Origin of the sequence: Blautia sp. HCP3S3_C4 (assembly GCF_052064095.1) — a bacterium.
In the GTDB taxonomy this organism is placed as follows: Bacteria; Bacillota; Clostridia; order Lachnospirales; family Lachnospiraceae; genus Blautia_A.
The window spans coordinates 115,343-158,933 of sequence record NZ_JBQHWF010000007.1 but is presented as its reverse complement, the minus strand read 5'-3'; the positions used below and the strand labels follow the sequence as shown (position 1 = coordinate 158,933).

Here is a 43,591-nt window from a genome sequence, read left to right as displayed (position 1 = left end):
GGCGAACTCGCTGTTACCGATGACAAGAACTTAAGCAAACCGGTGACAATTCGTGTGAGCAGTCTGGTGACAGCTCATGAGATCAGTAACAGTAACTGTTGTCTTGCAAGATAAGAGGGGAACGTGTATAATATTCTTAACAAAAATGTAATAAACATATAATACAACAAAGGAACACAATAGTGATTATAAATTTGACCGAATCAAGTAGCGAAGCGGATTGGGAATATCCGCTTGACGAATAAAAAACAGAATATGAATGAACAGGAGAAAAAGTATGAGAAAAGCGGATTATGTGAAAAAGGGACTGCTGGCAGGATTGCTGGCGATATCTGTATGTATGGCATTTCCATTGCATTCTGCGAAGGCCAATCCTCATTATGACAGGCGAAGCACAGTGGCAGAGGAAGAACTGGAAGGTGTACCCTCAGCAGGGGCTTCAGAGAAAACTGAAAAAAAGGTATCCCCCAAAGCATGGAAAAAAATAAACGGGGTCTGCTATAACGGCAGCGGCGTGGCTATACCGAGAGCTATTACATGGGGAATGGATGTTTCTGAATGGCAGGGGAAAATAAACTGGACAAAGGTTAAGAACGCAGGGATTGATTTCGCACTTGTGAGAGTTTCTTATGGTTTGAACTATATAGATAAAACCTATGATTATAATATGACCCAGGCAGAGCTGGCAGGTGTTCCTGTGGGAACCTATGTGTTCAGCACTGCGACAAGTACAGAAACAGCCTTGAAAGAGGCTCAGCTTGCTATTTCGAAAATGGACGGTTATAAGGTTTCTTATCCGGTAGTTTATGACCTGGAATATAGTGGGATGCAGAAGCTTTCTTCTACAGAGATTTCCAGACTGGTGCTGACTTTTTGCAATGAGGTACGGAAGGCAGGATACTATCCTATGGTTTATTGTAATACATACTGGCATGATACTTATGTGGACTGGAGTCTTTTATCCGGTCTGGATGTGTGGATTGCCAGCTACGGAGATAAAATTCAGGCTCCGGATGCAGACCGCTATTCCTATACAATATGGCAGTCTACAGACGGAAATACTGCAAATAGACTGAACTCTACCAGAGGGCTGATTCCTGGAATTCCCGCAGAGAATGATGTAGATGTGGATTTTGGATATGTAGATTACACCAGAAAGATTACGCCCAGATGGAAGGCGGATTCCAATTATACACCTTCTGTAAAGCCGGATCAGGACGGAGGCAGTGTACAGGAGCCTGTCAAAAATGGCTGGATAGAGGAGGATGGCACCCTCTGCTATTATACTGAAGGAGTGAAAGCTACAGGCTGGCAGACAATAGAGGGAAAAACCTATTATTTTTCGGAAAACGGTGCTGCAGCTAAGGGGATGAAAAAGATTGACGGTAAATATTACTGGTTTCATGCCAAAAAGGGATGGATGTATAAAAACCGCCGGGTAACCAGGACAAACGGGGATATCTATTTCTTTGGCAAGGATGGTGTCAGATACCAAAATGGTATGTTCAGAGTAAAAGAAAGTGGAGTATATCATACCTATTATTTCCAGAAAAATGGAAAAGCATATAAAGGCTGGTTGACATATCAGGGTAAAAAGTATTATTTTTATAAAGGCAGTTCTAAGCTTTCAGGGACCCGGGCAGAAAATATTACCCTGACCAGTGCCAGAAAGATAGTATCTGTATTTAACAAAGATGGTATATGTATCAGACAGTATAAGAAAAAATAAATGAAAAGAAGGATGAAAATGAAAAAGACGAAGAAAATTATAGGCATCGTTTTAGCAGCAGCAGTGGAAATTTCAAGCTTGTCTGCCGGAACATCAGTATATGCAGATAGTGAAACAACATCAGTACAGAAGCATGTAGTAGTATTGGATCCGGGACATGGGGGCGGAGAGTCAGGTGCCAGTGCTGTATATAAAGGTAAGGTATACCGAGAAGAGGAGATCAACTGGAAGATTGCCAATTACACGATGCAGGCATTAAGTAAAGAGAACAATATTGAGGTTTATCTTACCAAATCCAAAAATGAGACAAAGGGACTCAGTGAGAGAGTGATGATCGCAAAGCAGTATCATGCTGATCTGCTGGTAAGTCAGCATATTAATGATTCTGAGAGTTCTTCGCCCAATGGTGCATCTGTAATGATCTCCAAGGGAACTTACAGACCAAAGCTGGCTGTACAGGAAAAGCTGTTTGGCAGTTATGTGGTGGAAGAACTGAAAAAACTGGGGCTTCGTATCCGCTTTCCGGAAACAAAGGGAATGGAATACCGGATGAGTGAAAGCGGAAGCAAATATCCTAATGGAAAACCACGAGATTATTATGGGATTGTTGCACAGAGTGTGGAGGCAAATATTCCGGGAGTGATCATTGAGCATGCATTTATCAGTAATCGGTCAGATGTTACCAGATTCCTGAGCTCCAATGCCAAATTGAAGAAGATCGGTCAGGCAGATGCCAATGCGATCATCCGATATTGCAAACAGCTGCCGGATAAGGTTATTACGGAAACACCAACTCCTACACCGACTCCTGTACCTTCTGAACCGGAGAAGCTCTGGAAAGAGAAGAACGGAGATTACTATTATTATATAAAGGAAAAAGTGCAGAAGAATAAGATCCTTAATCTGGAGGATGGCATTTATTATGTAGATAAAACCGGAAAACGACAGTATGGCTGGCAGACTGTGAAGGAAAAAACTTATTATTTCCAGAAAGACGGAAAAGCTCAGCTTGGATGGCTGGAGTTAGATGGAAGCTGGTATTATTTTAATACGAAATCCGGTTTTATGTATAAAAATATCATGTTAATTTCCCCGGACTCTTCCAAGAGATATATTTTTGATAAAAATGGAAAGAGATGCAGTGGATGGTGTACCTATAAAAAGAACCGTTATTATATAGATAAACAGGGATATGCGTATACAGGATGGCTGCGTCTGAATGGAAAATGGTATTATTTTAACAGAAAGACGGCCTGCATGTACAGGAATATGACTGTGAAATCTGCTTCGGGAAAGAAGTACATCTTCGATTCCAAGGGAGTCTGCACAAACAGAAAATAACAGATTGGATATTACAAATATAAAAAGTGCCATGGGAACAAGAGTCCCAGGCACTTTTTTTGTAAAGTGGAAAATTGCCATAGACTGGCAGCTTTTCCGGATATACAGGCTTCTGGCTATAGGGTATAGATCAGAATGCCCGTAATGATGATCAGATTTCCCAGAATTTTGCCTTTGGTGATTTTTTCCTTTAGAATCAGTCTGGAAAGGATAAGGACAAATACATAGGCTGCAGTATCGATCACAGGTCCATAACGCATTTCAACCTTTGTATAGCACCAGGTATTTAAAAGAAGGATGAGGAAAAACATTCCATAGGAAAGGATTACCCGGAAATTCAGATATTCTCTGATTTTGTTTTCGTATTTTATATTTGAACTTTGCTTTAAAAGTATCTGGGAAACGGCAGTGAAAAAGGTACCGCCCAGCATGATCAGGATAAAGGTTTTATTCATATCTTTGCACCATCCAGACTCCAAATAAAACGACCAGAAGACCTATGATATTTCTCACAGACAGACTTTCGTGAAAAATAAAAACAGCCCAGATCTGGGACCACAAAAGGTATACACTTTTGTTGGCATAGGCAGTGGACAGGGAAAATTTCTTAATTACCTGCTGCCAGGCAATGGCATATATTCCACAGTTTGCGATCATTAAAAATAAAAAGACATAAAGCATAGGCGAGTGCAGCCCATGACGGTTATATTGAATGGAAGCAAATTTGGAAAATACACTGGTCAGTGAAAAAAGCAGAATATTCAGATGCAGCTGTATATAATCTTTGATCTTTGACATAATTCCTCCGAAATTGAAAATTCGCAGATATTCCTTGGTCTCGGAGTGAACACTAACATAAAAATACAGGGAAGTCAAGTTTATAGAGCCGAAAACTTGAACGCAGATCGCGAAGCGACTGCGTTCATGAGCAAGTAGCGAAGCGGATTGCGAATGTCCGCTTTACAAGAAATGCCGAAAATGGTATGATAAAAAAGATTGTAATATTTTAAGAAAGAAAGGGAAGACATATGAGTTTATATTCAGTGGTTGTTCCTGTATATAATTCTGAACATACGCTGGAGGAACTTTATCATCGTCTGGAAAAGGTATTTCGGGAGACTTTGAAGGAGGATTTTGAGCTGATTCTGGTAGATGATGGATCAAAGGATCGCTCCTATGAGGTAATGGAGAAACTGCGAAGCAGGGATCACAGAGTGAAAATCATACAGATGGCGAGAAATTTTGGTCAGCATCCGGCGCTTTTATGCGGTTTTGCCCATGTAAAGGGAGATTTTGTAGTGACTATGGATGATGATCTCCAGCATCAGCCGGAAGAGCTGCCGAAGATGGTGCGGGTTATGGAAGAACGCCCGGATGTGGATGTAATTATAGCCAGCTATGAGGGAAGAAAACACGGACCGATCCGAAAGCTGGGTACAAAGGTGTCTGTGTGGGCTACCTCCAAAATGCTGGGGAAGGATCCCAATCTGCAGATTACCAGCTATCGACTGATCCGTCGTTTCCTGGTGGATGCCATGCTTCAGACAAATACTTATCTGCCCCAGATTGGTAATCTTCTGGTACTCAGCTCTAACCGGATCATTAATGTTCCGGTGCAGCATGCAGACAGAGCTTATGGAAAGAGCGGATACTCCTTCAAACGACTGGCAAAGGATTTGATCTATGATATTACAGCTCATTCAGCTTTTCCGCTTTTAATGGTAAGAAATATAGGAATTATCAGTTTTCTGGTGAGCATGGTCATGGCTGTGTATTATCTGGTGAGATATTTTACCATGGGTATTTCTGTAGAGGGCTGGACTTCTCAGATGCTTGTGATGCTGGCGTTTTTCGGACTGGTGCTTTTATCCATCGGAATTATGGGGATTTATCTGATGAATATTTTAAATGAAGCAAAAAAAATGCCTCATTATGTGATACGCCGGGAGGATACAGAGGAAAAATGAAAAAGGAGATCGGTGGATATTTTCAGCTGGAAGAGCTGCAGGGGACAGAATATTATCCTGATCTGTATAGAGTAAATTTAGGCAGGACAGCTCTTTTGTGGCTTTTGCAGACAAAGGGATACAAAAAGATTATTTTACCTGTTTTTCTGTGTGCATCTGTGACAGAGACCTGTGAGGAAAATCATATTCAGATAGAGTTTTATCACTTGGATGAGAATCTGAATGTGAAATATCCCAGGAGAAAACTGGATGAGGATGAGGTCCTTTATCTGGTGAATTATTATGGACAGCTTACAGATGAGCAGATTCTGGAGTATAGAAGGATATATGGGAATATCATTGTAGACCATACCCATGCCTTTTTTCAGAAGCCTCTTCCGGGAATTGATACCCTGTATTCCTGCAGAAAATTCTGGGGTGTCAGTGATGGTGCATATTTGTCTACAGATGCCGGATTCACAGAAGAAATCCCGCAGGATTATTCAGCGGACAGAATGAAACATATTTTGGGACGTTATGAGCGGGATGCAGGTACTTATTACAAGGACATGCTGAAAAATGCTGCCGGTTATGAGCATATGGAAATCCGCAGAATGTCGGCTCTTACCAGAAATCTGCTAAAGGGTATCGATTATGAGAAGGCAGCCCAAAAGCGGGAAGAGAATTATGAGATACTGGCGGGGCTTCTGGGATCAGACAGTGTGTTTAATCGGGTTATCCCAAAGGCTCCATTTGTTTACCCCTATTTTCATGTGAATGGACCTGAACTCAGAAAACGTCTTGCAGAACATAAAATATTTGTGCCTGTTTATTGGAAAAATGTGATGGAAACCTGCGGCAGGGACAGTCTGGAATATCACTGGGCAGCAGATATCCTGCCCTTACCCTGTGATCAGCGTTATGGGCCTGAAGAGATGGAATATATGGCAACGGTTGTAAAGGAATGTGAGGAAATAAAATGAGACACAAAGTATTGATTCTGGGGTCTCTGGGAGAATTCACAGAGCTGGTACAGATGGCAGGGAAAAAGGGATATGAGACGGTGGTGTGTGATGGTTATCCGGATGGATCTGCAAGAAAATATGCGGACAGATCTTATGTGATCCCGGTAACGGAGATCGACAGGATTGCTGCACTCTGCAAGGAAGAACAGGTAGATGGAATTATCACTTCGTTTTCAGATCTGCTTCTGGAGTGTATGGTGAAAATTGCGGACAAGGCAGGACTGCCCTGTTACCTGAAACCGGAGCAGCTGCCTTGGTACAGGGATAAATCTGCATGTCGACTTCTTCTGGAAAAACTGGGACTTCCTTCTCCGGGATATAAAAAAATATCTGTGGATCTTTTAAGAGAGAAAACAGAGACAGAACTGGCTGCGACAGTGGGAGAGCTTACTTATCCATTGATCTGTAAACCGCTGGATAAATACGGATCCAGAGGTATCTTTATTATCCATAATCCGAAAGAAATCCGCCAGAAAGCTTTGCAGACTGCAGAATACACCAGTTGCGAGGAAATTCTTATAGAAGAATATAATGATGGCTATGAATTTAATATGATGACCTGGGTGACTGAGCAGAAAGTACAGGTGATCAGCATTGCAGACAGAGAAAAAACAGAAATGGAAGAGGGGATGCTGCCTCTCAGCACCCGAAATGTATATCCCTCCTGTCTGCTGCCCCAGGTGGAAGAGGAGGCACTTGGCATTCTGCAGGAATATATCCGTCATACCGGTCAGAAGGATGGTGCATTATCCATGCAGTTTTTCTGGAAACCGGGAAAAGGTATCCAGGTATGCGAGATTGCCGGACGTTTCTTTGGATATGAGCATGAGCTGACAGAAATTGTCTATGGTTTTTCCATAGAAGAACTCCTTCTTAACTGGTTATATGAAAAGGAAAAAATCCCGCAGATGTTTCAGAACCATGATATCCACAAACCTCTGAGACAAGGTGCTGTCATTTATTTCCAGGGAAGAAATCTGGAGATTGCTGACCAGAGTGCTGCCAGAGAACTGGCAAAAAGGGAGGGAGTAATCAAGGCCTGGATTTTTTATCAGGATGGTGAGCATGTGGTGGAATATGGCCCTAATCCTTATCTGGCTTTGTACTATACTGCCGGGAACAGCAGGAAGGAACTGGATGCTTTGACAGAAAGCTTTTACCGTGAAATGAGTATCCGGGATCCCCAGGGCAGAGAAATTGTGTATCAGAATAAAATTCCGGAATACAGGAGCGCACAGGAATCTGAAAGTAAAGATTGAATTTCTTATGTGAGTATGAGAAAATGTGTGAAGACTGAAAAAACTGAAATAGAAAAAGGAATACAGATGATAGATTTTAACAGACCTGCTTTGACAGGAAAGGAATTTGATTACATACGGGACGCAGCGCAGCGTGGAAAGCTATGCGGTGATGGAGAATATACAAAGAGATGCAGCCGATGGATGGAAGAGAATTTTCATGTAAAACATGTGATGCTTACCACATCCTGTACACATGCACTGGAAATGGCAGCATATCTTTCAGATATCCAGCCTGGAGATGAGGTGATCATGCCCTCTTATACCTTTGTTTCCACTGCAGATGCTTTTGTTTTACGGGGAGCCAGGATTGTATTTGTGGATATCCGTCCGGATACCATGAATATAGATGAAAATCTGATCGAAGCTGCGATTACGGAGAAAACCAGAGCGATTGTGCCGGTTCATTATGCAGGAGTTGCCTGTGAGATGGATAAAATTATGGAGATCGCAAAAAAATATAATCTGAAAGTGGTTGAAGATGCTGCCCAGGGAGTAGATGCATGCTACAAAGGAAAGGCTTTGGGTACCATTGGAGATTTTGGATGTTACAGTTTTCATGAGACCAAGAATTATACTATGGGAGAGGGCGGTGCGCTCCTGTTTCAGGATGACAGATATCAGGAGCGGGCTGAAATTCTCAGAGAAAAGGGAACAGACAGAAGTAAGTTTTTCCGAGGACAGGTAGATAAATACAGATGGATGGATTTTGGATCCTCATATCTGCCCAGTGAATTGAATGCTGCATATCTTTACGCGCAGTTGGAGGCGAGAGACAGGATTTTTCATAAAAGAATGGAAATATATAATTATTATAATGAAAATCTGGCACCGTTGGCTGCGGAAGGTAAGGTCGAACAGCCATATGTTCCGGCTGAGTGCAGCCACAATGCGCACATGTATTATCTTAAGGTGCGCAATATGGACGTAAGGACACAGCTGCTGGAGTATCTCAGGGAAAAGGGAATCTACAGTGTATTTCATTATATTCCCCTTCATTCTTCCCCGGCAGGCATGAAATTCGGTCGATTTTCAGGGGAAGATGTGTACACGACCAGAGAGAGCGAGAGACTTCTGAGACTTCCCATGTTTTATAATCTGGATATGGAGTCTGTGAAATATGTCACAGATACCGTTCTGGCTTTTAAAGGATTTTGAGAGGCTGTATGATGAAAAAATGGAAACATTTATTTAAGGCAGCAGTAATTTCTGCTGTTATTGCAATGACTGCCGTGCAGGTATGCTCTGCTGCAGAAGCTGGTGTGCAGAATGCGGCAGCTGCAGAAATGCCGGTTCTGACAAATGAGATCCCGGGATGGCCCCCAGGACCTGGTATTACATCGGAAACAGGTGTACTGATGGATGCAGACAGTGGAGTCCTTCTGTATAACAAGGGTGGGGATGAGATCAGATATCCTGCCAGCATTACAAAGATTATGACTTTGCTGCTTGCAGTGGAAAACTGTTCTCTGACAGAAGATGTAGTCTTTACAGAGACCGGAACAAGGGATATCAGCCAGGATTCCGGAAATATCGGAATGCAGGTTGGAGAAGTGCTTAGTATGGAATCCTGCCTTTATGCACTGGTGATCCGCTCCGCTAATGAGGTAGCAGCACAGATAGCAGAGCATGTAGGGGGCACAGAACAGAACTTCATAGATATGATGAACCAACGTGCTGCAGAAATCGGATGTACAAATACTCATTTTGTGAATGCCAGTGGCCTTCCGGATGAAAATCATTATTCTACGGCACATGATATGGCACTGATCATGAGGGAAGGACTTAAAAATAAGAAATTCCGTAAAATCATCGGTGCTACCGATTATGTGATCGAACCTACAAATAAAAACAGTGAATCAAGAGTACTGCATACTCATCATCCTATGCTTGCTCCTGAGAGTGGATATTATTATAAGGGATGTATTGGCGGAAAGACCGGATATACCAGTGCAGCCGGAAATACTCTTGTGACAGCAGCCCGGAGAAATGGAACAACTTATATTACAGTTACCATGAAAGCAGCAGATCTTGCCATTGCAAGCAGTGATTCTACTGCAATGTTCAACTACGGATATCAAAATTTTCAAAAGATGGAGGAAGATGGTGGAGAGATACTGATTCCCAACGGTGTGACTGTGGATAATCTGACAGTCAGGGAAGGAACATTGGACGGAAATCCAGTGAACCAGTATTTTTTCGGTGATTATATGGTTGGAAGTGTTCCGGTTCCGGAAGCAACTTCTACACAGAAACCTTCGGTGGAGGAAGTAGCTGAGAAGGATCTGGAAAATACTGAAGATGAGAAACAGACAGATACTTCAGAATCAGCAGATAAAGAAATACAGGAATCCGGAGAGAAGACAGAAGCCTCTGGGGAAATTCTTCAATTGCGAAAAGTATTATTGATCACAGGGGCGGCAATGCTTCTGCTTTTGATCATTCTTTTGGCTGCCCTGATAAGAAAAAAGAAAAAAGAAGAGCAGCACCGCAGAAACAAAAAGACAGATAAATAGAAAAGAGGAAAAGAAAATGGGAAAAATTAAAGTGACAGAATGTGGCGGAATTAAAGGCTTGAAGGTAGTAGAGCCCACAGTTTTCGGAGATGCCAGAGGCTATTTCATGGAAACCTACAATTACAATGATTTCAAGGAAGCCGGCATTGATGTTGAATTTGTACAGGATAATCAGTCCAGCTCACATAAAGGGGTACTTCGTGGACTGCATTTCCAGATTAATTATCCTCAGGATAAGCTTGTCCGTGTTGTGAGCGGAGAAGTCTTTGATGTGGCGGTAGACCTTCGTGAAGATTCTGAAGCCTATGGAAAGTGGTTTGGTGTTGTACTGTCTGCAGAAAACAAAAAACAGTTTTTTATTCCCAAGGGATTTGCACATGGATTCCTGGTGCTTTCCGAACATGCGGAGTTTGTTTATAAATGTTCTGATTTTTATCATCCAAATGATGAGGGCGGACTGATCTGGAATGACCCGGATATTGGAGTGCAGTGGCCGATCCCGGAAGGAATGGAGTTAAGCTTTTCTGATAAGGATACCAAATGGGGAAGCTTTCAGGAATACAATAATCGATAAGGAAAAATAGAATGAATAAAATTTTAGCTTTGCCGATGGAGCTGTATCACAATAGAAAACTGATTCTCAGTCTGGCAAAAAATGATTTTAAAACAAAATATGCAGGCTCTTATCTGGGTATTGTATGGGCATTTATCCAGCCTGTTGTTACGATCCTTGTGTACTGGTTTGTTTTTTCAGTAGGCTTAAAGGCCGGAACTGTGTCGAATTATCCCTTTGTACTTTATCTGGTTTCCGGTATTGTACCCTGGTTTTTCTTTCAGGATGCGCTGAACGGTGGAACCAATGCCTTGCTGGAATATAATTATCTGGTCAAGAAGGTTGTGTTTAAGATCAGTATTCTTCCTATTGTGAAGATTATTTCTGCATTGTTTGTCCATGCATTTTTTGTGATCTTTGCACTGATTCTGTGCACCTGCTATGGTTACAGGCCAAGCTTATATACTTTGCAGATCATTTATTATTCCATCTGCACATTCCTTCTTGTACTGGGGATGGTGTATGCTACAAGTGCAATTGTGATTTTTTTCCGTGATCTGACTCAGATCATTAATATTTTTCTTCAGGTAGGAGTGTGGATGACCCCTATTATGTGGGATGTGAATATTCTGAACTCTCATCCCTGGGTGATCAGACTGTTTAAGCTGAATCCAATGTATTATGTTGTAACTGGTTATCGTGATTCTATGTTAGGCCATGTGGGGATCTGGAACCATCTTTCCTGGACTGTTTATTTCTGGGTGGTTACCATAATGCTTTTTGGACTGGGTTCTGTCATATTCAAACGCCTGAAGCCCCATTTTGCAGATGTTCTCTGATATACAGGGATACTGTGCAGGTACGAGTTTGGAGTGAAATAAAGAGAGGTTTAAAATGGCAGAGGATATTGCAATTTCAGTAAATGATGTGAGTAAGATGTATAAGCTTTATGATAATCCCATGGATCGGCTCAAGGAGTCCCTGGGATTGTCAAAAAAGAAAAAATATAAAGAACATTTTGCCCTGGATCATGTTTCTTTTCAGGTAAATAAAGGGGAAACAGTTGGGATCATCGGAACCAATGGTTCCGGTAAGTCCACGATCCTTAAGATTATTACAGGGGTGCTTTCTCCTACTGGTGGAAATGTGACGGTAAATGGCAGGATATCGGCTCTTCTGGAGCTGGGAGCTGGTTTTAATATGGAGTATTCCGGGATTGAGAATGTGTATCTGAATGGAAGTATGATTGGCTTTTCCAGGGAGGAAATTGATGCCAAGCTGCAGTCTATTCTGGATTTTGCCGATATCGGTGATTTTGTATATCAGCCGGTGAAAACATATTCAAGCGGTATGTTTGTACGCCTGGCTTTTGCTGTTGCCATTAATATTGATCCGGAGATTCTGATCGTCGATGAAGCTCTTTCTGTGGGTGATGTTTTCTTCCAGGCAAAATGTTATCGTAAATTCGAAGAGTTCAAAAAAATGGGAAAAACAATTCTTTTCGTTAGCCATGATCTGAGCAGTATCGGAAAATACTGTGACCGTGTTGTGCTTTTAAATAAAGGCAGAAAGCTGGCTGAGGGTGACGCCAAGGAGATGGTAAATCTGTACAGGCGGGTACTGGTGAATCAGTACGATGAGCCGGAAGATACCCAGGAAAATCAGAAAGCAGGGGAAACAGCAGATTCTGCAGTGGAAGCGAAAAGCGTTTCTGATTCCGGAAGTACGGCAGAAACTTGTATGAAGGACAGCCTGAACCTGAATCCTCAGCTTCTGGAATATGGAAGCAAGCTTGGTGAAATCCAGGATTTCGCAATCCGTGATGATTCCGGGATGATAACCAATGTGATTGAGAAGGGAAAGACTTTTTCTGTTGAAATGGAGGTGAGCTTCCAGGCAGATGTCAATGATCCGATTTTTGCTTTTACTCTAAAAGATTTGAAAGGTACGGAGATCACGGGAACAAATACCATGTATGAGCACACACCTGTGAAGCCACAGAAAGCAGGAGATGTGAGACACATTACATTTACCCAGGTAATGCCTCTGGAAGCAGGCGAATATATGCTGTGTCTGGGATGTACCGGTTATAAAGATGGTGATTTTACGGTATTTCACAGATTATATGATGTGTGTAACCTGACTGTGATCACAGATAAGAAAGCAGTGGGATATTTTGATATGTTTTCCAGGGTAAGTGTGGAATAAGTGGAGGATTACTATGGCAAAGCTGAATTTAGATTACTATACAGCGAAAGATCATTATTCAGATGGTGATATTGAGAATACGCTTCTGGAAATGGCCAGGGAAGGAAAATCTTTTCAGGATCTTCCGGAGGAGGAAGTAAGTTTTCCCATGGTCTATCATTTTTCAGACCTGAGAGAGAATATCCTGAACTGGTATCCGTTGAAAAAAACAGACTCGGTTCTGGAGATTGGTGCCGGTTGTGGGGCAATTACAGGAATGCTCTGTCAGAAGGCCGGAAAGGTAACCTCTGCGGAGCTGTCCAGACGAAGAGCAGAGATTAATTTTGCCAGAAACAGCGAAAAAGAGAATCTGACGATTATGGTGGGAAATCTCAATGATATGACTTTCCCTGAAAACTTTGATTATGTTGTGGTAAACGGAGTGCTGGAGTATGCCATGAGCTTTACGGAAGGGGAGACTCCCTACGAGACTTTTCTGAAGGAAATGGGCGGGTATCTGAAACCGGAAGGAAAGCTCCTGATTGCCATTGAGAACAGGCTGGGACTAAAATATTTTGCAGGTGCGCCGGAAGATCATACAGATATTCATTTTTTTGGAATTGATGGTTATCCGGAAAATCATTCTGTGCGTACTTTTTCTAAAGAAGAATTGGGAGAACTGCTGAAAAACAGTGGTTTTCCTTTTCTGCATTTTTATTATCCATATCCGGATTATAAATTTCCTACAGAAATTTTTACGGACGAGAGTCTTTATACTAATTCCTATGGAAGAAATTATCCGGTTTATACGGACAAAACAGCGGCTCTCTTTTCGGAAAGTGAGGGTGTAAAAGCCTTTGAAAAAGAAAAAATCCTGGATCGTTTTGTGAATTCTTTTCTGGTTGAGGCCGGAAAATCAGAAGTTAAGGAAAAGGAAGAGATTCTTTATGTGAAGCTGAACCAGGGACGGAAAAAGAGATTTCGCCTGCTGACAAGGATTATCCGCCGGAATGGTGAGACCTGGGCAGAAAAAGAGGCTATGGTCCCGGAGGCAGAAGGGTTTGTGGAAAAACTGGAGGAGCTTGGAACAAAAAGCATGGGCTCTGACAGATATCAGAATCTTCCCTGTAAAGCAGAACAGGGAAAAATTGTTTATCCACTTCTTAACGGGAAAACTCTTCATCAGGAGATAGGAGAGCTTGCGGATAAAGGGGATGTGGATGAGATCAAAGAGGTTCTGAAGGGGCTCTATCAGGAGCTTTTTGCAGTCCGGAAAGTTACGGATTACCGGACAGAGGAATTCCGTCAGGTGTTTGGAAGCTACGAAGGAAGAGGGGATTATGAGTGTATCTGCCCGGCAAATGTGGATCTGATCTGCAGCAATATTTTTATGGGGGAGAAGGAAAATCAGATCATTGATTATGAGTGGATGTTTTCTTTCCCGGTTCCTGTGAACTTTATTATGTGGCGTCTGATCCATGAATTGTATACACATATTTCAAAGCTTCCGCAGCTGATCCATGAGGATGATATGATGGCAGAGTTCGGGATTGGATATACAGATTATGAGATTTTCATGAACTGGACACTGCATTTTGTCTATGAATATGTGGGTTGTGATTCCCTGATGCCCTTTGAACAGAAGCGCATGCCGGTTTCCCTTACTGAGATTGTAAACAGTGAGAGGGAAAAGCATCAGATGCACAGTAAGGTCTACTATGACCTTGGGGGAGGCTTCTGCGAAGAGCATACACTTCATGTAGAGGGCAGACTTACAGGCAACCGTTTCCGTGTGGAATTTGATCTTTCTCAAATAAAAGGAGTACAGAATATCCGGTGGAACCCGGCAAATGGACATTTCCTGAAAGTAAAGGTGGAACGCCTGGACTGCGGCTGCAGTGCAAGGCTTGTGCCACAGGGCGTTCATATGGTTATGGACAACAATACCACCGCATTTTTTACAACAGATGGATTTTATCTGATACAGGTAATGCATCCGGAAAATGTGGATAAGATTGTAATCCAGGGAAAACTGGAATATCTGGAGCTTATGGATGTGGAAAATCTTCTGGCCAGACAGAAAGCAGAAGAGGAGCGCAAGGCTCTGGAGAAGGCCAAAAAGGAAGAACGGAAGGCGGTTGAAGAGGCAGAGAAGGAGGCCCTTCGTCATCCTGGCAAAAAAGCCCAGGTAAAACGTCTATTGAAGAAAGTTCTTCATTATAACAATGCACCGGCAGCTGCGCAGAATGTGGAAGCAACACCAACCTGCATGGGAAGTGTGGATTTCTTCCATTATGAAGATTGTGTGCTGAACACAGTGGGCTGGGCTTTTGACCCTACATTTCAGGAGATGGGACAGCCAAGGATCGCATTTTATGCAGGGACAGAGAAACTGCAGGAGAGTCCGTTGACTACGATCTACCGGATGGATGTGGCACAGGCAATTGGCAATCCGGATGCGGAGAGTGCCGGTTTTTCCTTCCAGGCAACGGTTCTGGCTCCAGGAGAGGTTACGGTATTTCTGGAGTATGGAAATCCTGGAGACACCGGGAGATTTCTTCTTGGCAAAGTGCCGGCATCATCTGGACAGGAGGAGTTTCTGGTTTCAGCTATTGAGGATCCCAAGAGTATGGGAAATCTCAGACACTTCAAACAGCGTCATGTGCGCAGTATGAGAAAAGATTATCCCCAGGCTGTGTATCAGCAGATGGTAGACGTGATCGTACCGGTATATAATGGGCTGGAATATTTTGATGCCCTTTTCTCCGGGATTGAGAAGACCAGGGTGCCATACAGGCTGATCATTGTAAATGACAAGAGCCCGGATCCGGAAACCGGAAAATATCTTGAAAAATATGCGGCCGAGCATGACAATGTAGTGCTTTTGAATAATGAAACCAATATGGGATTTTTACCATCTGTGAACCGTGCGCTTAAGATGGCAGAAAATCATATTGCGCTTGTGAATACAGATGTGGAGGTTCCGGAAGAATGGCTGGAACGTCTGATGCTTCCTATTTTTGCCAGAGACAATATTGCTACTACCACACCTTTTACTACCTGTGGAACGATCTGCAGCTTTCCGGATTTTTGCAGAGATAATAAGCTGTTCGAGAAAATGCCTTTGTGGGAGATCGATGATGAATTCCGTATGATCCGTCCACAGTATCCGATTATGCCTACTGGTGTGGGCTTCTGCATGGGTATGAATATCAAAGCAGTCAGAGAGGTTGGACTTCTGGATGAAGAGAATTTCGGAAAAGGGTACGGAGAAGAGAATGACTGGTGTCAGCGGGCAATCGCAGCAGGCTATGAAAATGTACAGGTAGATAATCTCTTTGTGTATCATAAACATGGGGGAAGCTTCCCTTCAGAGGAAAAACAGCGTCTTCTGAAGGAACACAGCGAGGCATTGCTTCGCAAGCATCCGGATTATAATAGGGATACTGCTGATTATTGCAGAAGAGATCCACTTCGTCCGGTAAGGCTGTATGTGGAGATGAAGCTTCTCAACAGGAAGCTGGAGGTTCCGACAATCCTGGCGTTTGACCATGATCTTGGCGGTGGTGCCACAGCATATCTTGTGGAAAAAAGAAGGCTGGCCTTGCAGCAGGGATACCGGTTTATTACGATCCGTTATAATATTGTGAGCAATCGTTTTTATTTCACATATCAGTATAAACAGTATGAGATGGAGTTTTTTGCCAATGATCTGGAGACAGTGCTTGATGAAGTGATGCGTGTGGATGAGATCTGGATCAATGAGCTTGTGACATACCAGAATCTTTATGGAACTTTGGAGAGAATCCTCCGTCTCAAGAAGGAGCAGGGGGCAAGAATTTTGATGCTTCTTCATGATTTCTTTGCACTTTGTCCTGCAGTGAATCTGATTGATGCACAGGGTAAATACTGTGGTGTTGGATCCTGCCAGGTATGTGATAAATGCATTCCAGACAATGGCAGCAATGCGTGTACGGAATATGGAAGTGGGACTCTCTGGCGTAGGAAATTCCGGGAATTTCTGCTGAATTGTGATGAAATCCGTGCCTTTTCCGATGATACGGCGAAACTGTTCAAGAAAGCTTATCCGGATGTATATCATTTACATGTAATTCCTCATACCCCACATTATCTTCCGGCAGTGAAAAAAGTCAGAAAAACCACAGAAACTTTTAACATTGGCCTGATCGGTGTTCTCTGTTATAAAAAAGGTCTGGAGGTTGTGAAAGCACTTGCAGGATATATTGAAGAAAAAAATCTGAATGTCCGTCTGAGACTGATCGGTACATCGGATGAAGAAATTGACAGTCCGGTATTTTCGCAGACAGGAAGATATACCAGAGAGGAGATCCCAAGGCTTTCTCTGGAACAGGATATTGATATGTTCCTGATTCCGTCAGTGTGGCCGGAGACCTTTTCCTATACAACTTCTGAGGTCATTTCCATGGGATATCCACTGGCAGTTCTTCCGGTGGGAGCACCGGTGGAACGTGTAAAACGGTATTCCAGAGGGCTTGTGCTGAAAAATGAGCAGCCGGAGAATATTGTGGAAGAGATGCTTTCTCTGTGGAAAAAGCTGGACGGTCATAAGCTTCCTGTGGAAAAACGCAAAATCCTTTTTGTAGGTGAGGAAATTTCTTTTGCATCCAGATACCGGGTGGAACATTTCCGTGAGCAATTGATCCTCAGAGGATATGCTTCCCGATTTATACAGATGGATCAGGCAGAGAAGGAAAGCTTAGAAGAGTATGAGGCAATTGTCCTTTATCGATGCAGCAAACTGATGGAAGTAGAAATGCTGGCAGACCGGGCGAAAGCTGCGGGAATCCGTGTATATTATGACATTGATGACCTTGTTTTTGATTATGAAAAGATTGCAGGCCTTCATTTCCTGAAGGGAAAGGAATATAGCGATTTTCGTACAACTGCGGAGCGGATTCATGGATGTATGGAATTTTGTGATGGTTATATAACATCCACAGAAACACTGGCAGGGGTGCTCCGGGAGGAGTTTTCCGGAAAACCGGTAGTGATCAACCGGAACTGCATGAGTATGGAAATGGAAATCCTTTCCCACGAGGCATTTGAGCAGACAGATAAAAATGAGGAGAAAATTTATATCGGATATCTGAGCGGTTCCCGAACTCATGATCAGGATTTTGCCCAGGTAGAAGCTGCGCTTCTGGAGGTGATGGAACGTCATCCGGAGGTTTATCTGAAATTAGTCGGTATTCTGGATGAATCCGGAATGGAGAGAGTACAGAACCGTATCGAAAAACTTCCATTTATGGATTGGAGACAGCTTCCGGCAGTGATCGCTGGTCTGGATATTAATCTGATGCCTCTGGAAGATAGTCTGTTCCACTGTTGTAAATCAGAAAATAAGTGGACAGAGGCTGCACTTGTAAAAGTGCCAAGTATTATGAGCCGTAACCGGGAAATGGAATATGTGATCGAGAATGGAAAAAACGGCTGGATGTGCAGAACGAAAGAAGAATGGGTCAGTGCCCTGGAGTCTCTGATCACAGATGAGAAAACCAGAAGAGCTATGGGTGAGGCTGCGCATCAGAAGGTGATGGAGCAGTATCTGACCAGGAATACCGGAAAGGATGCAATGGAGGAATTGTTATGCAGCGAGAGCTATACGAAGTAGAGAAAGACAGGTTTGATCTGAAGGACAGCTCTGTTTACCATCTTCAGGGAACCTGGCCCAAAGACTATAAGGCGGAAGCCGTTCTCGATGGTGAGCCGCTTCCGGTAGTTATCAGTGCCCAGGAGCGTGTCAGTGCTCTGGAGCGCTTTAAGGATCTGGACCTGGTAAATGGTGAGCGGGTGCAGATGGAAGTTCATCTGCCGGCAGAATTGGAAGGAAAAAAGAAACTTGGTATCTATGCAGTAAAAGGCGGAAAGCGCATTCAGTGGTTTTCTGCCTCTGCTGCACAGCTTCAGAAAAAACAGGGAAAACCCCAGTATTTTATTGAGAGCATCGAAGTAGAATCCGGAGAAAAGATTTGCCGTGTCCGCGGGTGGGCTGCTTTTGACAGGCCACTGACGATCCGGCTGGAGGACAGAAGCAGGAAGAAGATTCCCTGTGAGATCACCAGATTGAAGCGTGTGGATGTACAGAATCAGTACCAGGAAACAGAAATCGATGAAAAGAGTGGATTTTTCTTTGAGTTTCATTATGACAGTGTAAAGGAATTTTATATTGTATTTGAGGCCGGTAATGTGCGGACGCTTCGTCTGGTGCATTTGCAGCCACAGAAACGTCTTGCTGAAAAAGCAGCGGTGTATTTCCGAAAGGGAAGCCGTTATATGAAGCTTCACGGGGCTGCAGCCCTCACTGGAAAGGTCTTTGGAAAAGTAATGAACCGTAAGAACCGTCCGGTGGATTATTCCAAATGGATCGTGAAGCATTTACCGGATAAGGCTGAGCTTGCAGAACAACGGAAAACAAAATTTTCTTGGAATCCGAAGATCAGTCTGGTGATTCCACTTTACAAAACTCCGGAAAAATATCTTCAACAGTTAATAGATTCTATTCAGGCACAGACCTATGAAAACTGGGAGCTTTGTCTTTCTGACGGAAGTGGGGCAGATTCTCCTCTTTCAGAGTTTCTGACTACGATGGAAAAAAGTGATGCCAGGATCCGTGTGATCCGTAATGCAAAGGCTCTTCAGATCGCAGAGAATACCAATGGGGCGATCAGGGCAGCAACAGGAGATTTTATTGCCTTTGCAGATCATGATGATGAGCTGACACCGGATGCTCTGTTTCAATGTGTAAAGGCACTGAATCAGGAGAAAGAGATCAAAGTACTGTATTCCGATGAGGACAAGATGTCCATGGATGGCCATAAGTTTTTCCAGCCTCATTTTAAACCGGATTTCAATATTGATCTTCTGTGTACAGTAAACTATATCTGTCATCTTTTTGTGGTAAAAAAAGAACTGATCGATCAGGTTGGTATGTTGAGAAAGGAATTTGATGGTGCACAGGATTATGATTTTGTGCTCCGTTGTGTGGAAGCAGCAGGAAGAGAGTATATCCGTCATATTCCAAGGATTCTTTACCACTGGAGATGTCATGAGGATTCCACAGCAGAAAATCCGGAAAGTAAGATGTATGCATTTGATGCAGGACAGCGTGCCATCCAGGCTCATTATGACAGAATGGGAATTCCGGTTGAGATCCAGAAGGGAGAATACCTGGGACTGTATCGTACGAAATTTCTCTGGGAAGAGAAACCGCTGATCTCCATTATCATTCCAAACAAAGATCATATGGATGATTTGAAGAGATGTATTGATTCTATAGAAGCAAAAGCAACCTACCGGAATTTTGAGTATGTGATCGTGGAGAACAACAGTGAGGAAGAGGCTACTTTTGACTATTACAGGGAACTGGAGGCTTCCAATCCGAAGGCACATGTAGTGTACTGGGATGGTATTTTTAATTATTCTGCTATCAATAATTTTGGTGTATCACATGCAAAAGGTGAATATTTGCTTCTCCTGAACAATGATACGGAGATCATCAGCCCGGACTGCCTGGAACAGCTGCTGGGATATTGTATGAGACCGGATGTAGGTGCAGTAGGAGCCCGTCTGTATTATGAAGATGATACTGTACAGCATGCAGGAGTTGTGATTGGATTCGGCGGGATTGCCGGACATTGCTTTGTACAGCAGAAGAGGGACGCTACCGGATACTGTCACAGAATTATCTGCGCACAGGATTACAGTGCAGTAACTGCAGCCTGTATGATGGTGAAGAGAGAGGCATTTGAAAAGGTAGGAGGACTCAGTGAGGAGTTTCAGGTTGCCTTTAATGATATTGATTTCTGCCTGCGTTTAGGGGAAGCAGGATATCTGGTCGTTTATAACCCGTATGCAGAGCTTTATCATTATGAATCCAAATCCAGAGGGCTGGAGGATACACCGGAAAAGGTTGCCAGATTTAATCGTGAGATTGCCAGCTTTGAAAAGCATTGGGGAAAGGTTCTGGACAAGGGAGATCCTTATTATAATCCGAACCTCACACTGGACAGTCAGGATTTTTCACTGAAAAGAATCTGAGAATGAGAAAGAAGATATGTTAAAGAAAAAAGAATCAGAAATGAATGAAAAAAAGATAACTATGATTTGGGTTTTGCTTGCCTTTATACTGCTTACAGCATGGGCAATGTCTCAGCCCTTTAACGCAGGACCGGATGAAGAGATGAGATATCTTGTGGCAGATTATATTTATTCCAATCATGGAGCACTTCCCAGAGGAGATGATCCAGCGATCCGAAATGCAACCTGGGGGATTTCCTATGCCTATTATCCCATTCTGTCTTATATGATTTCAGCTGCTTTTATGGGTGTTGCATCCATTTTTGGAGCTTCGGGAATTGCATTGTTCCGTGCAGCGCGTATGGCAGATGTTCTGTTCGTGACTTGTGCGGTATATTTTCTGATAAAAGCATCCGGAAAATTATTTCCCAGAGAAAAATTTTCCAGAGAAGTAAGATGGATGTTTACGGCACTGGCAGGCTTTATGCCCCAGGCAATCTTTCTTGGAACCTATGTAAATACAGATTCACTGGCTTTAATGTCCGCTGCGTTGATTTTGTATGTATGGGCTTCCTATTTGAGAGAGGACTGGACATGGAAAAACTGTATGATTCTTGCAGTTGGAATGGCATTATGTGCATTGTCTTATTACAATGCATACGGTTGGATATTATGCAGCTTTTTCCTTTTTTGCTTAACGGTTCTGCTGTGCAGGGAAGAACCGCTTACGCAGAGAGTTCGCTTTCTCTTTGGCAGAGGTGTGGCAATTGCAGGTGTGACAGTTGCACTTTGTGGCTGGTGGTTTGTGCGCAATGGGATTTTATATGACGGGGATTTTCTGGGAAGAAAGGCCTGTACGGCCTGTGCTGAGAAATATGCCCATAAGGATTACAGACCGTCCTGTTACCCTACACCTGAGAAATTAAACTGGAACTGGCTGGACATTATTTTTTATCAGGATCCCGGCTGGTATCACAACTGGGCTCTCACAGTATGTGTGAGCTTTATCGGTACATTCGGACTTATGGGGATTTATATGCCTTATATGGTCAGTAAAATGTATATAGCACTGTTTGCAGTTGGTGTTGTAGGCATTTTTCTGGTGAGAGGCACGTTCGGTCTGAAAAAGAGTAGATTTATTGTTCAGAAAAAAAATGTGGCAGACGATATCTGGAAGATTAAGACAAAAGTAATATCTAAAAAGTGGAATGCAGAAGGCATATTCCATATTCTGATGGTACTTTTGATCATCATTCCTGTGATTTTGTTTATGTATTATGTTTATTATAATGATAATCAGGCACAGGGAAGATATCTTATGCCTGCCTTATATCCGCTGATGTATTTTGTTACCCTGGGCTGGAATCGTATTCTGACAAAAGTTGTGAAAAATGAAAAAGTAAGAAGCTGGATATACAGAGTAGTTACAGTGTTACTTGTAATTTCTCCATATGCATGCTGGGCATTTCTTATAGTGCCATACTATGCCGGATAATGGACGAAACAGTTGATTTACAGATTCAGAAGAGAATATTGTTTGTATAAAATAAAAAACGGAAATGACTGCCTGATGCAGTGATTTCCGTTTTTTTAACCGAATTAATCAAGTCCCCTGCTTCAATTGCAAAAAGCAATAAACTGCGGAGCAGTTATTCGGTTATGAGCAAGTAGCGAAGCGGATTGCGAATATCCGCTTGACCCGAATTAAGTAAATCCTTTGCCTTAATTGTGAAGGTCCGTCTGATTGAGATCAGGATTTGATCACATGAATCATAAGGAAAAGGAAGAAGAGCAGGAATGCGGCTCCGATAGCTCCGATAATATAATAGGGAGCATAGGTTCTGGAAGAAGAAAATTCCTGGGCTGCTTTCATGTTTTTGGTGCCGGTTTCTCCGGCAGTATCCTTTTCCTGCTGGACATCCTCCAGAATAGCAGTTCCCACAGGGGTACCTCCGAAATAATACTGGCGCTGGATCTGTCCGTCTGAGGCAGTATCCTCTGTAGTAAGAGAATCTGCTGCAGCTCCGTTTGGAACGATTACAGTACCTCCGGAGAGACGGTTGAAATCATCATCCGGGAGAGTGAGGGGAGCAAAATTGTCGAAACCGTAATTTAAAAGTGCAATGGCCTCATCATCGGTAGCGCCGGAAGCTCCGTTTAATACCACACATACAAGTTTCATATTATTTTTGGCAGCTTCACATACGAGAGTACTTCCGGAAGCCTGAGTATATCCTTCTTTTCCTCCGATGCAGGCTTCATAATAGCCGTCACTGGTATTATTGATCATTGTAAAATTGTTGGTCAGGACTCTGTCACCGCCGGAAACGTTTGTGGCCGGGATGGTGTAGGAGGTGGTGGCGGCAATGGTGCGGAAAGTATCATTGGCCATGGCAGCCTCCATGATCAATGCCATATCATGGGCGGTTATATGCTGATTCTCATCGGGAAGGCCGGTAGGATTGGTAAATACGGTATTGGTACAGCCGAGCTCCTGAGCCCGGGCATTCATTGCTGCTACAAAGGCATCTACAGATCCGCTTATATGTTCAGCCACCTGAAGGGCAATATCGTTGGCAGATGCTACCATAATGGCATAGAGACATTGCTCCATGGTAAAAACCTCATCCAATTGTGCTGAGATATTTACACCTCCGTCTGTAACTCCGGATACACCGGTGGCTGTCATGGTAACCTGGTCATCCAGACTGCTGTTTTCCAGGGCAAGCAGGCAGGTCATGATCTTGACTGCACTGGCCGGATAAAGTGCCTGGTCTGAATTTTTTGAATAAAGAACTGTATTAGTGGAGGTTTCCATTACAACAGCCGCTGTAGAAGAAATATCAGTGGCCTGAGGCCATCCTGCAATACCGTTGGTAGTGACAATGGAAGGATCAGCTGTCTGTACCTGGGCTGATGTATCTGCAGTGGTTTCCTCAGTGGCAGATACAGGAATCTGGGAGACTGCAGTGGAAACGCAAAGTCCCAGCGCCAGAAGTGCAGCAGTAAAGCGTATATGTTTTTTCATGATAAGAATACTCCTGTTTATATATTTGTTTTTATTACTGTTCATTCCGTTTTCAATAACTAATTGTGAATAATAGTATAGCATACTTTACAGGTTTCTTGCAAAAAATATCATACAATGTTAAAATAAAATATCTTATTGACAAAAAATCGAGGTTGAAACATGAATAAACAACAATCTACAGGGGGAAAAATCCAGTGGCTGAGGGTTTTGAAAAAACTTTCTCCCTACACAGTGCAAAAGGGTTTTCGGTATCTGAAGCATTATGGGCCAAAGGAATTCTGGATTCGTCTTCATGAAAGATTTGAACCGGAGGAAGTGCCATATGCCCCATGGTATCAGGCCTATGCTCCGGATGAGGAAACACTGGACAGACAGAGAACTCACAGATTTAAATATGAGCCGCTGATCAGTATTATAGTACCTGCCTATCAGACTCCCACAGAATTCCTGAAACAGATGATCGATTCTGTAACAGGACAGACCTATGGAGTATGGGAACTTTGCATTGCCAATGCAAGTCCTGATAATGAAGAGATGCAGAGAATTCTGGCAGAGTATGCAGCCCGGGATGAGAGGGTGCGTTTTTGTAATCTGAAAGAAAATCTGGGTATTGCAGAGAATACAAACAAAGCATTTGCCATGGCAAAGGGAGAATTTCTCGGGCTTCTGGATCATGATGATCTGCTGGCACCCAATGCACTTTATGAAATCGTGCAGACGCTACAGACACATCCGGAGGCAGATGCTGTTTATACAGATGAGGATAAGGTTACCACAAAGCTGGATGAGCATTTTCAGCCTCACCTGAAACCTGATTTTAACCTGGATCTTTTAAGGTCTAATAATTATATCTGCCATTTTTTTATGGTTCGCAGAAGTGTGGTGGAGCAGGCGGGAGGTTTTCGCAGGGAATTTGACGGAGCGCAGGATTATGATTTTATTTTCCGTTGCACAGAGGCTGCCAGGGAGGTAGTTCATGTACCGGAGATCCTCTATCACTGGAGAACCCATAAAGCATCTACTGCAGACAATCCAGCAAGTAAGATGTATGCCTTTGAAGCCGGAAAGCGTGCCATTGAAGAACACCTGAAAAGAACCGGTGTCAGGGGAGTGGTAAGCCATACCCCGGATTTGGGATTTTACCGTGTCCAATATCCGGTTCAGGGGCAGCCGTTGGTATCGGTGATCATCCCCAATAAAGATGAAAAAGAAACTTTGCAGACTTGTATGGAATCTCTGAAAAGTAATACAGATTATCAGAATTTTGAAATCATTATTGTGGAAAATAACAGCACTACAGAAGAGATTTTTCAATATTACAAAGAACTTTCCAGGGATCCCCGGATCCGGCTTCTGCGGTGGACAAAGGCGTTTAATTATTCTGCCATCAATAATTTCGGGGCATCTCATGCAAGGGGCGAGTATCTGCTGTTTTTGAATAATGATATAAAAACAATCCTACCTTCATGGATGGAGGAGATGCTGGGAGTATGCCAGCGACCGGAGGTAGGAGCAGTGGGAGCAAAACTGATTTATCCGGATCATACCATTCAGCATGCAGGCTGTGTGGTAGGGATGGGAGGAATTGCCGGACATATGTTTGTGGATATGCCGGCAGACCGTACCGGTTATCTGCATAAGGCCTCTCTTTTGCAGGATATGAGTGCAGTGACTGCTGCCTGCATGATGATGAAGAAGAAAGTATTTGAGAAAGCAGGCGGTTTTACAGAGGAGCTGGCTGTGGCATTTAATGATGTGGATCTGTGTCTGAAGGTGCGAAAGGAAGATTTTCTCATCGTATATGATCCCTATGCGGAGCTTTATCATATGGAATCAAAAACAAGGGGAGCAGAGGACAGTGAAGAAAAAGTGCGCCGTTTTCAGACTGAAATTGAATATATGCGCTGTCACTGGCTGGATATCCTGAAAAACGGAGATCCTTATTATAATAAAAACCTTTCCCTTACAAAATGGAATTATTCTCTGAAACCACTTCCGGGAATGAGTTGGAAGGATGATGAGAAAAAGAGAGAAGCAGGAGGAAATCATGCAGGAAATATCAGTGATCATTCCCAATTATAACGGGATGGCTTATCTGGATGGAGTACTTTCCGGTCTGGAGTGTCAGACTGTAAAAAATTTTGAGGTGATCCTGGTAGACAATGGTTCCGGTGATGGAAGCTGTGCTTTTGTGGCTGCTTCGTATCCCTGGGTGCGTCTTATTGAGTTTCCTGAGAATTTTGGATTCTGTAAGGCTGTGAATGAGGGGATTAAAGCCTCCAGAGCACCTTATGTGCTGCTTCTGAATAATGATATAGAGGTTACACGGGATTTTATTGAGCAGATGCTTCAGGGAATCAGGAGGCATCCGAAAGCTTTCTCCGGGGCAGCCAGAATGATACAGTTTCATGACAGGGACAGACTGGATGACGCAGGCAATTACTATTGTGCCCTGGGTTGGGCTTTTGCCAGAGGAAAGGGTAAAAATATCCATACCTATGAAAAAGAAGAGAAGATTTTTGCTTCCTGCGCGGGAGCGGCTATTTACCGAAAGGATATTTTTGAAAAAATAGGATACTTTGACGAGGAACATTTTGCTTATCTTGAGGATATGGATGTTGGATACAGGGCCAGGATCAATGGCTATGAGAACTGGTATTTTCCCTTGGCTAAGGTATATCATGTGGGCAGCGGTACCAGTGGATCCAGATACAATCAGTTTAAAATCCGCTATTCCTCCAGAAATAATGTGTATTTAATCTACAAAAATATGCCATTTCTGCAGATTGTGTTAAATCTGCCTTTCCTGGTTATTGGCTTTGGGATCAAAATCCTGTTTTTTGGTCTGAAGGGATTTGGAAGGGAATACCTGGCAGGTATTAAGAATGGATTTCAGATCAGCAGGCGTGACAGAAAAGTAGCTTTCCGAGTGGAAAATCTGACTCATTATCTGAAAATACAGATGGAATTGTGGATCAATATGTTCCGACGCCTGAGAGGATAATTTTAAAGTTCATAAAAATTTTATAAAATTGGGAAGAAGAATTTGTTGCTTTTACAAATCAACTATTATAATATAAATGCGACAGTAGCTGCTTGTCAGAGAGAATTCTGTGAGTGATGGGGCAGTTACAGGCAATAAAAATGAGGTGACAAAGAATTGTTAAAGGACAATGAAAAGAATTTTAGTCGTCTCCATATGCTTATAGATGCCGTTGTGCTTGCACTTTCATATTTTCTGTCATGGATGATACGTTTTGTGGGTCCTATGTCGGCAACTGCGGTAAGGACAAGGAGTTTTCAGCAGTATATGCTGATGCTTATCTTTATCATACCGGTCTATCTGCTTTTGTATCAGGCCTTTACCCTGTATACGCCTATGCGGATGCAGGGACGCAGGCTGGTTCTGGCAAATATTGTGAAGGCTAATTCCCTGGGACTTTTGATTCTTATGTTTACATTTTATATGATTGATGAGGGAGATTTTTCCCGATCCACATATATTATGTTTTATCTGATCAATATTGTCCTTCAGTGGGGAACCCGTATGCTGATCTTTGCTCTTCTAAGAGATATGCGTGAAAAGGGAATGAACCAGACACAGATGATCTGTGTGGGATACAGTAGGGCTGCTGAGGAATATATTGACCGTGTACTGGCCAACCCGCAGTGGGGTTATGTGATCCGGGGAATTCTGGATGATAATGTTCCGGCAGGGACTGCCTACCGGGGGATTAAGGTGCTGGGGAGAATCGCAAATCTGAATGTGATCCTGCCGGAGAACCGCCTGGATGAGATTGCTATTACATTGGGACTGAGTGAATACTATCGGCTTGAGGAAATTGTAGCATTGTGTGAAAAGTCAGGAGTACACACAAAATTTATCCCGGATTATAATAAGATCATTCCTACAAAGCCCTATACTGAGGACATACTGGGACTTCCGGTGATTAATATTCGTTATGTGCCGTTGAACAATACATTTAATGCGATGGTGAAACGTGCTATGGATATTGTGGGTTCTATTGTAGGGATTATTGTGACATCCCCGATCATGCTTCTGATGTGTCTGTTGATCAAGCTGACCTCTCCGGGTCCTCTGATCTACAAGCAGGAGAGGGTAGGACTTCACAATCAGAATTTCCGGATGTATAAATTCCGTTCTATGGAAGTACAGCCTGAGTCTGAGGAGAAGAAGGCGTGGACGGTAAAGAATGATCCACGTGTGACCGGGATCGGTAAGTTTATGCGGCATACCAGTATTGATGAGCTTCCGCAGCTTTTCAATATTTTAAAGGGCGATATGAGTCTGGTAGGTCCCAGACCTGAGAGACCGTTTTTTGTAGAGAAATTCAGAGAAGAAATCCCAAGGTATATGGTGAAACATCAGGTTCGTCCGGGGCTTACCGGATGGGCGCAGGTAAAGGGCTATCGTGGAGATACATCCATCAGAAAAAGGATAGAATGCGATCTTTATTATATTGAGAACTGGAGTATAGGCTTTGATATAAAGATTATTTTTCTTACCTTTTTTAAGGGATTTGTAAATAAGAATGCATATTAAGATAAGGGGAAAGAAGAGTATGGCTAAACCAGGAAAAAAGAAAAAAGTACTGTTTGTGCTTGAAATTGTTGTACTTCTGCTGTTTATTGGCGGACTGTATGTCTACGGACAGATTTCTTCCAGACTGGACAAGATCCAGCAGCCGGAGCTGAAGCGTGAGACGATTCCGGTGAATCCGGAGGCTCCGAAAATGACAGGGTACAAAACTTATGTACTGTTTGGAATTGATACTCGTGGTGAGGGATCTAATCTGTCTGCGCAGAACAGTGATACCATGATCATTGTTAGTGTAAACAATGATACCGGTGAGGTGCGTATGGCCTCTATTTACAGAGATACACTTCTGGATGTGGGAGACGGAACCTATACAAAAGCAAATGCCGCCTATGCATATGGAGGACCGGAGCAGGCAATTGCCATGCTGAATACCAACCTGGATCTGGATATTTCCGATTATGCCACAGCAGATTTCTCTGCCCTGGCAGAGGTTGTAGATGATCTGGGAGGACTGGACATTCCTCTTTCCTATGCTGAAATTGTGCATATGAATAACTATTGTCAGGAGACATCCAAGCTGACAGGTAGGAGCTATACTCCGGTGGAAAAGCCAGAGCCAGAGCCAGAGGATCTGGAGGCAATCGTAGACACCTATCACCTGAATGGTGTGCAGGTTACCTCTTACTGTCGTATCCGTTATACTGCAAGCTTGGATATGGGACGTACAGAAAGACAGAGAAAAGTTCTGGGAATGCTCTTTGATAAGGCTAAGATAGCAGGTTTAACCTCTATTTTCAAGATTATGGATGATGTGTTCCCTATGGTACAGACCTCTCTTTCAAAGCAGGATATTCTTGGCCTGATTCCAACAGTGATTGGATATAATTTTTCTGACAGTACCGGATTTCCGGCGAAGTACAAATTCTCAAATATTAAGGGAAGTATCATTGTTCCTACTGATTTAGCAAGCAATGTAACAGAGCTTCACAAATTCCTCTATAATGACCAGGATTATACACCGTCCTCGGAGGTTCTTGACAGAAGCAATAAGATTCTGGAGATTGTAGGCGGAGAAGGAAAACTGGATGAAGCAGCATCTACCACACAGGATGATACAGCTAATACGGACGATAATACATTTGTATGGTCTGGAAATAGTTCTTCCACAGATAATAGCTATTATGATAATAATAGCGGAAGCACAGATTATGATAATGGCGGCGGCACAGATTATGATTACGGCGGCGGTTCGGATTACGATAATGGCGGCGGTTCGGATTACGATAATGGCGGCGGTTCGGATTACGATAATGGCGGTGATTCGGATTACGATAATGGCGGCGGCTCGGATTATGATAATGACAGTGGTTCAGATTATGATAACGGTGGCGGAGATGACGGTGGATTTTCTGACGGAGCTGCTGAATCCGGAAACGATGATAACGAAGAATAATGGAATTATGCTGAACACAAAGGACCATCCGAACAACAGGATGGTCCTTTGCAAATAAAAAAAGCGGAGATAAATATGAAAAACAGAAATGTGGATGTGATTATTCCCACATACCGTCCGGGAAAAGAATTTATGGAATTGCTGACAAGACTGGAGAGGCAGGAATGTCCTCCGGACAGAATTGTAGTCATGAATACAGGAGAGCAGTACTGGAACCGGGAATGGGAGAAGTGTAAGCTGGTGGAAGTACACCACCTGGAGCAGAAGGATTTTGATCATGGTGGTACAAGAAGACGGGCAGCAGAGCTGTCAGATGCCCGGGTTATGGTGTTTATGACACAGGATGCTCTTCCGGCGGATTATAAGCTGATTGGGAATCTGCTGAAAGCCCTGGACCAGAATGAGAAAATAGGAGCGGCTTATGCCAGACAGCTTCCCAAATCGGACTGTGGTTTTCTGGAACGTTACACCCGCTCTTTTAATTATCCGGAATATTCATCGGTAAAAACCTTATCTGATGTGAAACAATATGGGATAAAGACGTATTTCTGCTCCAATGTATGCGCAGCATATAAAAGAGCGGCTTATCAGGATGTGGGAGGCTTTGTAAACAGAGCTATTTTTAATGAAGATATGATCTGTGCAGGGAATATGGTAAAGCAGGGTTATTCTATTGCTTATGCAGCAGATGCCCGGGTTTATCATTCTCACAATTATTCCTGTGTCCAGCAGTTTCACCGCAATTTTGACCTAGGTGTTTCACAGGCAGAACATCCGGAAATTTTTGCAGATGTATCTTCTGAGGGAGAGGGCTTGCGCCTGGTAAAAAGAAGTATGGCATATCTGGTAAAAACCGGACATGTGTGGCTGATCCCCCAGCTGATCCTGCAAAGCGGAGCTAAATATGCCGGATATTTTCTTGGAAAAAGATACCATAAGCTTCCGAAAAAAATCGTACTTGCATGTACAATGAACCCCTATTACTGGAAAAAAGGCTAAGGTTTTCCTTCACGTCATTTTACGATTATTGTCACATTTTGAACACAATTCATTGCTATACTGTTTCCTAAAGAACAGGATATCAGAACAGGACTTTCAATCTGTTGATATCAGAATAAACGGGTGCGAAGGGAGCAGGTGATAATATGTATAATGAAGAAGACCGGAGGGAAGATCAACAGACATCCGGGGAGCAGGCTCCAAGATATGAACATTATCAGTTCCATGAGGAGACAGGAATTGTGTCTGACAGGGTGCCGCCTGTCCGGAATAAAAAAGAAACAGATTCTTTTGGAAAAAAGGCAGGGACGACAGTGGCTCTGGCAGTGCTTTTCGGGCTGGTAGCTTCTGCCGTTTTTCTATCGGTAAGCTTTGTAGCAGGTAAATATCTGAAAACTGATGAAAAAAGTACACATCTTGAAACAACCCAGAGTGTGGCTGGAACTGTGACAGATAACGGTTCTGACGGGGAGAATGGGGTTGATACAGAGTCCGGGAATGGGACTGTGGCTTCAGTAGCCCAGGCATCTATGCCTTCGGTAGTGGCTATTACTACAGTAAGCGTACAGGAAATACCAAGTTTCTTTGGCTATGGTTCGCGTCAGTACAAAAGTGCAGCTACCGGTTCAGGGATTATCGTAGGAGATAATGATGAGGAGCTTTTGATCGCTACCAATAATCATGTGGTAGACGGAGCATCTACTTTAAGCGTATGTTTTATAGGTAATGATGTAATGAATGCGGAAACGGAGACTGAGAATGCCGATGATACCGGCGACCTGAATCTGGAGGATGCAGTCAGCGCCAGAATCAAGGGTACAGATTCTGACAATGATCTGGCAGTGATCGCTGTAAAGAAGGCAGATATTCCTGAGGATACACTGAGCGAGATCAAGATTGCACAGATTGGAAGCTCAGAGGATCTGGTAGTAGGTCAGCAGGTAGTGGCAATTGGCAATGCGCTGGGATATGGACAGTCAGTAACCTCCGGATGGATCAGCGCGCTGAACAGAACGATTTCCACAGAGGATGGTACAAGCAGTTCCGGACTGATTCAGACAGATGCAGCCATTAATCCCGGCAACAGCGGTGGGGCACTTCTGAATATGAAGGGAGAACTGATCGGTATTAATTCTGCTAAATATGCAGACAGTACAGTGGAAGGAATGGGATATGCGATTCCCATTTCCAGGGCAAAGCCTATTCTTGAGGATCTGATGAACCGTCAGACCAGGGAGATGGTTTCCGCTGAAGAGAAAGGCTATCTGGGGGTAGTTCTTTCCAATCTTACTACAGAGGCCATGCAGATGTATGATATGCCGGAGGGAGCTTTTGTCAGAGGCGTTGAGGAGAAATCACCGGCTGAGAAAGGTGGCATCTGTAAGGGAGATATTATTGTGAAATTTGATGGACAGAGTGTGACCAGCGGGGATGATCTTCTGGAAAAACTTCAGTATTATAAGTCTGGCGAGAAGATAGAAGCAGTGGTGGCCAGAGCTACTGACGGGGAATACCAGGAGAGCACAGTTGAGATTACTTTAGGATCCAGATCAGAAAACAGCTGATCTGCTTATAAGAAAGAGATACTGCAGAGAAAAGTGGTATCTCTTTTTGCTGATTTTATAAAACTTTAATTTTGAGATATGCGGGGAATATGATATAATTCTATATAATGATGTTAGGGTCAAAAGGCATTTTGCCCCTAACTTTATATCTACGAATTTTTATAGAAATGTTGAGAGGAAGGGAGTCAGTATGGCTGATAACTATAATGATGACGAAGTGATAGATCAGGAAGAGAAAAAACAGGAGAAATTCTGTTTTCTCTGCCGCAGGCCGGAGAGCAAAGCCGGACCTATGATCGAACTGCCGAATAATATACATATCTGTACAGATTGTATGCAGAAAAGCTTTAATTCCATGAACCAGCAGTTTAATGATGGAAAATTTAATTATGCGGATCTGATGAATATGCCTAATGTGAGTATGATCGATCTGAGAAGTTTTCAGAATCCCGGACAGCAGCCCAAAAAGATCCATAAGAAAAAGAAGGAAGAAAAGGCAGAAAAACCGGTTCTGGATCTGAAAAATATTCCTGCACCACATAAGATCAAAGAAACACTGGATCAGTATGTGATAGGACAGGAGAAAGCCAAGAAAGTAATGTCAGTAGCTGTTTACAATCATTATAAAAGAGTAGCTACGGATACCATGGATGAGATTGAAATTGAGAAATCCAATATGCTTATGATCGGACCTACCGGCTGCGGAAAGACTTATCTGGTAAAAACTCTTGCAAAGCTTCTGGACGTACCTCTTGCCATTGCTGATGCAACTTCTCTTACAGAGGCTGGCTATATCGGAGATGATATAGAGAGTGTAGTATCCAAGCTTCTGGCTGCTGCAGATAATGATGTGGAAAGGGCAGAGCATGGAATTATCTTTATTGATGAAATTGACAAGATTGCCAAGAAAAAAAATACCAATCAGCGTGATGTCAGTGGAGAAGCAGTGCAGCAGGGAATGCTGAAGCTTCTGGAAGGCAGTGAGGTAGAGGTTCCGGTTGGTGCCAACAGCAAGAATGCCATGGTGCCTCTTGTGACGGTAAATACCAGAAATATTCTTTTTATCTGTGGGGGAGCTTTTCCGGATCTGGAGAATATTATTAAAGAGAGACTGAACAAACAGGCATCTATTGGATTTTATGCAGATCTGAAGGATAAATATGATCATGATCCTCACCTTCTGCAGAAGGTTACAGTGGAGGATATCCGAAGCTTCGGAATGATTCCTGAGTTTATCGGACGTCTGCCGATCATCTTTACTTTGGACGGGCTGTCTGAGGATATGCTGGTCAAGATATTGAAGGAGCCAAAGAACGCAATACTGAAGCAGTATCAGAAGCTTCTGGCATTGGACGAGGTAAAACTGGAATTCGAGGAAGGGGCCCTTCATGCCATAGCTGCGAGGGCACTGGAAAAGGATACAGGAGCCAGAGCCCTGCGCGCGATTCTGGAGGAATATATGCTGGATATTATGTATGAGATTCCAAAAGACGACAATATCGGAGAGGTTGTGATCACAAGGGAATATATTGAAGGCAATGGAGGTCCGAAAGTTCAGCTCAGAGGGCAGGAGCGGATTGAAAAACGATAACTGTAAAATGCAGAACAGTTAAGAAAACCATATATTTTATATTTTAGAAAGGAGCCGGTATTATGGGAACAGATTTTTTGGACGGTATCGTAAAAACATTTTCAAAAACAACAAAGGAGCTTGGAAAAACAACAAAAGAGCTGGGAGCCCGCGCAGAGCAGACTATTGAGACTCAGAAAATCCGCGGAAAAATTTCCGGTGAAGAGCGGACAATCGAAAAATTGAAAGCAGATCTGGGAGACATCATCTACAAGAGACATGCTGAAGGAGAAGGCATTGACGGTGAACTCAGTGTAATCTGCCAGGAAATTGATCAGCATTTTCTGAAGATCAGAGAGTTTAAGGACAGTGCGGCTAATCTCAGAGGAAAGAAAATCTGTCCTTCCTGTGAGAGGGAAGTAGATCTTTCTGTAAGCTTTTGTCCATATTGTGGAACGCCCTGTCCAACACCGGAACCTACAGAATCTGTAGAGGATCCTGTGGAAGAGCCTGTGGAAGCATCCGAAGAGGAGACAGATGAGAAAGGTGAGCCTGCAGAGGCGGAAGCAGAGACAGAAGCTGCCCAGGGGAGTGCAAAAGCAGAAGAGCCGGAGAATCCGGAAAATGCAAAATTCCAGAAGGAACAGTCTGTGGAGGAAAAAACAGAGGAAGCTGTGGAGAAAACAGAAGTATAATTAATATAAGGTTGTAAGAAATACAAAGAGAACTGAGAAACCAAATAAAATTTGGATACTTAGTTCTCGTTTACACCTGTATTAAGAAAAATATATTTTAAAGATTTGTAAAAATTTTACATTATAATTAAAAAAATGTTGCAATAGGCAGAGAAAAGTGATAAGGTTATATCGTATCAGAGACAGATTGTAACTGCGATGAATGTAACGGTCCGGCACACAGCCGTGAAAAAACAATAATTCTGAAAAGACAGGAGAGAATAAGATGAAAAACAGAAAATTATACCAGTTATTAATGGCAAGCGTGATCAGTGCAACGGTACTGACATCAGGAATAGGGGTCAGTGCGGCTGACTTCAGTGATTCAGCTGTTGAGACATCTGTAAGTGAGGATGAGACTCCGGTAGCAGAGGAAAGTGAGGAGTTTAGTTCTGATGCTGCAGAGGCTGCTTCCACAATTGCAGTGAATACTACTAATTTTCCGGATAAAAAGTTTTACAGCTATGTGCTGGATCATCTGGATACCAATAAGGATAAGAAGCTTTCAGATGCAGAGATCAAGGCAGTGCAGACACTGAATGTGTCTGGTCTTGGGATTTCCAATCTGAAGGGAATCGAGTATTTTACTTCCCTTACTACTCTGGATGCATCAAAGAATAAGCTTACATCTGTGAATCTGACAAAGAATACGAAACTGACAAGCATTAATGTAAGCGATAATGCTTTAAAGGGAACATTGAATCTTAGCCGCTGTACAGGAATGGTAGCTGTTCTTTGCTCTAATAATAAACTGACTAAAATCGCAATGCCGAACATTAAATATCTGAAAAAACTGGATTATATCAATGCCAGCCACAATAATTTTGCATCTCAGGCAAATCTGGGACTTTCTAACATTTCCAGTGATTATCTGAAGAGCCTTACAGAGGTTGATGTAAGCTATAATGCTCTTACATCTTTTAACTGTTCCGGTTTTGCAGGACTGAGCCTGAATCTGGCAAATAACAAAATTACAAAGCTTTCCGGTGGTAATGACGGATATCAGGTAGCTGCTCTGTACATTGAAGGAAATTCTCTCAGCCAGACCTCATCTGTTGACTTTACACCTGAATGGGTTCGCGAGCCTCAAAGATTTAGTTGTGATTCAGCAGTGCGTGGTAAGATAAAAATGGTAAAGGCAAAAGTTTCTGCTTCTGCTTCCTGGGATGAGATCAGCCTGAACATTGGTTCCACTTCTCAGGATGCAAGCTATAAACTGGAGAGAAAGGCAGGAAACGGGGCTTATCAGACTATTAAAACCTGGGGAAAAGGAGATCTGGATGATCCGGAATTTGGAGACAGCTACACAGACAGCAATGTTACTCCGGGAACAACTTATACATACAGACTGACTGCTACTGTTATGGTGCAGGATAAGAATAAGGTAGAACAGCCATGGACAGGAACTGCAGAGGTTAAAGCCAGGGCAGCAGCAACCAGACCGGCTATTTCCGTGAAATCATCCAAGGCAAAAACTGCAACTGTTAAATGGGCAGCGGTAAAGGGAGCAGACGGATATCAGGTATATTATGGAACTTCCAAAAATAAAATGAATTCTGCAGTTACAAAAGGTACAAAATCTTTGAGCGTAACAAAAACTGGTCTTGGAAGTAAGAAAACATATTATTTCAGAGCCAGAGCGTATAAAGTAGTAAATGGCAAGAAGGTATACACTTCCTGGAGCGGAGTGAAGGCTGTAAAAGTTAAATAATGAATGGCTGACAGGAACTTACTGTGAGGATGTTTCCGAAAGGAGGAAGGCTGCTTGAGGAAAATACTGAAAAAGGTGATATTTCTGACTGCAATACTTCTCATATTGCAGTCAGGAACTGTAAGTGCTATAGCTGCCCAGGCTCAACCGGCAGTCCCTGTATTGAAGGGAACGGTAAAGGGGGATACAGTAACTCTGCAGTGGAATAAGGCAAAGGGATTCTCCGGATGTCAGATATTTTTATATTATAAGTTATATAAAAAATATCGTAGTCTGGGAAATTATCCTGCAGGAAAGAATCAGCTGATCCTAAAAGGTTCACAGAATAAGGTATATAAATATAAAATCCGTTCCTACACAAAGAAGAATGGAAAAGTGATATACAGTAAAATGTCAAAAGTATTGACAATTAAGACTGCTCCTTCCAGTCCTGCGGTCAGCCAGGTAAAAAGGAGCAGCGATACAGAGGCATTGATTACCTGGAGTAGGGTTTCGCCGGCAGACGGATATCAGATTTTTCGTGCTGATTCTGAGCAGGGAAAATATATAAGGGTAGGAGTTGCATCTGGAAATAGGGTACTTTCTTTCAGGGATAATACCTTGAATGAAGAACAGGATTATTATTATCGTGTCCGTGCATATTGCAGAAATCCTGATGCAGTGGTTTATTCAGGTTATAGTGAGCCTGTTAAGGCATGCAGGCCTGCACTGAAACCGGTGATCATTCTGGGAGATTCCCGGACTGAAGAGCTTCGGGAGTTCACAGGGGACGATAAGGTTGCATGGATCTGTAAAGGAAGTATGGGATATGTATGGCTTCGTGATACTGCTGTAAAAGCAGTGGATGAACAGATTCAGGGGAATGAGGATCTGTTTTTCTGGCTGGGAGTGAATGACCTGGATAATATTGATAATTATATCAGCCTGCTTAATGAGAAGATTCCCCAGTGGAAGCAAAAAGGAGTTCGGGTACATATCCTGGCAGTAGGACCTGTAGAAATACCGGATGAATATGCGGACAATAAGACAATCAAAGCATTTAATAAAAAAATGAAAGCGCAGATTGCAGGAGCTGATTTTATAGACCTGTATTCCTGGCTGACAACGCAGGGGTATAAGACTGCTGATGGAACGCACTATGACAGAGAGACCTGCATGAAGATATATAACTATATTATGAGTCAGGTGCAGTAACGGATAAAACAGGCAGAGGCAATGCATACGGCTGATAGCTTTGGAAATAAAAAAGAAAATAAAAGGGAAGGCATGATTTATTTCGGATTCTGATAAATCGTGCCTTCCCTTTTTGCGGTTATGATAAGGTTGGTTAAAAAAGACAAAAAAATAATGCAGAAGATGGGACTTGAACCCACACGATATTGCTACCACAGGCACCTGAAGCCTGCGCGTCTGCCAATTCCGCCACTTCTGCATTTCTCTTATGAATCAATCGCTCACTTGCGACTGCTCATTTATAATAACCGATATATACATAAAAGTCAAGCATAAATTTTAAATTTTTTTAATTTTTTTTTGAATACGAAAAAAACCTACAATAAACAAAATAATTCACATAGAATAAATATATTTTGTTTATTGTAAATATCAGTATAGAAAAAATATGTCTGGCATGATAAGATGAAAATATAATGTCAGAGACAAGAGACATTTGACTGGTCTTCATTTTGTTCAGGGAAAGTTTTGGGCGAAAAAAGAAAATTTTATGTCATAGGAGGTTGAAATAACCACTTTCTTGTGATACAATCTTGAAGATTTAGGGTTGCATCAGTTTGTAACCATTCAGTAAAATAGATTGATAAGAAAGGGAGATTGTATGAAAGCATTTCTGATATTAGAAGATGGCCATGTTTTTACTGGTACAAGCATTGGTTCCACGAGAGACGTGATCAGCGAGATCGTTTTTAATACTTCCATGACCGGATATCTGGAAGTAATGACAGACCCTTCCTATGCAGGACAGGCAGTATGTATGACATATCCATTAATTGGAAATTATGGTATCTGCTATGATGACCAGGAATCCAGAAAACCATGGGTTGATGGTTTTATTGTCCGTGAATTATCCCGTATCCCCAGCAACTTCCGTAGTGTGGATACCATTCAGCATTTCTTAAGTAAACATGATATTCCAGGTATTGCCGGAATTGATACCAGAGCATTGACAAAGATCCTCAGAGAAAAAGGTACCATGAATGGCATGATCACTGTCAATGAGAATTACGACTTAAATACAATTATTCCCCAGTTAAAAGCATATACAACAGGTAAGGTAGTTGAAAAGGTAACCTGCCGTGAAAAGGAAGTATTAAAAGGTAATGGTCCAAAAGTAGCTCTGCTGGATCTGGGTGCAAAGAGAAACATTGCACGTTCCTTAAATGAGAGAGGATGCCAGGTAACCATTTATCCGGCCCTTACACCGGCTGAGGAAATCTTAAAGGATTCACCGGACGGAATCATGTTAAGTAACGGCCCTGGAGATCCTAAGGAATGTACTTCCATTATTGGGGAAATTAAGAAACTTTATGATTCTGAGGTTCCGATTTTTGCAATCTGCCTTGGACATCAGCTGATGGCACTGGCAACAGGCGGAGATACACATAAGATGAAATATGGCCATCGTGGTGGAAATCATCCGGTAAAGGATCTGACAACAGGAAGAGTTTATATTTCCTCTCAGAACCACGGATATGTAGTAGACGCTGAGGACCTGGAGGCAAAAAATATTGCGAAGCCTGCATTTATCAATGTTAATGATGGCACCAATGAAGGAATGGCATATGAAGGAAAGAACATTTTCACAGTGCAGTTCCATCCGGAAGCCTGCCCGGGACCGCAGGATTCCAGCTACCTGTTTGACAGATTTATGGATATGATGGGAGGAAATAAATAATGCCAAGAAATAAAGACATTAAAAAAGTACTTGTAATTGGTTCCGGCCCGATTATCATCGGCCAGGCTGCAGAGTTTGACTATGCAGGAACACAGGCCTGCCGTTCTCTGAAGGAAGAAGGTCTGGAGGTAGTTCTTCTTAATTCTAACCCTGCCACCATCATGACAGACAAGGATATTGCTGACAGAGTATATATTGAGCCTCTGACAGTAGAAGTAGTAGAGCAGCTGATCCTGAAGGAAAAGCCTGACAGTGTACTTCCTACACTGGGAGGACAGGCAGGACTGAATCTTGCCATGGAGCTGGATGAGAAAGGCTTCTTAAAAGAACATAATGTAAGACTGATCGGTACCACTGCTGAGACTATTAAGAAGGCCGAGGACCGTCAGGAATTTAAGGACACTATGGAGAAAATCGGAGAACCGGTTGCTGCTTCCAAGGTTGTTACCACAGTAGAAGATGGACTGGCTTTCACTAATTCCATCGGCTATCCTGTAGTTCTCCGCCCTGCCTACACACTTGGCGGAAGCGGTGGCGGTATTGCCTACAATGAAGCAGAGCTTCGTGAAATTCTGGAAAACGGACTTCGTCTTTCCCGTGTAGGTGAGGTTCTGGTAGAGCGTTGTATTTCCGGATGGAAAGAAATTGAATATGAGGTAATGCGTGACAGTGCAGGTAACTGCATCACAGTCTGCAATATGGAAAATATTGACCCTGTAGGCGTGCATACCGGTGACTCCATCGTAGTAGCACCTTCTCAGACTCTGGGAGATAAAGAGTATCAGATGCTTCGTACATCTGCATTAAATATTATTACAGAACTGGGAATCACAGGTGGATGTAATGTACAGTATGCCCTTCATCCGGAAAGCTTTGAATATTGTGTAATTGAGGTTAATCCTCGAGTAAGCCGTTCCTCTGCGCTGGCTAGTAAAGCTACCGGTTATCCTATTGCCAAGGTTGCTGCCAAGATTGCGCTGGGATATACTCTGGATGAGATTCCAAATGCCATTACCGGCAAAACCTACGCAAGCTTTGAGCCGATGCTGGACTACTGTGTAGTTAAGATTCCACGTCTTCCTTTTGATAAATTTATTACAGCAAAGAGAACTCTTACCACTCAGATGAAGGCTACCGGTGAGGTTATGAGTATCTGCCATAACTTTGAAGGTGCCCTGATGAAGGCAATCCGGTCTCTGGAACAGCATGTGGACAGCCTGATGTCCTATGATTTCTCTGAGCTGACAGATGATGAACTGCTGTCAGAGCTGAAGGTTGTGGATGACCGCAGAATCTGGAAGATTGCAGAGGCTATCCGCAGAAATATGCCTCAGGAAGAGCTGCATAATATTACCAAGATTGACCGGTGGTTTATTGATAAGATTGCGATCCTGGTAGAGATGGAGCAGGCACTGAAGAGCCAGGAGCTTACAAAAGAGCTTCTTCTGGAAGCAAAACGTATGGAATTCCCTGATTATATCATTGCAGACCTTGCCGGAAAGACCGAGGCAGAGGTAAAAGCACTCCGTCAGGAATGGGGAATTAAAGCAGCTTATAAGATGGTTGATACCTGTGCAGCAGAGTTTGCAGCAGAGACACCATATTATTATTCCGTATACGGTGATGAGCAGACAGAGAACGAAGCTGCAGCAACACCGGATAAGAAAAAAATCCTGGTACTTGGTTCCGGTCCTATCCGTATTGGTCAGGGTATTGAGTTTGACTTCTGCTCTGTACATTGTACATGGGCATTTGCCAAGGAAGGATATGAGACAATTATCATCAACAATAACCCTGAGACAGTAAGTACTGACTTTGATATTGCAGATAAGCTGTATTTCGAGCCTCTGACTCCGGAAGATGTTGAGAATGTAGTAAATGTTGAGAAGCCTGATGGAGCAGTGGTTCAGTTTGGTGGACAGACTGCCATTAAACTGACGGAAGCTTTGATTAAGATGGGTGTGAAGATTCTGGGAACATCTGCAGAAAATGTAGATGCAGCGGAAGACCGTGAGCTCTTTGATGCGATCCTGGAAAAATGCCAGATTCCAAGACCAAAGGGACACACTGTATTTACTGCTGAGGAAGCTAAGAAAGCTGCCGGAGAGCTGGGATATCCGGTACTGGTTCGTCCTTCTTATGTACTTGGTGGCCAGGGAATGAGAATTGCAGTCAGTGATGAGGATGTAGAAGAATATATCGGAATTATCAACCAGATTGCACAGGAGCATCCGATTCTGGTGGATAAATACCTGATGGGTAAGGAAATTGAAGTTGATGCTGTATGCGATGGTGAGCAGATCCTGATTCCTGGTATCATGGAACATATTGAACGTGCAGGTATCCACTCAGGAGACAGTATTTCCGTATATCCGGCTCAGACGATCAGTGAAAAGGCAAAAGAAACCATTGCAGACTATACCAATCGTCTGGCACAGGCTCTTCATGTAATCGGTATGATCAATATCCAGTTTATTGTATGCGGTGATGAAGTGTATGTAATCGAGGTTAACCCTCGTTCCAGCCGTACAGTGCCATACATCAGCAAGGTAACTGGTATTCCGATCGTTCCTCTTGCTACCAGAGTTATTCTGGGACATAAGCTGAAGGATATGGGATATGAGCCTGGTCTTCAGCCTGAGGCAAAATATTTTGCAATTAAGATGCCGGTATTCTCCTTTGAGAAGATCCGTGGCGCTGATATCAGCCTTGGACCGGAGATGAAATCCACAGGTGAATGTCTTGGTATTGCAGAAAGCTTTAATGAAGCACTGTACAAAGCATTTCTGGGAGCAGGAATCCGCCTTCCGAAGCATAAAAATATGATCATCACTGTAAAGGATGAGGATAAAGAAGATATTATTCCGATTGCAAGAAGATTTGAAGCCCTTGGTTACAGAATCTATGCAACTCTGGGAACTGCAAAAGTTCTGAAAGAGAATGGAATTAAAGTGATCCGTACCAATAAACTGGAACAGCCGTCACCAAACCTTATGGATCTTATTCTTGGACATAAGATTGATGTTGTTATTGATACTCCGCCTCAGGGAGTTGAGCATCAGAAAGACGGATTTGTGATCAGACGTAATGCGATCGAAACAGGTGTGAATGTCCTGACTTCTCTGGATACAGCAGAGGCACTGGCAACCAGCCTTGAGAATACAGATCTGAACAAATTATCTCTGATCGATATTGCTACGATTGCAAGAAGATAATATGAAAAAACAATGACCGCTTTTCACATAGGGGAGAGGCGGTCATTTCTTTGAATAAGAGAATAAGAAAGGAAGTCAAATATATGCTTGAAATGTTGAAGGTTATTTTCCTTGGTATTGTGGAGGGAATCACAGAGTGGCTTCCCATCAGCAGTACAGGACATATGATCCTTGTGGATGAGTTTCTGAAGCTGAATGTAACAGAGGAATTTAAGAATCTGTTTTTTGTAGTGATCCAGCTGGGAGCAATTTTGGCAGTAGTAGTTCTTTACTGGAATAAACTGTGGCCGTTTTATATAAGGCCTGTCTCCGCAAAAAAACAGGCAATTCTGGATCGCCAGCCGACAGTATCCAGAGGAATTCTTACCTTTGTGGAGAAATTTTGTGACAAGGATAAATGGGTACTGTGGTTTAAGATTATAGTGGCCTGTATTCCTACAATTCTCATAGGACTGCCATTTAATGATGTGATTGAAGAGAAATTCAACAATTATGTGGTAGTTGCAATTGCTTTGATCTTCTATGGAATACTTTTTATTGTTATTGAGAACTATAATAAAAGAAGAAAGCCAACCTGTACCAGTCTGGATAAATTATCCTTTAAGACGGCATTTATTATTGGACTGTTTCAGGTATTATCTGTTATTCCGGGAACCTCCCGTTCTGGTTCTACCATTATTGGAGGTATTCTTGCAGGTACTTCCCGTACAGTAGCTGCAGAATTTACTTTTTTCCTGGGAATTCCTGTAATGTTTGGTGCCAGTCTCCTGAAACTTCTTAAATTTGGATTTTCTTTCACAGGAACAGAATTGATGATCCTGATTGTGGGAATGGTTGTGGCATTTGTTGTTTCTGTTATTGCAATCAAATTCCTGATGGGATATATCAAGAAACATGATTTCAAAGTATTTGGATGGTACAGAATTGTACTGGGTATCCTGGTACTGGGATATTTTATGGGTAAAAATTTAATCGCGTAACTCTAATATCTAATAAAAAAAGCTCTGTCCAAGGACAGGGCTTTTTTGAACTGAATCAAGCAGCGAAGCAGATTGCGAATACCTGTCTGACATTTGATAAATATAATTCAGACAGGGTGATTTTCGGAATATTTAATATAGTCTACTACCATCATCGCCAGCTTAAATGTCAGCGCATCTTCAAATGTGCGGATATCCAGTCCAAACT

The 43,591-nt window shown here is 42.7% G+C and carries 30 protein-coding genes and 1 tRNA gene (1 of these 31 only partly in view); 26 read left to right on the top strand and 5 right to left on the bottom strand.

Annotation, left to right across the window (positions count from 1 at the left end):
• Positions 1 to 277: 277 nt before the first annotated feature.
• Positions 278 to 1,729, top strand: a complete 1,452-nt coding sequence (locus ACTNC6_RS08565; RefSeq protein WP_441043867.1) for a GH25 family lysozyme — start codon at positions 278 to 280, stop codon at positions 1,727 to 1,729.
• A gap of 18 nt (positions 1,730 to 1,747) precedes the next feature.
• Entirely contained in the window at positions 1,748 to 3,070 is a 1,323-nt protein-coding gene (locus ACTNC6_RS08560; RefSeq protein WP_441043866.1) for an N-acetylmuramoyl-L-alanine amidase, read from the top strand.
• A 116-nt stretch (positions 3,071 to 3,186) separates the two neighbouring features.
• Here the strand turns inward: ACTNC6_RS08560 and ACTNC6_RS08555 are convergent, their stop codons facing one another.
• Together ACTNC6_RS08555 and ACTNC6_RS08550 are read right to left on the bottom strand one after the other, a co-directional pair.
• Complete coding sequence (locus ACTNC6_RS08555; protein ID WP_441043865.1) at positions 3,187 to 3,525, bottom strand: EamA family transporter; 339 nt, start codon at positions 3,523 to 3,525, stop codon at positions 3,187 to 3,189.
• Positions 3,518 to 3,868 (bottom strand): EamA-like transporter family protein, encoded by a 351-nt coding sequence (locus ACTNC6_RS08550; protein ID WP_441043864.1) that lies wholly within the window; start codon positions 3,866 to 3,868, stop codon positions 3,518 to 3,520. The genes ACTNC6_RS08555 and ACTNC6_RS08550 overlap by 8 nt, the downstream gene beginning before the upstream one ends.
• A gap of 230 nt (positions 3,869 to 4,098) precedes the next feature.
• On the opposite strand from ACTNC6_RS08550, the gene ACTNC6_RS08545 reads away from it, so the two are divergent.
• From ACTNC6_RS08545 to ACTNC6_RS08495, 11 genes are all read left to right on the top strand, one after another.
• Positions 4,099 to 5,037 (top strand): glycosyltransferase family 2 protein, encoded by a 939-nt coding sequence (locus ACTNC6_RS08545; RefSeq protein WP_441043863.1) that lies wholly within the window; start codon positions 4,099 to 4,101, stop codon positions 5,035 to 5,037.
• Positions 5,034 to 5,999, top strand: a complete 966-nt coding sequence (locus ACTNC6_RS08540; protein WP_441043862.1) for a hypothetical protein — start codon at positions 5,034 to 5,036, stop codon at positions 5,997 to 5,999. The genes ACTNC6_RS08545 and ACTNC6_RS08540 overlap by 4 nt, the downstream gene beginning before the upstream one ends.
• Positions 5,996 to 7,300: an ATP-grasp domain-containing protein gene (locus tag ACTNC6_RS08535; RefSeq protein ID WP_441043861.1), complete on the top strand. Its 1,305-nt coding sequence runs from the start codon at positions 5,996 to 5,998 to the stop codon at positions 7,298 to 7,300. The genes ACTNC6_RS08540 and ACTNC6_RS08535 overlap by 4 nt, the downstream gene beginning before the upstream one ends.
• 66 nt (positions 7,301 to 7,366) lie before the next feature.
• Positions 7,367 to 8,497 (top strand): dTDP-4-amino-4,6-dideoxygalactose transaminase, encoded by a 1,131-nt coding sequence (rffA, locus tag ACTNC6_RS08530; protein WP_441043869.1) that lies wholly within the window; start codon positions 7,367 to 7,369, stop codon positions 8,495 to 8,497.
• An 8-nt stretch (positions 8,498 to 8,505) separates the two neighbouring features.
• Positions 8,506 to 9,855, top strand: a complete 1,350-nt coding sequence (locus ACTNC6_RS08525) for a D-alanyl-D-alanine carboxypeptidase family protein (RefSeq protein WP_441043860.1) — start codon at positions 8,506 to 8,508, stop codon at positions 9,853 to 9,855.
• Positions 9,856 to 9,871: 16 nt separating this feature from the next.
• Entirely contained in the window at positions 9,872 to 10,429 is a 558-nt protein-coding gene (rfbC, locus tag ACTNC6_RS08520) for a dTDP-4-dehydrorhamnose 3,5-epimerase (protein WP_441043859.1), read from the top strand.
• An 11-nt stretch (positions 10,430 to 10,440) separates the two neighbouring features.
• Complete coding sequence (locus tag ACTNC6_RS08515; RefSeq protein ID WP_441043858.1) at positions 10,441 to 11,247, top strand: ABC transporter permease; 807 nt, start codon at positions 10,441 to 10,443, stop codon at positions 11,245 to 11,247.
• 55 nt (positions 11,248 to 11,302) lie between these two features.
• Complete coding sequence (locus ACTNC6_RS08510) at positions 11,303 to 12,616, top strand: ABC transporter ATP-binding protein (RefSeq protein ID WP_441043857.1); 1,314 nt, start codon at positions 11,303 to 11,305, stop codon at positions 12,614 to 12,616.
• A gap of 13 nt (positions 12,617 to 12,629) precedes the next feature.
• Complete coding sequence (locus ACTNC6_RS08505; RefSeq protein WP_441043856.1) at positions 12,630 to 18,248, top strand: glycosyltransferase; 5,619 nt, start codon at positions 12,630 to 12,632, stop codon at positions 18,246 to 18,248.
• Positions 18,224 to 20,674, top strand: a complete 2,451-nt coding sequence (locus tag ACTNC6_RS08500; protein ID WP_441043855.1) for a glycosyltransferase family 2 protein — start codon at positions 18,224 to 18,226, stop codon at positions 20,672 to 20,674. Before ACTNC6_RS08505 ends, ACTNC6_RS08500 begins: the two co-directional genes overlap by 25 nt.
• A 16-nt stretch (positions 20,675 to 20,690) precedes the next feature.
• A complete protein-coding gene (locus ACTNC6_RS08495) occupies positions 20,691 to 22,148 on the top strand; it encodes a hypothetical protein (RefSeq protein WP_441043854.1) in 1,458 nt (485 codons plus the stop codon).
• A 255-nt stretch (positions 22,149 to 22,403) separates the two neighbouring features.
• Here ACTNC6_RS08495 and ACTNC6_RS08490 read toward each other — a convergent pair whose 3' ends face one another.
• Positions 22,404 to 23,681, bottom strand: coding sequence for a D-alanyl-D-alanine carboxypeptidase family protein (locus ACTNC6_RS08490; protein WP_441033995.1), 1,278 nt, complete (start codon positions 23,679 to 23,681; stop codon positions 22,404 to 22,406).
• A 162-nt stretch (positions 23,682 to 23,843) separates the two neighbouring features.
• Between ACTNC6_RS08490 and ACTNC6_RS08485 the strand changes: the two genes are divergently transcribed.
• The 10 genes from ACTNC6_RS08485 to ACTNC6_RS08440 all read left to right on the top strand — a co-directional run bounded on the left by ACTNC6_RS08485 (position 23,844) and on the right by ACTNC6_RS08440 (position 37,471).
• Positions 23,844 to 25,766: a glycosyltransferase family 2 protein gene (locus ACTNC6_RS08485; protein ID WP_441043853.1), complete on the top strand. Its 1,923-nt coding sequence runs from the start codon at positions 23,844 to 23,846 to the stop codon at positions 25,764 to 25,766.
• On the top strand, positions 25,732 to 26,688 hold the full coding sequence (locus ACTNC6_RS08480) for a glycosyltransferase family 2 protein (RefSeq protein WP_441043852.1): 957 nt from the start codon (positions 25,732 to 25,734) through the stop codon (positions 26,686 to 26,688). The genes ACTNC6_RS08485 and ACTNC6_RS08480 overlap by 35 nt, the downstream gene beginning before the upstream one ends.
• Positions 26,689 to 26,844: 156 nt before the next feature.
• Entirely contained in the window at positions 26,845 to 28,248 is a 1,404-nt protein-coding gene (locus tag ACTNC6_RS08475; RefSeq protein ID WP_441043851.1) for an undecaprenyl-phosphate glucose phosphotransferase, read from the top strand.
• 19 nt (positions 28,249 to 28,267) lie between these two features.
• Complete coding sequence (locus tag ACTNC6_RS08470; RefSeq protein WP_441043850.1) at positions 28,268 to 29,698, top strand: LCP family glycopolymer transferase; 1,431 nt, start codon at positions 28,268 to 28,270, stop codon at positions 29,696 to 29,698.
• Positions 29,699 to 29,773: 75 nt separating this feature from the next.
• Positions 29,774 to 30,697 carry a glycosyltransferase family 2 protein gene (locus tag ACTNC6_RS08465; protein ID WP_441043849.1) on the top strand — a complete coding sequence of 308 codons (924 nt, stop codon included), beginning with the start codon at positions 29,774 to 29,776 and terminating at the stop codon, positions 30,695 to 30,697.
• Between the two features lie 146 nt (positions 30,698 to 30,843).
• Positions 30,844 to 32,262 (top strand): S1C family serine protease, encoded by a 1,419-nt coding sequence (locus ACTNC6_RS08460; RefSeq protein ID WP_441043848.1) that lies wholly within the window; start codon positions 30,844 to 30,846, stop codon positions 32,260 to 32,262.
• A gap of 190 nt (positions 32,263 to 32,452) precedes the next feature.
• The gene (clpX, locus tag ACTNC6_RS08455) at positions 32,453 to 33,853 is read left to right on the top strand and encodes an ATP-dependent Clp protease ATP-binding subunit ClpX (protein ID WP_441043847.1); all 1,401 of its coding nucleotides are present in this window, start codon (positions 32,453 to 32,455) and stop codon (positions 33,851 to 33,853) included.
• Positions 33,854 to 33,915: 62 nt separating this feature from the next.
• Positions 33,916 to 34,527 carry a DUF7575 domain-containing protein gene (locus tag ACTNC6_RS08450; RefSeq protein WP_441043846.1) on the top strand — a complete coding sequence of 204 codons (612 nt, stop codon included), beginning with the start codon at positions 33,916 to 33,918 and terminating at the stop codon, positions 34,525 to 34,527.
• Positions 34,528 to 34,792: 265 nt separating this feature from the next.
• On the top strand, positions 34,793 to 36,277 hold the full coding sequence (locus ACTNC6_RS08445; RefSeq protein WP_441043845.1) for a hypothetical protein: 1,485 nt from the start codon (positions 34,793 to 34,795) through the stop codon (positions 36,275 to 36,277).
• 54 nt (positions 36,278 to 36,331) lie between these two features.
• Positions 36,332 to 37,471 (top strand): hypothetical protein, encoded by a 1,140-nt coding sequence (locus tag ACTNC6_RS08440; RefSeq protein ID WP_441033975.1) that lies wholly within the window; start codon positions 36,332 to 36,334, stop codon positions 37,469 to 37,471.
• A 154-nt stretch (positions 37,472 to 37,625) separates the two neighbouring features.
• Here the strand turns inward: ACTNC6_RS08440 and ACTNC6_RS08435 are convergent.
• Positions 37,626 to 37,709 (bottom strand) — tRNA-Leu (locus ACTNC6_RS08435).
• 402 nt (positions 37,710 to 38,111) lie between these two features.
• Between ACTNC6_RS08435 and ACTNC6_RS08430 the strand changes: the two genes are divergently transcribed.
• The 3 genes from ACTNC6_RS08430 (at position 38,112) to ACTNC6_RS08420 (ending at position 43,383) form a co-directional block, all read left to right on the top strand.
• Positions 38,112 to 39,188: a carbamoyl phosphate synthase small subunit gene (locus ACTNC6_RS08430; RefSeq protein WP_186994156.1), complete on the top strand. Its 1,077-nt coding sequence runs from the start codon at positions 38,112 to 38,114 to the stop codon at positions 39,186 to 39,188.
• On the top strand, positions 39,188 to 42,403 hold the full coding sequence (carB, locus tag ACTNC6_RS08425; RefSeq protein WP_441033972.1) for a carbamoyl-phosphate synthase large subunit: 3,216 nt from the start codon (positions 39,188 to 39,190) through the stop codon (positions 42,401 to 42,403). The genes ACTNC6_RS08430 and carB overlap by 1 nt, the downstream gene beginning before the upstream one ends.
• An 83-nt stretch (positions 42,404 to 42,486) precedes the next feature.
• Positions 42,487 to 43,383 carry an undecaprenyl-diphosphate phosphatase gene (locus ACTNC6_RS08420; protein ID WP_441033970.1) on the top strand — a complete coding sequence of 299 codons (897 nt, stop codon included), beginning with the start codon at positions 42,487 to 42,489 and terminating at the stop codon, positions 43,381 to 43,383.
• 107 nt (positions 43,384 to 43,490) lie between these two features.
• Here the strand turns inward: ACTNC6_RS08420 and ACTNC6_RS08415 are convergent, their stop codons facing one another.
• Positions 43,491 to 43,591, bottom strand: partial view of a PucR family transcriptional regulator gene (locus ACTNC6_RS08415; RefSeq protein WP_441043844.1) — the 3' end only. It continues 988 nt past the right edge of the window; only the last 101 of its 1,089 coding nucleotides appear in the window; its start codon lies beyond the right edge, outside the window; the stop codon is at positions 43,491 to 43,493.

Coding starts and splice junctions, on each gene's coding strand:
- ACTNC6_RS08470 (WP_441043850.1), top strand. CDS start 28,268: ATGGCTAAACCAGGAAAAAAGAAAAAAGTACTGTTTGTGCTTGAAATT.
- ACTNC6_RS08445 (WP_441043845.1), top strand. CDS start 34,793: ATGAAAAACAGAAAATTATACCAGTTATTAATGGCAAGCGTGATCAGT.
- ACTNC6_RS08535 (WP_441043861.1), top strand. CDS start 5,996: ATGAGACACAAAGTATTGATTCTGGGGTCTCTGGGAGAATTCACAGAG.
- ACTNC6_RS08565 (WP_441043867.1), top strand. CDS start 278: ATGAGAAAAGCGGATTATGTGAAAAAGGGACTGCTGGCAGGATTGCTG.
- ACTNC6_RS08490 (WP_441033995.1), bottom strand. CDS start 23,681: ATGAAAAAACATATACGCTTTACTGCTGCACTTCTGGCGCTGGGACTT.
- ACTNC6_RS08480 (WP_441043852.1), top strand. CDS start 25,732: ATGCAGGAAATATCAGTGATCATTCCCAATTATAACGGGATGGCTTAT.
- ACTNC6_RS08420 (WP_441033970.1), top strand. CDS start 42,487: ATGCTTGAAATGTTGAAGGTTATTTTCCTTGGTATTGTGGAGGGAATC.
- ACTNC6_RS08525 (WP_441043860.1), top strand. CDS start 8,506: ATGATGAAAAAATGGAAACATTTATTTAAGGCAGCAGTAATTTCTGCT.
- ACTNC6_RS08560 (WP_441043866.1), top strand. CDS start 1,748: ATGAAAAAGACGAAGAAAATTATAGGCATCGTTTTAGCAGCAGCAGTG.
- rfbC (WP_441043859.1), top strand. CDS start 9,872: ATGGGAAAAATTAAAGTGACAGAATGTGGCGGAATTAAAGGCTTGAAG.
- ACTNC6_RS08510 (WP_441043857.1), top strand. CDS start 11,303: ATGGCAGAGGATATTGCAATTTCAGTAAATGATGTGAGTAAGATGTAT.
- rffA (WP_441043869.1), top strand. CDS start 7,367: ATGATAGATTTTAACAGACCTGCTTTGACAGGAAAGGAATTTGATTAC.
- ACTNC6_RS08555 (WP_441043865.1), bottom strand. CDS start 3,525: ATGAATAAAACCTTTATCCTGATCATGCTGGGCGGTACCTTTTTCACT.
- ACTNC6_RS08460 (WP_441043848.1), top strand. CDS start 30,844: ATGTATAATGAAGAAGACCGGAGGGAAGATCAACAGACATCCGGGGAG.
- carB (WP_441033972.1), top strand. CDS start 39,188: ATGCCAAGAAATAAAGACATTAAAAAAGTACTTGTAATTGGTTCCGGC.
- ACTNC6_RS08550 (WP_441043864.1), bottom strand. CDS start 3,868: ATGTCAAAGATCAAAGATTATATACAGCTGCATCTGAATATTCTGCTT.
- clpX (WP_441043847.1), top strand. CDS start 32,453: ATGGCTGATAACTATAATGATGACGAAGTGATAGATCAGGAAGAGAAA.
- ACTNC6_RS08430 (WP_186994156.1), top strand. CDS start 38,112: ATGAAAGCATTTCTGATATTAGAAGATGGCCATGTTTTTACTGGTACA.
- ACTNC6_RS08545 (WP_441043863.1), top strand. CDS start 4,099: ATGAGTTTATATTCAGTGGTTGTTCCTGTATATAATTCTGAACATACG.
- ACTNC6_RS08485 (WP_441043853.1), top strand. CDS start 23,844: ATGAATAAACAACAATCTACAGGGGGAAAAATCCAGTGGCTGAGGGTT.
- ACTNC6_RS08465 (WP_441043849.1), top strand. CDS start 29,774: ATGAAAAACAGAAATGTGGATGTGATTATTCCCACATACCGTCCGGGA.
- ACTNC6_RS08505 (WP_441043856.1), top strand. CDS start 12,630: ATGGCAAAGCTGAATTTAGATTACTATACAGCGAAAGATCATTATTCA.
- ACTNC6_RS08500 (WP_441043855.1), top strand. CDS start 18,224: ATGCAGCGAGAGCTATACGAAGTAGAGAAAGACAGGTTTGATCTGAAG.
- ACTNC6_RS08515 (WP_441043858.1), top strand. CDS start 10,441: ATGAATAAAATTTTAGCTTTGCCGATGGAGCTGTATCACAATAGAAAA.
- ACTNC6_RS08450 (WP_441043846.1), top strand. CDS start 33,916: ATGGGAACAGATTTTTTGGACGGTATCGTAAAAACATTTTCAAAAACA.
- ACTNC6_RS08540 (WP_441043862.1), top strand. CDS start 5,034: ATGAAAAAGGAGATCGGTGGATATTTTCAGCTGGAAGAGCTGCAGGGG.
- ACTNC6_RS08495 (WP_441043854.1), top strand. CDS start 20,691: ATGTTAAAGAAAAAAGAATCAGAAATGAATGAAAAAAAGATAACTATG.